Annotated in this window: 40 protein-coding genes, 1 tRNA gene and 3 pseudogenes (1 of these 44 running past the window's edge); 20 read left to right on the top strand and 24 right to left on the bottom strand. The window is 68.5% G+C overall.

All coding sequences use genetic code 11. From position 1 onward, the window contains the following. Together SALPAC3_RS0115830 and SALPAC3_RS0115825 are read right to left on the bottom strand one after the other, a co-directional pair. A protein-coding gene (locus SALPAC3_RS0115830) for a M81 family metallopeptidase (protein ID WP_018222185.1) crosses the window boundary here: on the bottom strand, window positions 1-1,197 show its 5' portion. It extends 273 nt beyond the left edge of the window; 1,197 of the gene's 1,470 nt are visible here — the first part of the coding sequence; it begins with the start codon at window positions 1,195-1,197; the stop codon falls past the left edge of the window. A 13-nt stretch (window positions 1,198-1,210) separates the two neighbouring features. Then, on the bottom strand, window positions 1,211-2,356 hold the full coding sequence (locus SALPAC3_RS0115825; RefSeq protein ID WP_018222184.1) for an ROK family protein: 1,146 nt from the start codon (window positions 2,354-2,356) through the stop codon (window positions 1,211-1,213). A gap of 293 nt (window positions 2,357-2,649) precedes the next feature. Between SALPAC3_RS0115825 and SALPAC3_RS0115820 the strand changes: the two genes are divergently transcribed. From SALPAC3_RS0115820 to SALPAC3_RS0115800, 5 genes are all read left to right on the top strand, one after another. Further along, window positions 2,650-4,452, top strand: a complete 1,803-nt coding sequence (locus SALPAC3_RS0115820) for a peptide ABC transporter substrate-binding protein (RefSeq protein WP_018222183.1) — start codon at window positions 2,650-2,652, stop codon at window positions 4,450-4,452. A 73-nt stretch (window positions 4,453-4,525) separates the two neighbouring features. Further along, complete coding sequence (locus SALPAC3_RS0115815) at window positions 4,526-5,485, top strand: ABC transporter permease (protein WP_018222182.1); 960 nt, start codon at window positions 4,526-4,528, stop codon at window positions 5,483-5,485. Further along, window positions 5,482-6,384, top strand: a complete 903-nt coding sequence (locus SALPAC3_RS0115810; RefSeq protein WP_018222181.1) for an ABC transporter permease — start codon at window positions 5,482-5,484, stop codon at window positions 6,382-6,384. Before SALPAC3_RS0115815 ends, SALPAC3_RS0115810 begins: the two co-directional genes overlap by 4 nt. 12 nt (window positions 6,385-6,396) lie before the next feature. Further along, the gene (locus SALPAC3_RS0115805) at window positions 6,397-8,550 is read left to right on the top strand and encodes an ABC transporter ATP-binding protein (RefSeq protein WP_018222180.1); all 2,154 of its coding nucleotides are present in this window, start codon (window positions 6,397-6,399) and stop codon (window positions 8,548-8,550) included. After that, entirely contained in the window at window positions 8,547-9,254 is a 708-nt protein-coding gene (locus SALPAC3_RS0115800) for a copper homeostasis protein CutC (RefSeq protein WP_018222179.1), read from the top strand. The genes SALPAC3_RS0115805 and SALPAC3_RS0115800 overlap by 4 nt, the downstream gene beginning before the upstream one ends. 137 nt (window positions 9,255-9,391) lie before the next feature. Here the strand turns inward: SALPAC3_RS0115800 and SALPAC3_RS0115795 are convergent, their stop codons facing one another. The 9 genes from SALPAC3_RS0115795 to SALPAC3_RS0115755 all read right to left on the bottom strand — a co-directional run bounded on the left by SALPAC3_RS0115795 (window position 9,392) and on the right by SALPAC3_RS0115755 (window position 19,414). Further along, window positions 9,392-10,804, bottom strand: coding sequence for a hypothetical protein (locus SALPAC3_RS0115795; RefSeq protein ID WP_026185625.1), 1,413 nt, complete (start codon window positions 10,802-10,804; stop codon window positions 9,392-9,394). A 194-nt stretch (window positions 10,805-10,998) separates the two neighbouring features. After that, the gene (locus tag SALPAC3_RS0115790) at window positions 10,999-11,637 is read right to left on the bottom strand and encodes an HAD-IA family hydrolase (RefSeq protein WP_018222177.1); all 639 of its coding nucleotides are present in this window, start codon (window positions 11,635-11,637) and stop codon (window positions 10,999-11,001) included. 52 nt (window positions 11,638-11,689) lie between these two features. Then, the gene (locus SALPAC3_RS0115785; RefSeq protein ID WP_018222176.1) at window positions 11,690-13,174 is read right to left on the bottom strand and encodes a serine/threonine-protein kinase; all 1,485 of its coding nucleotides are present in this window, start codon (window positions 13,172-13,174) and stop codon (window positions 11,690-11,692) included. A gap of 69 nt (window positions 13,175-13,243) precedes the next feature. Continuing rightward, complete coding sequence (locus SALPAC3_RS0115780) at window positions 13,244-13,723, bottom strand: hypothetical protein (protein WP_018222175.1); 480 nt, start codon at window positions 13,721-13,723, stop codon at window positions 13,244-13,246. 128 nt (window positions 13,724-13,851) lie between these two features. Then, window positions 13,852-17,424 carry an adenylate/guanylate cyclase domain-containing protein gene (locus SALPAC3_RS0115775; RefSeq protein ID WP_026185622.1) on the bottom strand — a complete coding sequence of 1,191 codons (3,573 nt, stop codon included), beginning with the start codon at window positions 17,422-17,424 and terminating at the stop codon, window positions 13,852-13,854. Between the two features lie 2 nt (window positions 17,425-17,426). Further along, on the bottom strand, window positions 17,427-18,248 hold the full coding sequence (locus SALPAC3_RS0115770; protein ID WP_018222173.1) for an MBL fold metallo-hydrolase: 822 nt from the start codon (window positions 18,246-18,248) through the stop codon (window positions 17,427-17,429). A 114-nt stretch (window positions 18,249-18,362) separates the two neighbouring features. Continuing rightward, window positions 18,363-18,824: a RidA family protein gene (locus SALPAC3_RS0115765; protein WP_018222172.1), complete on the bottom strand. Its 462-nt coding sequence runs from the start codon at window positions 18,822-18,824 to the stop codon at window positions 18,363-18,365. Continuing rightward, window positions 18,821-18,976 (bottom strand): Sp36 family protein, encoded by a 156-nt coding sequence (locus SALPAC3_RS27760; RefSeq protein ID WP_018222171.1) that lies wholly within the window; start codon window positions 18,974-18,976, stop codon window positions 18,821-18,823. The genes SALPAC3_RS0115765 and SALPAC3_RS27760 overlap by 4 nt, the downstream gene beginning before the upstream one ends. Before the next feature lie 48 nt (window positions 18,977-19,024). After that, the gene (locus SALPAC3_RS0115755) at window positions 19,025-19,414 is read right to left on the bottom strand and encodes a hypothetical protein (RefSeq protein ID WP_018222170.1); all 390 of its coding nucleotides are present in this window, start codon (window positions 19,412-19,414) and stop codon (window positions 19,025-19,027) included. 314 nt (window positions 19,415-19,728) lie between these two features. Here SALPAC3_RS0115755 and SALPAC3_RS0115750 point away from each other — a divergent pair, with 314 nt between their 5' ends. From SALPAC3_RS0115750 to SALPAC3_RS0115740, 3 genes are read left to right on the top strand one after another with little or no spacing between them, the layout of a single operon-like run. After that, entirely contained in the window at window positions 19,729-20,322 is a 594-nt protein-coding gene (locus tag SALPAC3_RS0115750; protein WP_018222169.1) for an Rv0361 family membrane protein, read from the top strand. Window positions 20,323-20,342: 20 nt separating this feature from the next. Further along, window positions 20,343-21,320, top strand: a complete 978-nt coding sequence (locus SALPAC3_RS0115745; protein WP_018222168.1) for an ATPase BagA — start codon at window positions 20,343-20,345, stop codon at window positions 21,318-21,320. A gap of 54 nt (window positions 21,321-21,374) precedes the next feature. After that, window positions 21,375-22,526, top strand: coding sequence for an ArsA family ATPase (locus SALPAC3_RS0115740; RefSeq protein ID WP_026185621.1), 1,152 nt, complete (start codon window positions 21,375-21,377; stop codon window positions 22,524-22,526). Window positions 22,527-22,590: 64 nt separating this feature from the next. On the opposite strand, the gene SALPAC3_RS0115735 is transcribed toward SALPAC3_RS0115740, so the two are convergent. Beyond that, window positions 22,591-22,911: a WhiB family transcriptional regulator gene (locus tag SALPAC3_RS0115735; protein ID WP_018217540.1), complete on the bottom strand. Its 321-nt coding sequence runs from the start codon at window positions 22,909-22,911 to the stop codon at window positions 22,591-22,593. 403 nt (window positions 22,912-23,314) lie between these two features. On the opposite strand from SALPAC3_RS0115735, the gene SALPAC3_RS0115730 reads away from it, so the two are divergent. Continuing rightward, the gene (locus SALPAC3_RS0115730; protein ID WP_026185620.1) at window positions 23,315-25,738 is read left to right on the top strand and encodes a penicillin-binding protein; all 2,424 of its coding nucleotides are present in this window, start codon (window positions 23,315-23,317) and stop codon (window positions 25,736-25,738) included. 73 nt (window positions 25,739-25,811) lie between these two features. Here SALPAC3_RS0115730 and SALPAC3_RS0115725 read toward each other — a convergent pair whose 3' ends face one another. Beyond that, entirely contained in the window at window positions 25,812-26,267 is a 456-nt protein-coding gene (locus SALPAC3_RS0115725) for a GatB/YqeY domain-containing protein (RefSeq protein ID WP_018222165.1), read from the bottom strand. 25 nt (window positions 26,268-26,292) lie between these two features. Here SALPAC3_RS0115725 and SALPAC3_RS0115720 point away from each other — a divergent pair, with 25 nt between their 5' ends. Then, window positions 26,293-27,186, top strand: coding sequence for a metallophosphoesterase (locus tag SALPAC3_RS0115720; RefSeq protein ID WP_018222164.1), 894 nt, complete (start codon window positions 26,293-26,295; stop codon window positions 27,184-27,186). Between the two features lie 69 nt (window positions 27,187-27,255). Beyond that, window positions 27,256-27,329: transfer RNA gene (locus SALPAC3_RS0115715), tRNA-Pro, on the top strand. Window positions 27,330-27,417: 88 nt separating this feature from the next. On the opposite strand, the gene SALPAC3_RS27280 is transcribed toward SALPAC3_RS0115715, so the two are convergent. Beyond that, window positions 27,418-27,564, bottom strand: a complete 147-nt coding sequence (locus SALPAC3_RS27280; RefSeq protein WP_232430512.1) for a hypothetical protein — start codon at window positions 27,562-27,564, stop codon at window positions 27,418-27,420. Between the two features lie 42 nt (window positions 27,565-27,606). On the opposite strand from SALPAC3_RS27280, the pseudogene SALPAC3_RS28025 reads away from it, so the two are divergent. Next, window positions 27,607-28,764: pseudogene (locus tag SALPAC3_RS28025) on the top strand (IS3 family transposase). A 293-nt stretch (window positions 28,765-29,057) separates the two neighbouring features. Here SALPAC3_RS28025 and SALPAC3_RS0115695 read toward each other — a convergent pair. After that, the gene (locus SALPAC3_RS0115695; protein WP_232430511.1) at window positions 29,058-29,411 is read right to left on the bottom strand and encodes a hypothetical protein; all 354 of its coding nucleotides are present in this window, start codon (window positions 29,409-29,411) and stop codon (window positions 29,058-29,060) included. Window positions 29,412-29,760: 349 nt separating this feature from the next. Beyond that, on the bottom strand, window positions 29,761-30,288 hold the full coding sequence (locus SALPAC3_RS0115690) for an SMI1/KNR4 family protein (protein WP_026185619.1): 528 nt from the start codon (window positions 30,286-30,288) through the stop codon (window positions 29,761-29,763). A 238-nt stretch (window positions 30,289-30,526) separates the two neighbouring features. Between SALPAC3_RS0115690 and SALPAC3_RS0115685 the strand changes: the two genes are divergently transcribed. Continuing rightward, a complete protein-coding gene (locus tag SALPAC3_RS0115685; protein ID WP_026185618.1) occupies window positions 30,527-31,093 on the top strand; it encodes an NUDIX hydrolase in 567 nt (188 codons plus the stop codon). Window positions 31,094-31,096: 3 nt separating this feature from the next. Here SALPAC3_RS0115685 and SALPAC3_RS0115680 read toward each other — a convergent pair whose 3' ends face one another. Continuing rightward, window positions 31,097-32,533 (bottom strand): helix-turn-helix domain-containing protein, encoded by a 1,437-nt coding sequence (locus tag SALPAC3_RS0115680; RefSeq protein ID WP_018222160.1) that lies wholly within the window; start codon window positions 32,531-32,533, stop codon window positions 31,097-31,099. 147 nt (window positions 32,534-32,680) lie between these two features. Here SALPAC3_RS0115680 and SALPAC3_RS0115675 point away from each other — a divergent pair, with 147 nt between their 5' ends. The 3 genes and pseudogenes from SALPAC3_RS0115675 to SALPAC3_RS27260 all read left to right on the top strand — a co-directional run. Then, complete coding sequence (locus SALPAC3_RS0115675) at window positions 32,681-33,025, top strand: hypothetical protein (RefSeq protein ID WP_018222159.1); 345 nt, start codon at window positions 32,681-32,683, stop codon at window positions 33,023-33,025. A gap of 3 nt (window positions 33,026-33,028) precedes the next feature. Further along, complete coding sequence (locus SALPAC3_RS0115670) at window positions 33,029-33,301, top strand: hypothetical protein (RefSeq protein ID WP_018222158.1); 273 nt, start codon at window positions 33,029-33,031, stop codon at window positions 33,299-33,301. Between the two features lie 361 nt (window positions 33,302-33,662). Further along, a pseudogene (locus SALPAC3_RS27260) lies at window positions 33,663-33,803 on the top strand (30S ribosomal protein S4); the annotation flags it as partial. A gap of 150 nt (window positions 33,804-33,953) precedes the next feature. On the opposite strand, the gene SALPAC3_RS0115660 reads toward SALPAC3_RS27260, so the two are convergent. Continuing rightward, the gene (locus SALPAC3_RS0115660; RefSeq protein ID WP_018222156.1) at window positions 33,954-34,922 is read right to left on the bottom strand and encodes an NAD(P)/FAD-dependent oxidoreductase; all 969 of its coding nucleotides are present in this window, start codon (window positions 34,920-34,922) and stop codon (window positions 33,954-33,956) included. A 422-nt stretch (window positions 34,923-35,344) separates the two neighbouring features. Between SALPAC3_RS0115660 and SALPAC3_RS0115655 the strand changes: the two genes are divergently transcribed. The 4 genes from SALPAC3_RS0115655 (at window position 35,345) to SALPAC3_RS0115640 (ending at window position 39,195) form a co-directional block, all read left to right on the top strand. Next, window positions 35,345-36,301: an NAD(P)/FAD-dependent oxidoreductase gene (locus SALPAC3_RS0115655; RefSeq protein ID WP_018222155.1), complete on the top strand. Its 957-nt coding sequence runs from the start codon at window positions 35,345-35,347 to the stop codon at window positions 36,299-36,301. Window positions 36,302-36,485: 184 nt separating this feature from the next. After that, entirely contained in the window at window positions 36,486-37,319 is an 834-nt protein-coding gene (locus tag SALPAC3_RS0115650; protein WP_018222154.1) for an alpha/beta fold hydrolase, read from the top strand. Between the two features lie 230 nt (window positions 37,320-37,549). Beyond that, window positions 37,550-38,578: an alpha/beta fold hydrolase gene (locus SALPAC3_RS0115645; protein ID WP_018222153.1), complete on the top strand. Its 1,029-nt coding sequence runs from the start codon at window positions 37,550-37,552 to the stop codon at window positions 38,576-38,578. 149 nt (window positions 38,579-38,727) lie between these two features. Then, a complete protein-coding gene (locus SALPAC3_RS0115640; RefSeq protein WP_018222152.1) occupies window positions 38,728-39,195 on the top strand; it encodes a Dps family protein in 468 nt (155 codons plus the stop codon). Between the two features lie 179 nt (window positions 39,196-39,374). On the opposite strand, the gene SALPAC3_RS0115635 is transcribed toward SALPAC3_RS0115640, so the two are convergent. The 6 genes and pseudogenes from SALPAC3_RS0115635 to SALPAC3_RS0115610 form a co-directional block, all read right to left on the bottom strand. Beyond that, entirely contained in the window at window positions 39,375-42,605 is a 3,231-nt protein-coding gene (locus SALPAC3_RS0115635) for a discoidin domain-containing protein (protein ID WP_018222151.1), read from the bottom strand. 112 nt (window positions 42,606-42,717) lie between these two features. Next, a pseudogene (locus SALPAC3_RS25855) lies at window positions 42,718-43,302 on the bottom strand (GlcNAc-transferase family protein); the annotation flags it as partial. A gap of 59 nt (window positions 43,303-43,361) precedes the next feature. Next, window positions 43,362-43,886, bottom strand: a complete 525-nt coding sequence (locus tag SALPAC3_RS0115625; protein ID WP_018222149.1) for a type VII secretion system-associated protein — start codon at window positions 43,884-43,886, stop codon at window positions 43,362-43,364. Then, on the bottom strand, window positions 43,883-44,815 hold the full coding sequence (locus SALPAC3_RS0115620; RefSeq protein ID WP_018222148.1) for a hypothetical protein: 933 nt from the start codon (window positions 44,813-44,815) through the stop codon (window positions 43,883-43,885). The genes SALPAC3_RS0115625 and SALPAC3_RS0115620 overlap by 4 nt, the downstream gene beginning before the upstream one ends. A gap of 173 nt (window positions 44,816-44,988) precedes the next feature. After that, the gene (locus SALPAC3_RS0115615) at window positions 44,989-46,071 is read right to left on the bottom strand and encodes a hypothetical protein (protein WP_026185617.1); all 1,083 of its coding nucleotides are present in this window, start codon (window positions 46,069-46,071) and stop codon (window positions 44,989-44,991) included. A gap of 179 nt (window positions 46,072-46,250) precedes the next feature. Next, complete coding sequence (locus SALPAC3_RS0115610) at window positions 46,251-54,014, bottom strand: hypothetical protein (protein ID WP_026185616.1); 7,764 nt, start codon at window positions 54,012-54,014, stop codon at window positions 46,251-46,253. Window positions 54,015-57,671 lie beyond the last annotated feature (3,657 nt).

Raw genomic sequence — 57,671 nt, 5'->3', positions numbered from 1 at the left:
CCCGCCGACCCGTACGCTGACGCAGCGCCCACCGTCGGGGTCGTCAGCGACCGCCTCCAGGATCCCGTCGAGTTCCAGCGGGCCCGGCGGCCGGGAGTCGATCCGCCCGCCGACCACCACCCGGACCGGTGAGCCGACCGGTTCGTCGGCGACCAGCGCCACCGCCTGCGGATCGACCAGCGAGGCGAAGACGGCACGACACGAGCCGTCCCGGATCTCGGGGCGGGCCAGCATCCGGTCGAGAGCGAAGGTGACATCGTCGGCGCCGCCGGCACCCGGGTTGTCCCCGGAGTCGCTGATGAGAAACGGCCGCTTCGCCGGATCGGCGACGGCGGCCAGGGCGGTGTCGAGACACTCGTCCAACGAGCCGGTGGGAGCGACGAAGGTGAACTCGTCCCGGGCCGCCCAGAAGTGTTCGCCGAGCTCGCGGGCTGCCTCGGCGGTGCCGGTGGCGTCGGTGCCGGTGACGACGACCGCGCCCTGACAGCGTGCCTGGTCGGCCCAGGCGAACCCGACCCAGATCGCCGCGTCGATCACGCCGTCCCGGGCCTCGATCTCGGGGATCCGCGCGTATAGCCCCCGGGCCGGTTCCTCTCGGGTGCTGGTCATCTCACCGGGCAGCAGGATCGGCACGTGGACCAGCGCCTTGTGCGGACGCTGCTGGCGGCGCAGCGCCGCGACGAGGTTGCGCGCGGCCCGCTCCCGGGTCTCCCACACGTCGACGTGCGGGGCGGTGCGGTAGCAGGTGAGCAGGTCGCAGGCGGCGAAGAGCACCGATGAGACGTTGCCGTGCAGATCCATCGCCGCCGACAAATACGGCTCGGGCCCGATCACCGACCGGATGGCGGTGACCAGGTCGCCCTCCGCGTCGGTACGGCCAACCACGCTCATGGCACCGTGGATGTCCAGCAGCATGCCGTCCACGGGCCCGGCCGCGGCGAGCTTCTCCACGATCTCCGCTGCCCATTCCTCGTACGCTGCGGCGTCCACCACGCCGCCGGGCAGGGCCCGGGCGTGCACGAGTGGGATCCACTCGACGTCGGCGGCCCACGGCTGCGGCGGCGAGAGCCAGCCGTACCGCGACAGCAGCGCCGCCTCCCGGGTCACCTCGAAGTCGTCGGCGGTGCTCAGGTGCGGGGAGAATGTACTGGATTCGATGTGGATGCCGCCGATGGCGACACGGAGGGGACGAGGCACAGGTGTTGGCTCCTCAGGTGGGTCGTACGTCGACTGTCTTGCGCAGCAGGTGCCCGAGGCCGATGAGGGCCGCGTCTGAGCCCGCGTCGCTGGCTTCGATGGTCAGGGACTGGGTCATGGACGGTAGGCAGCGTTCGTAGAGCATGCTGCGGGTCGCCGCCACGTAGACGTCGAGGCTGGACAGCGCACCGCCGATGACGACGGCGTCGGGGTTGAGGAAGTTGACCAGACCGGAGAGCGCCACGCCCAACAGTCCACCGGCGTGGCGCACCATGGTCACCACGGTCGGGTCGGCGTCGCCGGCCGCCGTGATGATCTCCCGGATGGTGGCCGCCGAGGAACCTTGCTCCGCCAGCTGGCGGGCCAGGGCGGCACCGCTGGCGACGGTCTCCAGGCAGCCCTGGCTGCCGCAGGAGCAGTGCCGCTCGCCGCTGTCGGCTACCCGTACGTGGGTGACGTCGCCGCTGAGTCCGCGCCCGCCACGGTGGATCTGTCCGCCGCTGACCAGGCAGGCACCGATGCCGGTGCCGGCCTTGACGTAGATCATGTCGCCGACTTCCTGACGCCGGGTGACGTACTCACCCATCGCCGCCGCCTTGGCGTCGTTCTCGACGATCACCGGTACCTGCAAGTGGTCGGTGAGGTGGGCGCCGGCGTCGACGCCGCTCCAGCCGGGCATCCGGGCCGGGCCTACCAACCGCCCTTTCGGGAACCCCACCGGGCCCGGGAGGGCGACGCCGACCCCGAGCAGCGCCTGACCAGGGGTGGTCGACGCCAGGAGGCGGGTGAAGGTGGCTCCCACGACGGCGAAGACCTCCTCGGGCCCGACGGCGATGTCGATCTCCACCTCCTCGGTGGTGCGCAGTTCGCCGCCGGGCGTACACAAGCCCACCCTGGCGTGCCTGCCGCCGAGTTCCGCGACACCCAGAACTCCCTTGGTCTCTCGCAGGCGCAGGATCCGGGGGGGTCGACCACCGGTGGAGCGGCCCATGCCCTCCTCGGCGAGAACACCCTCCTCCAACAGCCGGCGCACCACGGCGGTAACGGTTGACGGAGCGACCTGCAAGGCCTCGACGAGGTCGGCGCGGGACGTGGCCGCACCTCTGGAGAGCAGGTCGAGGGTCTGATCGCGCAGCGTGGCGGAGATCGGTGGCTCCAAAGTTGCCTCTCCCTTGGTCGGATGGTTCTCAAGCGCCCGCCCCGGTCGTGTCGCAGCTCGAAGTCGGGGGTGGACTCCGGCCGCCCAGGCGAGGAAAACGGTCAATGCTTCGGGCGACTTCGATCGTACACCGGCAAAACTTAGTGAATGAAGTGGGTAATTTTCGTTGACGTACCACTTCCACCTGGATACATTCTTCGCGTTGATCGCCGAGGCAGCGCCTGGCGGGGTACCCGGCCAAGGCGCCGACACCCGGTGACGTAGGGGCACGTGCACATCACACGAGGAGACTCATGACGAGCAGATTTCCGGGCCGCGCCCTGCGTGGCGCGGTGGCGGCAGCCGCCACGATCGCCCTCGGGGCAGGTCTGGTCGGCTGCGGTGACAACAGCGGATCGTCCAAGGACGGCGGTAGTCAGGGCAAGGACACCGTGACAGTCGCCTTCCGGACCCCCAACTGGATCCTGCCGATCTCAGCGCCCGGCTTCACCCAGGGGGAGAACGCCATCTTCGGCCAGGCGCTCTACCGCTCCCTCTACCAGTACCGGCTGGACGGCACGGCGCAGTACAACATCGACCCGGAACGCTCGATGGCCGAGCCACCGCAGGTGAGCGACGACGGCCGAACGCTGACGATCACGTTGAAGGACAACTCCTGGTCCGATGGCACGCCCATCACCACCAGGGACATCCAGTTCTGGTACGACCTGGTCACGGCGAACAAGGACAAGTGGGCGTCCTACCGGGCCGGCGGCTTCCCCGACAATGTCGACGAGTGGTCGATCAAGGATGAGAAGACCTTCTCGATCACCACCACGGAGGTCTACAACACCGCGTGGTTCGTCGACAACCAGCTCAACCGCATCACGCCCCTGCCCCAGCACGCCTGGGACAAGGACTCCGCGACCGCCGACGTGAGCGACCTCGCCAGCAGCCCGGAGGGCGCCAAGAAGGTCTTCGACTTCCTCATCGCCGCCTCGAAGGACCCGAAGACGTACGACTCCAACGAGTTGTGGCAGGTCACCAGCGGCGCGTGGAAGCTGGAGAAGTACGTGCCCAACGGTGAGGTCACCCTCGCCGCCGAGCCGAACTACTCCGGCACGGACAAGCCGAAGCTGTCCAAGGTCGTGTTGCGGCCGTTCACCAGCGATGACGCCGAATTCAACGTGCTCCGCGCCGGCGACATCGACTACGGGTACGTGCCAGCGGCCAACATGTCCCAGACGAGCTACCTCGAGTCCAAGGGATACACGGTCTCACCGTGGTACGGCTGGTCGATCACCTACCTCCAGCTCAACTACAACAACCCGAAATCCGGCGTGCTGTTCGAGCAGCCCTACCTTCGGCAGTCGCTGCAGATGCTCATCGACCAGCCGACAATCAGCAAAGTGATCTGGTCGGACACGGCCGCGCCGACCTGCGGCCCGGTACCGGCCAAACCCGGCACCAACACCGACACCGCCGGGTGCGTGTACTCCTTCGATCCGGCCAAGGCCAAGGAACTGCTGGAGAGCCACGGCTGGAAGGTAACCCCGGACGGGCAGACCACCTGCCAGTCGCCGGGCACCGGCCCGAACCAGTGCGGCGAGGGGATCGCCGCCGGCACCCCGCTCGAGTTCACGGTGACCAGCCAGACCGGGTTCGCCGCCACGACCAAGATGTTCGCCGAGATCAAGTCACAGATGGCCAAGCTCGGTATCCAGCTGACGATCAAAGAGGTGCCCGACTCGGTCGCGGTAACGCCAACCTGTGAGCCGACCGAGGCGAGCTGCTCCTGGGACATGTCCTTCTTCGGCTCGCAGGGCAGCTGGTACTACCCGGCCTTCGCCAGCGGCGAGCGGCTCTTCGCCACCGACGCCCCGGTGAACCTGGGCAGCTACAGCAACCCGGAGGCGGACAAGCTCATCGAGGCCACCCAGTTCGCCGGCGACGAGAGCGCACTCACGGCGTACAACGACTTCCTGGCCAAGGACCTGCCCGTGCTGTGGATGCCGAACCCGGTGTACCAGGTCTCGGCGTACCGCTCCGGCCTGCAGGGCGTCGAACCGCAGGACCCGATGAACCTCATGTACTTCCAGGACTGGTCCTGGAAGTAGCCCGCTGATCGTCCCGGCTCCGGCGACGCGCCGTGCGTCGTCGGGGCCCCGACCAGGGAGAGGAAGCCGCACAGTGGCCCGGTACCTCATCGCACGGCTGGGACAGGCTCTCATCGTCATCGTGCTCGTCACGGTGATCGCGTTCCTCATCTTGCACCTGCTGCCCGGGGGCGCCGCACGAGCCACCCTCGGCAAGGAGGCGACGCTGGAGCAGCTGGCGGCGTTCAACCACGAGATGGGCTACGACCGGCCGTTGATCCAGCAGTACGGCATGTACGTGCAACGCCTGTTGCAGGGCGATCTCGGCTACTCCTACCAGCTCAACCAGTCTGTCCTCGAGGCAATCGAACAGCGGCTACCCAAAACGATGGTGCTGTCGCTGCTGTCGACCCTGCTCGCCGTCGTGTTGGCGATCCCACTCGGCGTGCTCCAGGCGATCCGCCGCAACCGCTGGCCCGACTACGCCATCACCGCGCTGTCGCTGCTGGCGTACGCCACGCCCATCTTCTTTCTCGGCCTCATGATGATCATCGTCTTCTCGCAGGTCTGGCCGATCCTGCCTCCGGAGGCGCCGCAGGGGTTCACGGTGGCCGAGTTGCTCGCCGATCCAGCCGGGCTGGTCCTGCCCACGGCCACCCTCGCCATCGTCACCATCGCGGTCTACGCGCGGTACGTCCGGTCATCGATGATCGACAACCTGAACGAGAACTACGTGCGCACCGCCCGCAGCAAGGGGCTCTCCGAACGACGGGTCGTGCTGCGGCACACCCTGCGCAACGGGCTGTTCCCGGTCATCACGCTGCTCGGGATGTACCTGCCCGCGCTGTTCAGCGGAGCGCTGGTCGTCGAGTCGCTGTTCAACTTCCCCGGCATGGGCCAGTTGTTCTGGCAGGCGGCGCTGAAGCGTGACTTCCCGATCCTGCTCGGGGTCACCGTCATCATCTCGATCGCCACCGTCGTCGGCGCGCTCGTCGCCGACCTGCTCTACGCCGCCGTTGACCCCCGAGTCCGACTCCGTGGGAGCGCCACATGAGCACGCTGTCCGAAGCGGTCGGCCCGGCCGAGCCAACCGGCACGCCACCGCGTGGCCTCTGGCGGCAGGGACTGACCGTCTTCTGCGAGAACCGACTTGCCCTGGTGGGACTGGGCCTGTTCGTCCTGCTGGCCGGGGTTAGCTTCCTCGGACCGCTGGTCTACCAGACCGACCAGGTGCACACGGACCTCGCCTCCGTTCACCTGGCCCCGGGAGAGCAGGGACATCTGCTCGGCACCGACGGGGTCGGCTACGACCAGTTGGGGCGGCTGATGCTCGGCGGCCAGACCTCCATCATCGTCGGACTAGCCGCCGGGGTCCTCGCCACCATCGTCGGCACGCTCCTCGGTGCCATCGCCGGCTTCTTCGGCGGTTGGGTGGACGCCGCGGTGATGCGCGTTGTCGACGCGATGATGTCGATCCCCTCGTTGTTCCTGTTCATGCTGCTCGCCGCCATCGTCACGCCGAGCGCACCGATGCTCATCCTCATCATCGGCGCCTTCGCCTGGCTGGGCCCGGCCCGGCTCGTGCGGGGTGAGGCACTGACGCTGCGCTCCCGTGAGTACGTCCAGGCGATGCGCGGGATGGGCGGCACGGGCGGCCGTGCGGTCCGCCGACACATCATCCCCAACGCCATCGGCACGGTTATCGTCAACGCCACCTTCCAGGTCGCCGACGCCATCCTCTACGTCGCCTACCTGTCCTTCCTCGGCCTCGGCATCCCCCCACCGGCGGCGAACTGGGGTGGCATGCTCTCCGACGGTCTCGCGGACACCTACAGCGGCCACTGGTGGCTCTTGTACCCGCCCGGGATCGCCATCATCCTCATCGTCCTCGCCTTCAACTTCATCGGTGACGGACTCCGGGACGCCTTCGAGGTTCGCCTCCGGCGACGCTAGCAGGAGCAGAGAATGAGCGAATCGATCGGTCTAACCGCCCGGCACTCCGCGCCGGCCGGGCACGCGGCAGCCGGCCGGCCCCTGCTGGAGCTACGGGACCTCGACACCGACATCGCGCTGCGCCGTGGCACGGTACACGCCCTCGACGGCATCAGTCTCGACGTCGCGCCCGGGCAGACCCTCGGCGTCGTGGGCGAGTCCGGCAGCGGCAAGACGATGACCGCACTGTCGATCATGGGCCTACTTCCGCCCGGCGGTCGCGTCACCGGTGGGCAGATTCTGTTCGAGGGACGGGATCTGCGATCGTTGCCAACCGATGAGGTACGCCGGATCCGAGGTGTCCGGATGGGCATGGTCTTCCAGGACCCGCTCACCTCGCTCAACCCCACCATCCGCATCGGTGCCCAGGTCGCCGAACCGCTGCGCGTACACAAGCGGGTCGGCCGGGCGGAGGCCAGGGACCGGGCCATCGAGATCCTGCGCCGGGTCGGGATGCCGCGGCCGGAACGGATCGTCGACAACTATCCGCACGAGCTGTCCGGCGGTATGCGGCAACGGGTCGCCATCGCCATGGCCCTGGTCTGCTCACCAAGCCTGCTGATCGCTGACGAACCGACCACCGCACTCGACGTCACCACCCAGCGGCAGATCCTCGAACTCATCGACGACCTCCGGGAAGAGTTCGGGATGGCCGTCATCCTGGTCACCCACGATCTCGGGGTGATCGCCGGTCGGGCGGACCGGGTAGCCGTCATGTACGCCGGACGGGTCGTGGAGACCGCGGCTACCGAGCAGTTGTTCCACGCGCCCCGACACCGCTACACCGAGGCACTGATGCGGGCGCTACCCGAATCGGCCATCCGGGACAGCGGCGGACACGACCGACTGATCAGCATCCCCGGACTGCCACCGGACCTGTCCGGCCCCCTGACCGGATGCCGGTTCGCGGCGCGGTGTTCGTATGTCAGCGACGATTGTCGGACCACTGACCCGTCCCTGACCCCGGGTGCGCACCAGCACGCGTGTCTGCACCCGGTACCCACGCCTGCCGGGGCGGTCACCGGGCCGGTCCCGGCACGGGTCGAACCGGCGGCGGAGCCGGCACGGGTCGAACCCGCGGCGGAGCCGGTCACGGCCGCGCCGGCCGAAGTCACGGAGCTTCCTGTCCTGTCGGTGCGGAACCTGGTCAAGAACTACCCGGTGCACGGCCGTGGGCTGTTGCGCCGGACAGCCGGGCAGGTCAGCGCGGTGGCCGACGTCTCCTTCGCGGTCAGGCCCGGGGAGACCTTCGGGCTCGTCGGTGAATCCGGCTGCGGCAAATCCACTGTGGGACGACTCTCCGTTGGCCTGGAACGACCCTCCGCCGGGCAGATCGTGTTGGACGGTACGGATCTCACCGACCTCACCGGCCGGGAACGACGCCGGATGCACCGACAGGTCCAACTCATGTTCCAGGACAGCTACGCCGCAATGAACCCCCGGATGCGGGTTGACGCCATCCTCGCCGAACCACTCGAGATCCAGAAGGTGGGTGACAGTTCGGCCCGGCAGGCACGGATCGCCACCCTCCTCGACCAGGTGGGGTTGTCCCGGCGCGCGCTGGAACGCTACCCCCACGAGTTCTCCGGCGGTCAGCTGCAGCGGATCGGATTGGCCCGGTCGCTGGCGTTGCACCCCCGGCTGATCGTCGGCGACGAGCCGGTGAGCGCGCTGGACGTGTCGATCCAGGCGCAGGTGCTCAACCTGATGCGGGACCTGCAGCGCGAACTCGGTCTGGCGTACATCTTCATCAGCCATGATCTGTCCGTGGTCGACTACATGGCGGACCGGATCGGGGTGATGTACCTCGGCAAGCTCGTCGAGATCGGGCCCGCCCGGGAAGTGGTGCGGGCTGCCCGGCACCCGTACACGCAGGCACTCGTCGACGCGGTCCCGTCCATCACGCCGGATCGGGCAGCCACTCGCGACGGCACGACCATCCGGGGCGAGCTTCCCAGCGCCCTCGACCCACCCACCGGGTGCCGGTTCCGTACGCGCTGCCCCCGCGCGGCGGAGATCTGCACGACGGAGCCCCCGCTGGCTGGCGGCCTGCACCAAGTGGCCTGCCACCTGCCGCTACGCCCGGAGCCGACCGGCACGCCCACCCAGGTCCAGGCCGTCGGATGACCACGGTGGAGATCTGCGTCAGTGATGTGCCGACCGCACTGGTGGCCGAGGCGGCCGGGGCCGACCGGCTGGAGCTCTGCGCCGACCTCGGCCAGGGCGGCACCACGCCGAGCCTGGGGACGGTTGACGTCGCCCTGCGTACGCTGCGTACGGCCGATTTGCGCGTCATGATCAGGCCCCGGGGTGGCGACTTCCGGGTGAGCGAGATCGAGCAGCAGGTGATGCTCGCCGACATCGCGGCCCTCCGCGCCCTGCCCAACCCACACGGGATCACGGTCGGGGTGGTGGTCGGCGCGCTCACCCCCGACAACAACCTCGACCTGGCCGTGCTGCGTCGTCTGATCGAGGCGGCGGGGCCGTTGCCGGTGACCGTACACAAGGCCTTCGACGAGGTCGACGACCAGCTCGCGGCGATCGACGAGGTCATCGACCTCGGGGCGGGCGCCGTGCTCACCTCGGGCGCGGCGACCACCGCGCTGACCGGCGCCGCCCGGATCGCCGTACTGCGGCAGCGGGCCGGCGATCGGCTTCGGGTGATCGCCGCCGGCGGTATCCGCTCGCACAACGTCCGGCAGGTACTGGCCGAAACCGGGGTACGGGAGGTGCACCTACGCGCGCCCGTCCGGCGCGACGGACGCGAGGCGACCGACGGCGATGAGGTGAGCCGCCTCGTCACCGCCGCGCGCGGGGAACGGATGCGCTGATGGCCTGCTCCAGCTCATAGCTGTCGCTGACTGGGGCGCAGCTCGGGTGCCCTCCGACGTTACGGACACACGAGGGGCCCGCTCCCACCGGGTTACGGCAGGAACGGGCCCCCTCCGAGCCCAACGCGAGCAGGCCGCTATCCGGCGCAGCCGGGCACGTTGACGCAGTTGTTCGGCCGATTCTTGACGACGACCGTACCGGTGGCCGGGTTCAGGTTCACCGTACCGAACGCGTTGAGGATGCCCCCGCCGTTACCGGTGGCGATATTCTTGACAATCTTCGTGTTGAACAAGTTGACGGTGGCCACCCCACCTACTCCGATGTTGAATATCCCACCCCCCGATACGCTCTGGTTGGTCGTGATGAAGGTGTCTCGGACGACTACCGTGGAGTCGAAGGACAGGGCCGAGTTGACGATCCCGCCACCGTTCGCGCCCGGCGCGACGTTACCCGCGATCTTGCTGTCTTCGACGGTGACCACAGCTGCCTCGGTGAGCGCCTGGATACTGAGGCCGCCACCCTGAAGGGCGGCGGTGTTGTCGGTGGCGGTGACCCGCCGCACGGTCAGCATTCCCCCTTCGGCGAAGACCCCACCGCCGTTGCTGCCGGTGTTGTTGGTGATGGTGGAGTCGGTGAGGGTGACCGTCGCGTTGAAGCTACCGACTCCTCCGCCGGCGTCACCGGTGCGGTTACCGCTGATGGTGCTGCCGGTCACGAGGGTCGTGCTACCAGGTGAACCGCCGATACCTCCGCCGAAGCTGAGAGCGTTGTTGACCGTGTTCGCGGTGACGGAAGACTTTTCGACGGTGAGCAGACCGTCATTGTCGACTCCGCCACCCGTGCTTTCGGCGATGTTACGACTGATCGTGGAGTGCTTGGTGGTGGTGATGCCGTCGTTGGCGATACCACCGCCCCTGCTGCTGGCGATATTGCGGGTGACGGCGCTGTCCTTGACGGTCAACGCTCCACCGGCGTTGACGAGCACTCCCCCACCGTCGCCGTCCGCCTGCCCACCGGTGATCTTCAGGTGATTGAGGGTGAGGTCACCGCCGACATCGACGGCGATGATCCGAAAGTCGTCAACGGCGGCGGCACGCGTGATGACGGTGTGTTTGCCGCCGTTCAGGGTGATGGGGGTGGTAATCGCGGGCAGGCCGGCACCGTCGATGTTGGCGGTGAGGGTGTAGGTGCACTTCTCGGCGAGGTCGAGCACGGCTCCACCGCGAGCGTTGGCGAGGGTGATCGCGGCGATCAGCTTGTCCGCATCACAGGGCACCGGGATCCCCTCGGGCTTCTTCCCCTTCCGCCCCTTGCCGGACTTGCCCTTGTCGGGCTCGTCCCCGCTGTGACGGTCGTCGACGGAGGGTTGCTCGTTGACGGAGGCGAGGGGACGTCCGACCGCGTCAGCGGCCGGGGCGGCGAGACCGACCGTGGTGAGAGCCAGTCCGGTCACCCCGGCCAGCCCCACAGTCCATCGCCACCGCACCCCCGCACGCCCCTGGTCGGGGCGCACCGGTTTGGGTCCGGGTGTGTGGTCCTGATGGTTCATCGCAATCCTGGTGTCCTTCCCCCGTGAACGGCGAGGAGCTTCGCCGCCCGGGGCAGACCGGGCTGGCGCTCCTCGGCTACCAGAAGGCGGTAGCAACCACCACGAGCAAAACGGACTTAAGCTCCAAACAGTACATAATGCGAGTAATGCCCACTAAAAGGATGAAACACCCGTCCAGGCAGCCCGCCGCCTCGTCACCGTCGCGCGCGGTGAACGGATGTGCTGATCGCCCGGTCCAGCTCATGCAGGTCGTCGATGACGGCGTCGGCGAGGGCCAGCTCCGCTGGGGCGTGGGTGGTGGCGAGCGCCACGACCACGGCCCCGGCCGCTTTGCCGGCGGCGACTCCGGCGGGGGAATCCTCCACGACAACGCAGGATGCGGCGGCAACATCGAGTTGCCGGGCGGCCAGCAGATACCCCTCGGGATCGGGCTTGCCGTGGCGGACATCCTCCGCCGCCACGAAGATCGATGGCGTTCGCAGACCGGCGCCCCGCATCCGGGCGGTCATGAGGCGGCGGGACCCGGACGTGACGACGGCCCACCTGCCATCGGTAATCATGGTCAGCGCGGTGGTGGCGCCGGGGATCGGGCGCACCAGGTGGGCGTACGAGAGCTCAAGGTCGGCCAGCTCCCGCAGGACCGACGCGACCGCCTCGGGCGGAAAGAACTCCGGCACCACATCCTCGTCACGCCGGCCGTGGCAGACCCGCAGGATGGCGTCCGCCGCGACGCCGTAACGGGCGGCAACCGTACGCCAACTGGTGGTGACCGCCTCGGTCGAGTCCACGAGGGTGCCGTCGATGTCGAAGAGAACCGACCGATCCATGTTCACCTGGCCTTCATTCGTCGTCGGCGACCCTGCGGCCAGGGTCGCAACGCGGCACTCAGCGCACGAGGGTCGGGGCGGCGAGCGCGTCCAGCCCGCGCCCGGCCACACAGCGGTACGTCCGCTCCGCCTCCCCGGGGGGCAGCACCTCCAGTTTCCACCCCTCGGTGTGGGTGAGGCCGGCGGCGAGCTTGAAGGTGGTCTCGTTGCACACTCGACGAACCGTCGGGTCGACGCTGATGTCGGGGTAGCGGACCCCGGGTGCCGCCTCGGACAGCTCGCCCTCGGCGTAGCTCTCCCAGGTGTGCTCACCCGAGCAGGGCACCTGCTCCGCAGGGGTCCCTGACCCGCGGCCCCAGATCGGACCGAAACACTCCAGCTCGTCTCCACACCGGGCGCCGGAGGGTAGCTCCGCGGCCCGGGCGCAGGCGGGCCGGAGGGCGGGATCGGGGGTCCGGCCCACGCTCGAGGTCGGTCGCGACGCGTCCAGGCCGCCATCCAGCCCAATCCGATCCGGCCCAACACCGACCAGCCCGACGCCGGCCGCGAGGAGGGCGGCCACTCCCGCGCCGCCGAGGAACCAGGGCCGCCGACGCCGGGCGGTGGAGGAGGGAAGGGTCGGGTGTACGTCCTCGACCGGCGCGCGGGGCGCCGGGTAGGTCGGCCGGCCGTCCGCGGCCACTCCGGAATGCCCGCTCGGGGCCGTCCCGGGGTGCCCGCCGGCGCCCGGCTCGGCAGGGGTGCTGGCGGCGGTCCCGCCAACCGGCAGCGCGGCCAGCAGGTCCCGCAGCTCGGCGGCGGACGGTCGCGCCGCCGGGTCGTTCGACATGCCAGCCCGAAGGATGTCGACCAGCTCCTCCGGCACCCCGGGCAGGCCGGGTACCGGCTGCTGGAACATCTCCAGCACCGTCACCAGGCTGGGGTTACGCTCGGACCGCCAACGCGGCGGCCGACCGTGCATCACCGCGTAGAGGGTGGCGCAGAGGGCGTAGACATCCACTGCCGGCGACGGTGGGCTGTGGTTGAACATCTCCGGCGGCGCGTACGCCGGGGTGAGCACCTCCAGGGCGACTGTCGCGTCCCGCAGCTCGGCGACGACGGCCAGCCCGAAGTCGGCCAGCACCGCCGGGTTGAAGTGGGAGTGAAGAATGTTGGCCGGCTTGATGTCCCGGTGCAGCACCCCGGCCGCGTGGGAGTGGGCGATCGCGTCGGCGATCTTGACTCCGAGGTCCTGGGCCTCCAGCGGGCCGAGCGGCGAGGTACGCATCCGTTCGGCGAACGACCCGTCGCAGAGCTCCATGATCAGGTATGGGTGCTGGTCCACGGTGACGCCGACGTCGAAGAGGTCCACCACGTGCGGGTGTGACGACATCCGACCGGCCGCCCGTGCCTCCCGGAGGAACCGGGCCTGATCCCGCTCACTGTCCAGGGTGCGGTTTTCTACCTTGACCGCCACCTCACGGGCCACCGAGATCTGGGTGGCTTTGTAGATCGTCGCGTAACCGCCCCGGGCAAAAACCCGCAGATCGGTCAGCCCGGGCACAAGGGGCGTTGGTAGCGCGCCAGGCGAGGTCTCGGTCACGACTTGAAAATACCGAATCAGGTGGGCTGCTCAGCGAACCGCGTCAGCGGTGGACGCCGGACCAGCCGGGTCGGCCGAGGGCGAGACGGCGCCGCCCGGTGCCGCAGCGCCCGGGCCGCGGCGATCCCACCACAGACCCGCAGCGGTCGCCAACGCGCCCAACGCCTCCCAGGCGGCCACCCCGAAGAACCGGCCCGGAGCGGCATCCGCCAGCACCAGGACGCTGAAAACGGTGAACGTGAGGAGTCGGAACCCGACCGTGAACCGGTAGAAGGCCCGCCACTCCGTCGCCGCGGCGAGCAGGTAGTAGACCCCCATGTTGAACGACGCCATCGAGGAGGCCGTCAGGAAGGTAACGGTGTAGTCACCCGATGCCCGGGACTCCAGCACCTCGAAGCCGAGCAGCCGCAGCAGCGCCTCCGGCCAGATCAGCCCAACCGCGCCCACAAGCAACGCGAGCAAGCCAAAGATCGCGACTGTCCAGCCGGCAGCGGAACGCGGCAGCTTCATCAGACCCCTTCCGTCCGGCACGCCCACCTCCCGGATCGTGCGCGGCCCCCACGCTATCGACCATCCACCCTGTACCGCATCACCGGAACTGCCAAAATCTGCCACCGGTGCTGCCGCCGACGGCCAGATCAGTCAGCCGCCGCCAACCGGCTGAGGAGGTCGTCCGCGGCCCGCCGCTCGCTCCGCTGCTCGGTCGCGTACGCCAGGCGTACCGCCTCCTGGGCGCTGGCCCGCGCCGCCACCGACTCGCCGGTGGCGGCGAACGCCCTCGCCAACACGACGGCGGCGATCACCTGGCTGCGCACATCCTCCGCCGGGACGGAACGGGCCCGCCGCGCCCAGTCCAGCGCCTGCTCGGCCTGCCCGTGGGCGAGCAGGGCGGAGGCGTACTGGGCCAGCGTCAGGCGACGGGAGAAGAGCAACGCCGGCGTGGTCTGCGCGGCGGTCGCCACCGGGGCGAGCAGGCCGACCGCGGCGGCGGGATCGCCGGCCGCCAGCCGGGCGGTGGCCAGCAGCACCCGCGGCGCCACCTGCGCCGGCGCCCACGGGTTGTACGGCTCGACGGCGGTCAGCACCGCCCGCGCCTCCCGCTCGGCCAGGTCGTGGTCGCCCGAGTCCAACGCCACGAACCCCCGCAGCGTGCCAGCCATGCCGGTCAACAGTGGATGCGAGGTACGGCGGGCGTACCCCTTCGCATCGGTGAGCAGATCCGCGGCGTGCTCCGGCTCGCCCAGGCCGCGCGCGATGACCCCGCGCACCACCAACGCGAAGCCCCGCCCCCACTCGTCGGCGGCGACGTCAAAGTCCCGGTACGCCCGCCGGGCGGCCCGGTCGGCCTCAGCCAGATCACCCAGCTCGGCGGTGGCGAACGCCTCCACCGCCCGCAGCGTGCCGACCGCCCACTGCTCGCCGACCCGCTCGCCGAACGGCAGGAACGCCCGGGCGAGGCGGCCGGCCTCGTGCAGCCGGCCGGCGAGCAGCCGGGCGAAGGCGGTGGTGCCCCGCAGCCAGGCCCGCCCGTACGGATCCTTCAGCTCGGCGAACAACCGCGCGGCTCGACCGAGCACCGCGTCCGTACCGGCGAAGTCGCCCCGGGTGGTGGTCACCCAGGCCAGGTTCTGCAACGACCACGCCTGCCCACGGCGGTCCTGCACCGCGAGACTGGTCTGGTACGACGCCGCGAGCCGGCTGCTGGCCTGCCCCAGCCGGCCGGCGATGAAGTCGGCCATCCCGAGCTGCCGCATCGCCGCCGCACGCAGCGTCGGCAACTCGTGGGCGGAGGCGACCTGCAACGCCTCCTGCCAGGAGCTCACCGCCCGATCCGGGTCGCCCATCGTCTGCTGCGCCTGCCCGGCCAGGAGCAGCGCACTCGCCCGGGTGGCCGCCTCGTCCCCGGCGTTGGCGGCGATCTTCTCCGCGTTCGCGAGCGCGTCGGCCGCCTGGCCGATCTGGAGCAGCGCGCGCGCGTGCACCACCCGGTCGGCCGCCGGGACCCCGTCCGGAGCCAGCTCGCTGGCGCGTTCGGCGTACTCCACCGCCAGCAGCGGCTCTCCGACGTACATCGACCGGCGGGCGGCGTGGCCCAACGCGGCGACCCCGACCGGGACCACGGCCCGCGCCGGTGCGTCCGGCCGCAGTCCGACCGCGTCGGCGAGCGCGGTCGCCCGCTCCACGTGCCCGGCCACGAAGTCGTCCCGGGCCGCCTCGGTGAACCCACCGGAGGCGGGGGTGCCGGTCGGTGGATCGGCCGCCGCCCAGCGGGCGAGCGCCGCGTGCCGTTCGGCCAACTCGGCCTTGCTGACCCCGGCGTAGGCCGCCTCCCGCATCAGCGGGGTGGCGAACGTGTGGCCGGACCGCGCGCGGTGCAACATCCGGCGTTGCAACAACTCCTCGACCGCGCGTTCCAGCTCCACGGCGGCCACCGCCGCCGGCCAGCCGTCCCGACCGCTCCGCTGCTCCCGCAACGCCTCCAGCGCCCCCGCCGGGACGGTGTCGCCGACCACCGCCGCGTCCCGCAGCACCGAACGGGCGTCCGGCGGCAACGCGTCGATTCGCGCGGCGAGCACGGCCGCGAGGTCACGGGAGAGAAGGTGGCTGCCGAGCGAGCCCGGCGCGAGCTGCCAGTCCTCGTCGGTCCCGGCGGTCAGCGCGCCCCGCTCCATCAACAGGGTGACCAGCTCAGCCAGGTAGAACGGGTTACCCTGCGCGGTGGCGAGCAGGCGATCGGTGTCGACCTGGGGCAACCGGCCGTCACCGAGGTAGCTGGTGAGCAGCCGCGCGGCATCCGCGCCACGCAGCGGCGGCAGCGCATGGACCTCGGCGTCGGCCACCCGGGTCAGGGCACCCGCCGTGCGGACCAGCTCCGGCCGGCCCAGCAGCAGCACCAGCACCGGGCCGACGAGCCGGGACAGGGTCTCGCCGAGCGCCTGGGTGCTCTCGGTGGTCGCGTCGTGCAGATCGTCTACCACGACCACCAACGGCGCCTCCGCGGCGAGGGCGCTGAGCAGGTCGGCGACGGCGTTCGGCACCGCGTCGCCATCGGCGGACTGACTCGCCGAGCGCCACTCGCCCTGGTCGGTGGGGCCGCTGGGCAGCTCCGCGTACCCGAGCAGGGCCAGCAACTGCTCGGTGGCGACCGGCGCGGAATCACCACCGGTACGGCCGAGGCGCTGGCCCAGCCGACGCAGTCGCTCCTCGACCGCCGGTCGGGTGAGCGCGGTGGCCGAGTCGGTGGGCAGGCCGACCGCGGCGCGGACCAGGTCCGCCAGGGGAGCGAGCCGGCGCCGTTCACCGAACGCGACGCAGCGCACGGAGAGCACCCGCGCGCCGGTGTACGCCGCGAACCGGCCGGCGCCCACGTCGTAGCCGGCGGCGAGCCGCTCCACCTCGGCGGCGAAGCGGGACTTGCCGATGCCGGCCTCGGCGGTCATCAGCAGTACCCGGGGCTCACCGCGGTCGACCACCTCGGCGAGCCGGCCCGCCACCCGCCCGATCTCGGTCTCCCGGCCGACGAAGGGCGCCTCGTCCCCAAGCCCGGACCGGGTGCCGGTGGCGTCCAGCAGGCCAAGCAGCTCGTACGCCGCAACCGGCTCGCGCTTGCCCTTCAGCCGCAGCGGGCGCAGCGCCCGCCAGGAGGCGATGTGCCGGGTGGCAGCGGCGGTCCGGTCCCCGGCGTAGACCGCGCCGACCGCCGCCGCGTCGGCGAGCCGGGCGGCGGTGTTGACCGTGTCTCCGATGACCGTGTACTCAAGGGCCGCCTGGATCCCGGCGATCACACCCCCCGTGTTGAGCCCGACCCGCAGCCCCAGTGGCCCGCCGCCACCACGTTCGTCGTCGAGGACCCGGCGCACCGCCCGCTGCATCGACAGCGCCGCCCGAACGGCCCGCTCGGCGTCGTCCTCGTGCGCCACCGGCGCACCGAAGACCGCCATGATGCCGTCCCCGGTCAGCTTGTCGACGTGCCCGCCGAAGGTCTTGACCGCACCGGCCAGCGCCGCGAGCACCCGGTCGGTGACGGCGCCGACCCGCTCCGGGTCGAGATCCTCCGACCAGGAGGTGAAGTCGGACAGGTCACCGAAGAGCACGGTGACCACGCGGCGTTCGGTGGCGGGCAGCGTCGCCGCAGCCGGCAGCGCGGCGCCGCAGTTGTGGCAGAACCGGGCACCGGGTACCGCGACGGTTCCGCACACCGGGCAGGTCACGTCTACTCCAACTCCGCATCGGTGGCGCCGGATTCCCGGCCCAGGTACGCCAACTGTGCCTGGACCGACCATTGGGCGGCCCACCACAGTGACCGGTCGACATCGGCGTAGACGACCGCCACCACCTCGGCGGCGGTGCGGGCACCGGCTTCGAGCGCGGCCCGGACCTGGTCGAGGCGGGCCCGCCGATGGGCCAGGTAGAACTCCGCCGCGGCGCCGCAGTCCGCCAGCGCCGGGCCGTGACCGGGCAGGGCCGGGATTCCGGCGTACGTCGCGAGCAGCTCCAAACTGTCCAGGTAGTCCCCGAGGTGCCCGTCCGGGTGGGCGACCACGGCGGTGCCCTGACCGAGGATGGTGTCACCGGTGAGAAGCACCTGCTCGTCGCCGTACGTCGCGAGGAAGCAGACCGAGTCCGCGGTGTGCCCGGGAGTGCTTAGCAGGCGGATCTCCAGCGGGTCGCCGCCGAGGTCGCCGGCGGCCTCAGTCAGCGGCGTACCGCCGATGGTGTGTGCCGGATCCGCGGCGCGCACGGGCGCACCACCGAGCAGGGCGTGCAGGCGTGCCGAGCCTTCGGTGTGATCGGGGTGCCCATGGGTGATCAGCACCTGCCCGATCGGCCCCTGGGCGGCGATCTCGGCCAGGTGCGTCTCGTCTGCCGGCCCGGGATCGATCACCACCGCCGGTTGCTCGGGGGCGGCGCGGAGCACCCAGGTGTTGGTTCCCGTCAACGTCATCGGCCCGGGGTTCGGGGCCCGCAACAGCGTGACCCACCCCGGCAGCGCACCCGCGAGAGCTGTCGCCGGCGCCGTGAAGTGCCCGCTCATGGCTGCGATCGTACGACCACCGGCACCGGCCCCCGCGATCTTGCACCTCCAACCTCCGCTTCGTACCCGTTCAGGGGCTTTGACCGGCAGGACGTGCAAGATCGCGGCAGGGGGCTAGGCCGTGACCTCGACGATGACCTCAACCTCGACGGGTGCGTCCAGGGGGAGCTCCGCCACGCCGACCGCGCTCCTCGCATGCCGACCGGCCTCGCCGAAGACAGTGCCGAAGAAATCGGAGGCACCGTTGATGACGCCGGGCTGGCCGGTGAAGCCCGGGGCACTCGCCACGAAGCCGGTCACCTTGACGATCTTGACGATCTGCTCCAGCCCGACCAACGAGTTGATCGCCGCGAGCGCGTTCAGCGCGCACCGCTGGGCCAGCTCCTTGGCCTGGTCGGCAGAGACGTCGGCGCCGACCTTTCCGGTGGCGAGCAGCTTGCCCTCGGCCATCGGTAGCTGGCCGGAGACGTAGACGTGCTGCCCGGACCGCACCGCCGGCAGGTAGCTGGCGACCGGGGGCACCATCTCGGGCAACTCGTGCCCCAGCTCGACGAGTTTCGCGTACGGCCCGGTCATGCCTTGGGCCGCTTCAGGTAGGCGACGAGTTGCTCCGGGTTCGGACCGGGAACCACGGACACCAGTTCCCAGCCGTCCTCGCCCCAGTTGTCGAGGATCTGCTTGGTCGCATGGACCAGCAGCGGGACCGTGGAGTATTCCCACTTCTGCATCGCTGGAAGGCTCTCTTTCCTGGAGTGCGGTTCTTTCCAGGACACAGCCTACGGTCCGACGGCGGGCTGGGGCGCGGGACGTTGCTCGGCCACCACCTCCCCGCACGGGCCGGCGTGGTCATAGGGCCGTGGGCAGCGGGACCGGTCCAGCAGCGGCAGGTCACAGAAGACCCGGTGCCGGTTGTTCTGGTCGTCCGCCGTGGAGACGGTGGTCTCCCCGGCGTCAACCGCACCGAGGAAGCTCAACGAGGTGGCGATCGTGCCCGCCAGCGCGACAGCAGCGGCGTGGTCGGCGACCCGGACCGGAAGATGCACCACGTAGCCCGGCTCCTCCTCGTCCCGGGGCGGCAGGGCAGGCTGGTCCGGGACACCGCCGGGGGCGGCCAGCCGGATCGCGGCCGGGAGTTGGGTCCGGGGGGTGTTCTCCACGTCGTGCATGCCCTGCCTCCGGCGGTTTGTACCTGATCGTGCCCACGCCGCTCGGCCGGGCCCACGGCCCGATCCCGGCATCATCGGAACGTAGGCTGCTGTTCGACGGCCGCCAACAGGACGCGCGGCATTCCGACCGCCAAGTCACATATGCGACACCCGATCCGGCGGAATGTGGACAACATCCGGAGTCGACGGGTCCTGGGCAGAACCCGGCGTCCTGTCAACGGCCGGGCCAACCGCTACCCTTCCGGTCGTAAACGGCGGCCTACCGCCACCCGTCGCCTCGCCGAGCCGACGCAGTCCCACCCCCCGGGGGAGCGATGTCCCAGCCAGCCAGCGACGACCCGACGAATCAGCCCGACCACCCGACCGCGCCGGCCACCCCCGCCGCGCCAGCACCGAATCCGTCGGCATACCCCGCACCGGCCACCCCCTATCCTCCGAACCAGCAGAGTCCGGCGCCCCGCCGCCGACGCGGATTCCTGATCGCGTCGATCGCCCTCGCGGTGACCCTGATGCTCTGCATCGGCGGCGGGGTCGCCGCATTCCTGGTGCTGCGCCCCACGGAGGAGGGCCCGGGCGCCGAGGAGCCCAAGGTCGCCGTGGAGGAGTTCCTCACCGCCGTCTACAAGGACCGGGACGCGGCCCAGGCGTCGAGCCTGGTCTGCTCGGCCGCCCGGGACCAGGACAAGATCTCCGCGAAGGTCACCGAGGTGGAGAAGTACGTGGCCGACTATGAAAAGCCACACTTCCGGTGGAACCCCCCGAAAATTGACGAGGAGACCGAGGACCGGGCCGTCCTCACCACCACAGTCATCATGAGTACCGCCGACGAGCAGGCCGCCGAACTACCCCTGCGCCTCACCGTGATCAAGACGACGGGTTGGCGGGTCTGTGAGGTCGCCGGAGGGTGACACCTGGTTAGGCTCGACGGGTGGGAGCAGCACAGCAACCGGCCGAGCCGGCCGGCATCGAGTGGCCGGCCCGCCTCCACGTGGTGACCGGCAAGGGCGGCACCGGCAAGACCAGCGTCGCCGCCGCCCTCGCCCTCGCCCTCGCCACCGGGGGCCGGCGCACCCTGCTGGTCGAGGTCGAGGGACGGCAGGGCATCGCCCAGCTCTTCGGCAGCGACCCGTTCCCCTACGTCGAACGGCACCTGACCGACGCCGCGGGCGGCGGCGAGGTGCGGGCTCTCGCCGTGGACGCGGAGGAGGCCCTGCTCGAGTACCTGGACATGTTCTACAAACTCGGCGGCGCCGGCCGGGCCCTCCGCAAGCTGGGCGCCATCGACTTCGCCACCACCATCGCCCCGGGGCTGCGCGACGTGTTGCTGACCGGCAAGGTGAAGGAGGCCACCACCCGCACGCTGGGTCAGCGGCGGGTGTATGACGCGGTGATACTGGACGCCCCGCCGACCGGACGGATCGCGCGGTTCCTCAATGTCACCGCCGAGACCGCACGGTTGGCCCGGGTAGGGCCGATCAAGACCCAGAGCGAGGGGGTCGCCGCGCTGCTGCGCTCCCCGATGACCGCCGTGCACGTGGTGACGCTCCTTGAGGAGATGCCGGTCCAGGAGACCGCGGACGCCATCGCCGACTTCGCCGCGCTGGGCTTCCCGGTCGGGCGGATCATCGTCAACGCCACCCGCCCGCCGGCACCGGTCAACGCCGCGATCACCGCGGCGGAGCTCACCGCCGGGTTACTCGCCGCCGGGTTGCCCGCCGACGAGGCGACCGTCTCCGGGCTGGCGACCGAGGCGCGTGACCAGTCGGTCCGCCGCGACCTGGAGGATTCGCTCCGGACCGACCTGGCCGAGTTGGGCCTGCCGCTGGTCGAGCTGCCGCTGCTGCCCGACGGGGTGGACCGGGCGGGTCTGGATCGGCTGGCCGCGGCGCTCGTCCGAGCGGCTTGAGGCACTCCTCCGGTCGGCTCGGGAGCGTTGTTGAACCGGGCCCGATACGCTCGTTTGGTGCCTTCCGACGACGCGGCGCCGCCGCTGGACGTTGACCGGATTCTCGCCGATCCCGGCGTACGGATCGTGGTCTGCTGCGGGGCGGGTGGGGTGGGCAAGACGACCACCGCCGCCGCGCTCGCGCTCCGGGCCGCGGAGGAGCACGGTCGCCGCACGGTGGTGCTCACCATCGACCCGGCGCACCGGCTGGCCCAGTCACTGGGGCTGACCGAGCTGAACAACACTCCGCGCCAGGTCAAGGGGATCGACGTCGAGGCCAGCGGCGGTGAGCTGCACGCCATGATGCTCGACATGAAACGCACCTTCGACGACGTGGTGCTCCAGCACACCGATCCGGCGAGGGCCGCGGAGATCTTCGCGAACCCGTTCTACGCGGCCATGAGCTCCACCTTCGCCGGCACCCAGGAGTACATGGCGATGGAGAAGCTCGGGCAGTTGCACGCCCGGGGCGAGTGGGACCTGATCGTGGTGGACACTCCGCCCTCCCGCTCGGCGTTGGACTTCCTCGACGCACCGGCTCGCCTCGCCCGCTTCCTGGACGGCCGGATGCTGCGGCTGCTGCTCGCCCCGGCCCGCTCGGGCGGACGGAGCATGTTCAGCTTCGTCACCGCCGGGTTCGGCATGTTCTCGAAGGTTGTCCAGAAGTTGTTGGGCGCCCAGTTGTTGAGTGACCTGTCCGGCTTTGTGGCCGCCCTCGATTCGATGTTCGGCGGCTTCCGCCAACGAGCGGAGCAGACCTACCGCATCCTGCAGGCCCAGGAGACGGCGTTCCTCCTGGTCGCCGCGCCGGAGCCGGACGCGGTCCGGGAGGCCGCGTACTTCGCGGGCCGGCTGCGGGCCGACCGGATGCCGCTCGCCGGGTTGGTGCTCAACCGGGTGCACCGCCCGGCGGCCCCGGAGCTCGACCCCGACGAGAGCTTGGCCGCCGCCGATCGGCTGGTCAGGCTGGGCGGCCACGACGGCACGGTGCACGTGCTGCGGGCCCATGCCGCCCTTGCCCACCAGGCGGTACGCGAACAGCGGGTGGCTGCCCGGTTCACCGCGGCGTTCCCGACCGTGCCGGTGGCCTCGGTAACCGCGCAGCCCGCCGATGTCCACGACATCGACGGGCTACGGACGATCGGTTCGCTGGCCGGCCAGGGGTGATCCGTAGCCGGCCGGGGCGCCAGGGGTCTCGTCAGCCCGGCCGCGGGCGGCCAAGAAAGACTCGTCAGCCGACCGTGGCGGCCAGGACCTTGTCCCGGTCGGCCTTCTCCTTGGCGTTCTTCTTCATCGCGGCCTCGAACGTCTTGCGCCAGCTGGCGACCTGCGGATGGCGGCGCAGCAACGCCCGCCGTTCCCGTTCGGTCATGCCGCCCCACACGCCGAACTCGATCCGGTTGTCCAGCGCGTCGGCCAGGCACTCGTACCGGACTGGGCAGCTTCGGCAGATCCGCTTCGCCACGTTCTGTTCGGCGCCCTGTACGAACAACGCGTCCGGGTCCCCGTTCTGACATGCCGCCAGCGACGGCCAGTCAGTGATCATGCCCATCTGTACACGTCCCCCCTTGCAGTACTACCGACCCCATCGCGGACCAGCCGGCTGTTTCCCCCGATCGCCCGCCGACCTCCCCCAAGGCGGCACGGACGACCTGTGGCGCTGTCGCCGCCCCCATCATGCTCTGTAGCTGCCTGATTACGCAACGTTGTCGGCAAAATCCATTATTCCGGACACTCCCGGCTTACCGGGCCTGCTGCCGCCCGCATACCCCACCGGGGTCCACGAAAACGCTGGACGCCCATCCCGCGCCCTGAGGAGACTCGGCGACGCCTGGTCCGCAACCGCCTACCGGGGGTCGTGCGTTTAGCACAACGAGGAGGGCGTGCGCAGGAAATGGGGAAAAGCCGCCCCGCGCCGCTCGCCACCGGTTCGCTACCCTGTCGAGGTGACCTGGATGCGGAAACGTGATCATAATGTGCTGACCAACGCCGCATCGCTGCTCGTCTGTGGCCTACTCGCCGGAGTGGTGGTCGCCGCGGCGGCCTTCCCCGCGGTGGCACTGTCCGGGCTGGCCGCGAAGGCCGGCGCCGAAACCTTCGACGCCCTCCCCACCGAGTTGGCCATCGGCACCGGGCCCCAGATAAGCCACCTGCTCGCCGCCGACGGCAAGACACCGGTGGCCACGATGTACGACGAGAACCGCCGCGACATCGCCAAAATCGATGACATCGCGCCAGCCATGCAGAAGGCGATCCTCGCCGCTGAGGACCACGACTTCTACGAACACAACGGAGTCGACCTCAACGGCGTCGCCCGAGCCTTCATCAACAACAGCCAGGAAGGCGCCCACCAGCAGGGCGCCTCCACGCTGACGATGCAGTACGTCCGGCTCGCCATCGCGTACTCGGCGAGCCACCCCGCCGACGTGGTCGCGGCCACCGAGGACACCACCGCCCGCAAGCTGCGCGAGATGCGCTACGCCGTGCAGATCGAGAACGAGTTCTCCAAGGACGAGATCCTGCGGCGCTACCTCAACATCGCCTCGTTCGGCAACGGCGCCTACGGCATCCACGCCGCCAGTCAGGTCTACTTCGCCAAGCCGCCGAGCAAGCTCACCACCGCCGAGGCGGCGCTCCTCGCCGGCCTGGTCAAGGCCCCCAGCACGTTGGACCCGACCACTCCCAGCGGCTACCCGAGCGCGGTGGCTCGGCGCGACTACGTCCTCGACAACATGGTGAAGATCAACGCCATCAGCGCGGAGGAGGCCGAGGAGGCCAAGGCCAGCAAGCCGAAGATCGTCGGCAAGCGGGCGCCGAACGGCTGCGTTGACACCAACACGCAGGAGTGGGGATTCTTCTGCGACTACTTCTACCGCTGGTGGATGAAGCAGGAGGCGTTCGGCTCCACCTCGTACGACCGGGAACGGCTGCTCAAGAGCGGCGGCTTCGAAATCATCACCACACTGGAGCCCCAGGTCCAGAAGGCCGCCGATGAGGCGGCACGGAAGAACCTCCCCGCCACCAGTAAGGCCGCGCGGATGCTCGCCGTGGTCGAGCCCGGCACCGGCCGGGTGCGCGCCCTCTCCGCCAACCGCGACTACCAGCTCGACGATCCGGACAACCCGGAGAACAAGCCCCACAGCAACCCGACGAAACGCGAAACCGGGGCGCTCGGCAACTATCCCAACACCGTCAACCCGCTCCTCACCGGCGGTGACGGCATCACCGGCTACCAGGCCGGCTCCACCTTCAAGATCTTCACCTTGGTGGCCGCGCTGGAGAAGGGCATCCCGCTCAGCCACACCATCAACGCCGAATACCAGTTCCGGTCCGAATACATCATCGAGAAGAACAGCCCCGCCGCCTGCGACGGCACCCACTTCTACTGCCCGAAGAACGCAAACCCCGGCATGGTCGGCGTGCACAACATGTGGAGCGCGTTCGGAAGGTCGGTGAACACCTACTTCGTCCCCCTCCAGCAGCAGGTGGGCGCGGAGAAGGTGGTCGAGGCCGCCAAGAAGCTCGGCATCACCTTCCGCACCCAGGAGGACCTCAATCAGGAGAAGGGCGCCCACCAGTGGGGCGCCTTCACCCTCGGCGTCTCCCAGACCACGCCGCTGGAGCTGGCCAACGCGTACGCCACCCTCGGTGCCGACGGTCTGTACTGCGAGCCGATCCCGGTACAGGAGATCCGCGACCCGGCCGGCAACAAGCTCGACATCGCCAACCCCCGCTGCGAACAGCGGATCAGCACCGAGGTGGCCCGCGCCGCCGTGGACGCCGCCCGCTGCCCCGTCGGAGACCGCTCGTCCACGACGAAGTGCGCCGGCGCGACCGCCCCCAACGTGCGGGGCATCGTCAACGCCCCGGTCGCCGGCAAGTCCGGCACCACCGACAAGGACAAGACCGCCTCCCTGGTCGCGATGACCAAGCAGTACTCGGTCGCCGGCATCATGGCCGACCCGGACTGGCCACAGACCACCCAGCGAATGGGTCACAACGTGGCCACGGGCATCAACCCGCCGGTGTACGAGACGCTGCGCGACGCGATGAAGGGCAAGCCCAGGGTCGACTTCACCCCACCGGAGAACAAGCTCCGCTACGGAGACCAGCGGTCGATCCCGAATGTCAAGTGCGTCAGCGTGGAGAAGGCGAAGTCCCGCATCACCGGGGCCGGATTCGCGGTGGTCGTCTCGACGAATCGGGTCGAGTCGAGCTGCCCGGCCGGCACCGCTGCCGGGACCAGCCCAACCGGCCGTACCGCCAAGGGCAGCGTCGTCACCATCAAGGTCAGCTCCGGCCCGGCCCCCAAGCCCACCAAGCCCACCGCGCAGCCCGAGCCGACCGGCGGCAGACCAACGGAACGCCCCGCCGACTAGTGGGTCGCTGAGACGTCGAAGAGGCGGCCACCCCGGTCGGGGTGGCCGCCCCTTCGCGTACCCGGAGCCAGCTTCAGCTGGCGAGCTGCCGGCGTACCTCAGCGGCGACCCGGCCACCGGCGGCCTGGCCGGCCACCGCGGCCTGGGCGGCCTTCATCGCCGGGCCCATCTGCCCCATGCCGGTGAAACCACCCGTGGTCAGGGCGGTCCGGACCACCTCCGCCAGTTCGTCGTCGGAGAGCTGACTCGGCAGGTAGCGCTCCAGCACCACGCCCTCAGCGGTCTCCTTCGCGGCCTGCTCGTCGCGGCCCGCCTCGGCGAAGGCGGCAGCCGCCTCCCGGCGCTTCTTCGCCTCCTTGGCCAGGAGGGCCAGCACCTCGTCATCACCGAGCTCCCGCTTGGCCTGACCGGCGACCTCGGCCGCGCCGACGGCTGCCAGCGCCATCCGGAGCGTGGAGGTGGTCATCTCGTCACGCGCCTTCAGCGCGGCCCGCATGTCCGTGGTCAGGCGGTCCTTCAAGGTACCCATGGACGGTCAAACTACTCTGTCAGCCATGGGAAAGCGCACACTATTCCGCTTCGCCGCCGGCACCGCCGTCGTGGGTGCGGCCACCCTGGCGTACGCATCGCTGATCGAGCGCAACATGTTCACCCTCCGGAGGTACGAGGTGCCGGTGTTGCCGGCCGACGCGGAGCCGCTGCGCATCCTGCACCTGTCCGACCTGCACATGATGCCCGGCCAGCGGCGCAAGCAGGAGTGGGTGGCGTCGCTGGCCGGGCTGGACCCGGACCTGGTCCTGGTGACCGGCGACAACATGGCCAGCCCCGACGCGGTGCCCGGGGTCCTGTGCGCGCTGCAGCCGCTCCTCGACCACCCGGGCGCCTTCGTCTTCGGCTCCAACGACTACACCGGCCCGGTCTGGAAGAACCCGTTCACCTACTTCCTGCCCGACCGCGACTACACCGAGGGCGTGACCCTGCCCTACGACGAACTGCGAGACATCTTCACCGGTGCCGGCTGGGCCGACCTGAGCAACGCCCGCACCACGCTCAAGGCCGGCGGGCGGCTGGTGGAGCTGGTCGGGGTGGACGACCCACACATCGAGCGGGACGACTACGCGTCCGTTGCCGGCCCGGTCTCGCCCTCGGCCGACCTCTCGATCGCCCTCAGCCACTCCCCGGAGCCGGCCGTGCTGGACCAGATGGCCGCCGACGGGTTCAGCCTGCTACTCGCCGGCCACACCCATGGCGGTCAGGTCTGCATACCGGGGGTCGGAGCCCTGGTGACGAACTGTGGGCTGCACCGCTCGATGGCCAAGGGCCTGCACCGCTGGCCCGGCTCGGACGCCTGGCTACACGTCTCGGCCGGCCTTGGCACCCATCCGACCGCGCCGGTCCGCTTCGCCTGCCCGCCCGAGGCGAGCATCCTGACCCTGATCCCCCGCTGAGCCGGCGAAGCCACGGGGATACCGAATTTGACCCTCGGATCGGGTGGGCTAGTATTTGTCGGCACGCCTCGGGGTGTGGCGCAGCTTGGTAGCGCGCTTCGTTCGGGACGAAGAGGTCGTCGGTTCGAATCCGGCCACCCCGACAGGAACAGGCAAGGCCAGGTGAGATGCTATCTCACCTGGCCTTTTGCCGCTTCCACCGCGATCTAGTTCATCGGACTATGCCACTACCTATCCGCCCTCCTGGTGGTCGTTCTCGTCCGAAGTCAGCGGAAAGTCAGCAAACGACTCCCGCACGTGGTCCGCGCCGGCCTCGAACGCGTGCGTGTAGCGGTCCAGCGTGGTCGAGATCGGGTCTGCTGTACCAGTAGGTGACATCTGAGTTGGCTTGCCCTGTGGGCGGGCTGGAAGGATGTCGCTGTGCCCAAGCCTTACCCCCGAGAGTTCCGTGATGACGTCGTGCGGGTGGCTCGTGACCGCGAGGCGGGAGTGACGGTCGAGCAGATCGCGAAGGACTTCGGGGTCCACCCGATGACGTTGTTCAAGTGGCTGCGTCAGGCCGACATCGACGCCGGCGCGAAGCCCGGCACGCCCAGTGGCGAGTCAGCCGAGCTGCGCGAGGCCCGCAAACGGATCCGCTTGCTGCAGGAGAACGAGGTCCTGCGTCGGGCCGCTGCTTACTTGTCGCAGGCGCATCTGCCGGGAAAAGGCTCTACCCGCTCGTGAGCGAGCTGGCCGCCGACGGGATCCCCGTCGCGGTGACGTGCCGGGTATTGAACATCGCTCGTCAGCCCTACTACCGGTGGCTCGGCCGGCAGCGTCGGTGACGCCGAACTCGTCGCCGCTCATCGCGCGAACGCCCTGGTCGATGCCCACCGCGATGACCCGGAGTTCGGGTACCGGTTCCTGGTCGATGAGGCCCGCGCCGCCGGCCAGGCGATGGCCGAGCGCACCGGGTGGAAGATCTGCTCGGACAATGGCTGGTGGAGCGCCTTCGGTAAGCGCAAGAAGCGCGGCAAGGGCGGCAAGGTCGGTCCACCGGTTCACAACGACCTCGTGCAACGGGACTTCACCGCCAGCGGGCCCGAACCGGTTGTGGCTGGCCGACATCACCGAACACCGCACCGGCGAGGGCAAGCTCTACCTGTGCGCGATCAAGGACGCGTGGTCGAGGCGGATTGTCGGCTACTCCATCGACTCACGGATGAAGTCCCGGCTGGCCGTCAACGCCCTGTACAACGCCGTAGCCCGACGCGGCCGGCTGGCCGGCTGCGTGCTGCACACCGACCGTGGGTCGCAGGGCGAAAATTTGTCCACGCCCTGCACCAGCATCACATGACCGGATCGATGGGCAGAGTCGGCGCCGCCGGCGACAACGCCGCCATGGAATCGTTCTTCGGCCTGCTGCAGAACAACGTCCTCGACCGGCGGACCTGGACCACCCGCCAGCAGCTCAGGACCGCGATCGTGACCTGGATCGAACGGACCTACCACCGCCGCCGACGACACTCTCTGTCCCGGTTGACCCCTAACGAGTACGAGACCACCATGACCCCACCGGCCAGTCAGGCCGCGTGACTGAAACTGTCACCTATCGGTGCAGCAGACCCGTGGGTGCTGAGGCAGGGAACGATACCGTCCGAGCTAGCCACGTACCTGACCGTTGGTAGCTGGCTGGGAGATCGGGCCATCGGCTAACGGCGCACGTCGTAATGGTCGCCGTGCCCGAGGCGTGCCCGGTGCAGCGGTTAACACCGGCCAACAGCGGCACGTGGCACGGCTTCAACCTCAGCGATCGATCTTGCCCGACCAGCGAAACGGCTGCCCAGCGCATAGACCAACCCGCCCGCCAGGTCGACGCAAGATACCTTTCAAACTGAGGGTGCTCGCCCGGTCGGTTGGCGCTCCTCTAGGTAGCGGCGAGCAAGCCGTCTGATGATGGCTCCGCCGTCGGCGGCGGGCAGGTAGCTGGCTTCTTGATGTGACTCGCTGTCTTCCCACTCGGGGATGTCTGCCGGGTCGTCGCCGCCGATGCCCAACGACACGTCACTATGCCGGGCGCGGAAGTAGAACCGCTCGCCGTTAGGCAGCGACCCCGCTACCTGCACTGGAGCCGCCGAACAGGTCACCTGCGCCTCCCAGCCCTCGGTCCGCAGAGTGGCGGCGAGCTGGAGCCAGGACGCTACGTGCTGCTGGTGCCACCGCCGCCGTTGAGCCTCATCCATGAGGTCATGGTCCTGGACCGACCACGAACTCCGCATAAGGGGTGGGTGACTAGCCGAGTGACGACCGCGACGGACACCTACAGACTGCGGGGGACAGTGTAGGACTGTCTTTGCAGCTCAGCGTTCGTCTCATCCCAGCTCACGAGGCGGCGTCGGTTGCCTGGGGGTCAAGGAGTCGCCGGGCACGCACGGGGCGCAAGACAGCGTCAACCGGCAACCAGCCATCAAGACGTGAGCCCAAGAGCAAGCATGAACAGCGCGTCGACCAGGCCGCCGCAGGTAGCGGGCGAGACGGTTTAAGTTCCGCTTCAACGTCTGACCGACTCGCTGTTCCGTCGCGGACTGGCGATCAGTCGTCGACGTCGTACTCGGATTCGTCGACCAAGCCCGTCACGAAGGTCTTGAAGTCGGGGGCGAGGACCGTGATCTGGTAGTTCCATTCTTGGTCGACGTGGACGACGGCGGGCTCACCAGGCGAGCGGTAGTCAAAGGCTACCATGTCGTGACCCGCCGACGGGCAGTCGGCGATGTAGATGCCGATGTGGGGGTAGCCCCATTCCGCTACCCAGAACGTGCTGCCGAAATCGCCGCAAAGGCTGAACCGAGCAGTTCGGCCGATCGCCGCCAGCGTGTACACGCCGATGTGGTCCTCAGCCCAGGAGGTTCGGCTCGGTGCAGGGTGGGCGTCCCGAGCGAACGAGCCGCCGTTGTGCCGACGGGCCAGGTCGACGTACGCCGTGGGTAGCTCGTACCCAAGGTGCGCTTCCACCGCCCGCAGAATCTCGTCGGTGAGCGGGTTCTCCAGCGGGCCGGATCCGTCGAAGACAGTTGCGGGATCGAGCACGGGTCGACGGTAGTCGGTTGGCGTCAGGTCCAGGGGCGCCGGTAGCCCTGCTGCTGTTGACAGTAACGATGACAGCAACAGGGCCAGGCGGGGAGGGCCAAGGACGGAAAGTGGTGGATCAGTACCCGACGTCAGAGGCGTGCGCGGACGCGCATGGACGGAACGCCCAGGACCTACAAGCGAGGGGTCGGACGGCTTGGCAGAACCGGGATGGTGCGGCCGGTAGGTGCCGCCTGCCGCGCAGGGTGTGGGGTTCGGCGCGGATACTGGCGTGGTGGAGAAGCAGGCGACGGAGTTGACCCGGTGGACCATCCACGGTGAGCGGGTGGTGGATGACACCCGGCGGGCGCGGTTGAGTATTGCCGAGGTGGAGTTGCCGGATGGGGTTCGGTTTGAGCAGTACGTGATCCGGGCTCCCCGGTCGGCCATGGTCGCCGTGCTCGATGATCAGGAGCGCCTGTTGTTGCTGCGGCGGCACCGGTTCGTGTTCGACCGGTGGGTGTGGGAGCTGCCCGGCGGCTATGTTGACGACGACGAGCACCCTGCGCAGTGTGCGGTGCGGGAGGTCGAGGAGGAGACCGGCTGGCGGCCCCAGGCGGTCGAGCCGTTGTTGTCCTTCCAACCCTGGGTCGGGACCGCCGACGCCGAGAACCTGCTGTTCCTGGCCCGGCGGGCCGAGCACATCGGTGCGCCCGTGGACGTGAACGAGGCGGAGCAGGTCGCGTGGATTCCGCTCGACGAGGCGTACGAGCTGGTGTCCCGGGGTGAGATCGTCGGTGCCGGCACGGTGATCGCGGTGCTGGAGCTGGTCGCGCGTAAGGCCCGGGGGGAACTGTGATGGTCAGCGGCGGGGGCCGAGGGTGGCGTTGATGCGGCCGGTGAAGTGCCGCACGGCGGGAAGTCGCCGGTGTGGGGTGAGTTGGGTTTGCAGGTCGCGGAGGTAGCGGACGGCTCTGGCGGAGCGGAGTTGGGTGGTCAGGGTCAGGGCTTGCGCGCCAATGGCGCAGGCCCGTTCGGGTTGCCCCTGGTGGGCGTGGATGTTGGCGAGTAGGGCGAGGTTGAAGGCTTTGCCGCGTACGAAGTGATCGTTCATGCGTAGGGATCGGGCGGCGAATCGTTCGGCGTGGGTGTTGCGGCCGAGGGCGTGGAAGCAGTGGCCGAACTTGGCGGACAGGTATGCCTCGTCGAAGTAGCTGAGCCATTGGGGGTCGGCGCTGCGGTCGGCTCGGTCGAGGGCTTGTTCTGCGTGGTGCAGGGCGATGGCGCAGGCTCGTTCGTCGTTAGCCTTGGCCAGGGCGTGGGCTTGCATGACGTGGGCTTCGGCGGTCAGGACGGGAAGTCCGGCGCGGTGGGCGGTCTGGCCGGCGGCACGGGCGAGGTCGAGGCCGGCGGTGGTGTGACCGAGGTAGGTGGCCTGGTGGCTCATCGCGGCGAGGATCTCCGCGCCGAGGCCGTCGTCTGCGGCGGCATGGGCGAAGTCCAGGGCGAGGGTGAGGTACCGCTGGGCGATGCCGTGTTGGGCGGTGTCGTACGCCTGCCAGCCGGCGAGTTGGGCCAGTTCGGCGGCGGCACTGAGCAGTCGTTGACCAGTGGGGTGGTCGAAGCGGCCGTCGGTGAGTAGTGGGGTCACCTCCTGGTGGAGGTAGCGGGCGACAGTGTCGCGGGCGTGCCCGCCGCCGTACTGGTTGTCCAGCTGGCGGTAGGTGGCGGTCATGGCGCGGATGGTGTCGATCTCCGGTTGGCCGACCGCGTTGCGGCCGGGCTGGGTGACCGGAGCCGGGTCGGGGGCGGTGAACCAGCGCAGCGCCGGCAGGGTGTAGCCGGCGCAGTGGAAGGCCACCTGCCGGAGTACGTCTCGACGGTTCACGTCACCTCGCCAAAGCTCTGCGGCACTGCGTACGTCGTCTTGCCAGGTCCGGTTGGCCGGCGGCTCGCTGGGCCGACCGGGAGTGAGCCCACCGGGGGTGAGCCGGCCGGGAGTGGCGGGCGGTGTGGCCTGTCGGGGTGCCAGCCCCATCGTGATTCGCGCCTGGTTGGGTATCCGGCAGCCGTCGGCGATCCGTTCCAGGACGTCGATTGAGGTGACCTTGCGGCCGGCCATGATCCGGCTGACGTAGCCCTGTTCCAGCCCGACGGCGGCCCCGATCTGGCTCTGACTCGCCTCGGTGAGGCTGGCGATCAGACGGAACAGCGCGCCGATGTCGCGGGCGGCCAAGGCGGCCAGCACCTCGCCGTGCGACCACGCATCCTCCGGTATTTGCAGTGGATCGAGCAGCACGGCAGCTCCCAGCGTCGCGTTCCGACTACTCAAGGTGTTCCGGCCGACAGCCTAGGGCGACCATTCACGCTGGTCGAGCCGTCCCATGTCACCGTGACATGACCGCTGGTCATGGAGCGGTCCGTCGCAGGGCGGGATGGTCGGCGCATGTTCTTCGATGTCGAAAATCCGCCCATCGAGCCGCCCGCAGAGTGCCAGCGCCGCCTGCTGTGGCGACTGGCCCGCGCCCTCTGGGAGGCCCACCGGCCAGACAGCGCCGGCTTCTGCGTGGTCGCCGGCTGCTGGCATGAGAACCACCGCCATCCCTGCCGGCTGGCCCAACTCGCCCAAGAGGGGATGCGAACCGCCTGCGGCGAAACAACCCCCGCCTCGCCGCCCTGGATCGCCGTCACCCGCCAGCGACTGACGGCCGGGGACATCGACCCCGTGGACGCCGTCGCCGAACTCCTCTGGCGCCACCGCCACCGCCACAGCCGCCGGGCGGGGCGGTGACCGGTGGGAATCATCTACACCTCGACGGCCTTCCGAGAGTACGCCAAGGCGCAGGTGGCCTATGCGGATATCCTGCTGACCAAGCACGCCGAATTGGGTCTAAGCCTGTGCCGCTGCGGCCGACTCCACCCCTGCGACGACCGCCAGCACTGGCTACGCATGCGCGCCCACTTCGGGCAGTTCCTCATCGACGAGCAGTACCGCAGCGAAGTACAGCAACCCAGCCCACCGAACCCGACCCGAAGCGACCCCAACAGGCCAGACGACCTTGCATGACACCCGATCCGGCCGGCCCGCCGAGAGTTCGGGACGAAGAGGTCGTCGGTTCGAATCCGGCCACCCCGACCAGTTCAGGGGCACATCCAATTGATGGATGTGCCCCTGCTGCATACTGGCGCTGGTCCAGCCGATCCGGGAGTTCCTTCGGGACGATGCAGTCCCTGTGCTCCCGCCTGCTGTCGATCTTCAGCCGGCGTCGAACTTCGTGGCGGTACCTCCCGACCACATCAGGGTGGCTGGCACGATCGGTGTCAGGCCAGACGGGAGCCGGGCGATCACCCGGTCACGGACATCACGGCTCACCGCATCGAGGTCTTCGGCACGGCCTGCGACGAGTTGATCCGGGAGAACAGTCACCGGGGCACACGCTCCGGAACGGTCCGCGCCCTACCTGGCGGTCAGCCTCGCCGGTCTGACCGCACGGCGTCTCCGACTGCCGTTGCGGTCGGAGACGCCGGTGACCTGCCAGAAACAACTCGTCTTCGAGCGCTACTCCCGGCAGGGCCGTTGGAGCGCTGGCAACTGTCGTCCGGGCACTCGGCGTCAAACACAGCGGACCGACGATGATGCGGTATCGGGTCACCGGAAGGCGCCTCGGTCCTCGTCGGAAGGGTGGAGCCAAGCCTCGCCTGGCCCGGACGACAGCGCGCTACCTGGACTCCGCCGACCGGAAAGCCGCGACCGCCTGTCGGGTCTCCTCCGCAATCAGATCCATGTTGATCGCCGCTGCTGCGACGGCACCGCCAGCCGCGGCAGCACCCACCTGGGCGGCCAGGTCTGAGACGTTGCCGGCGACCCACACGCCGGCGGCCTCGGTGCGCCCGAACGGATCCGCCGGAACGTACTCACCCACCCCGCTGGGATGGTCGACCGACTGCAGCCCGAGCCCCGCCAGGAACCCGGCCCGCGCCACCAGCCGCGGTGCGACCGACAGAGCGTCCCGGCGCACCACCGTGCCGTCGTCCAGACGCACCCCGACTAGCCGATCGTCGGCGACCTCCACCGCCGCCACAGTGCCGGTCACCACCCGAATGCCCCGGGCGGCGAGTTGCTCGGCCTGCTCCGCGTCCGGGCCAGCGCTGTGATGAGTGAAGTACGTGACGTCTCCGCTCAGCTGCCGGAAGAGCAGCGCCTGGTGTACCGACATCGGCCCGGTGGCCAGTACGCCGATGGCCTGGTCCCGAACCTCCCAGCCATGGCAGTACGGACAGTGGAGTACGTCGCGTCCCCACCGTTCCCGCAGTCCTGGGATCTCCGGCAGCAGATCGACCAATCCGGTCGTCACCAGTAGCCGGCGGGCCCGCACGGACTTGCCGTCGACCAGGGTGACCGTGAACCCGTCACCCTCGCGTGCCGCGTCGGCAACCTCGCCGTTGACCACGTGGCCCCCGTACCCACGCACCTCGGCCCGACCGCGCTCCAACAACTCGGTCGGCGACACCCCCTCACGCGCCAGCAACCCATGCACGCCCAGAGCGTTCGGGGCGTTACGGGGGGCGCCTGAGTCGATCACCGCCACCGAACGGCGGGACCGAGCAAGCATCAATGCCCCGTTCAGGCCAGCGGCGCCGCCGCCGACGACCACCACGTCGTAGCTGTTCTCCAGTTGATCGGTCATCCTGACCACCTCCCAGGGGCAACCATGCGCGGGCCACGACCATCTAGCAAACTGAGTTGCTGTTTCGGCAAATGAACCGCCCGCTCCGACCGACGTTCCGACAATGCTCACGCCGCTTCGTAGGCCGGCCCGCGTGCGCCGCGCGACCCGACAGACCAGCAAGCCTGGTCCGTGTCCGACCGACCGCCGTGGCACGTGTTCCCGAAACGGCGGCCCGGATTCGCCGATCTGGCGGGGTCGGATACGGGCCGCGGCAACGCGCTCCTCGAGCCTCCCCGCCTTGCCCATCCACGACATCTACCCCGGAGCGGATGAAGTTCATTAATCATGCGTCATTTGACATAAGTAACTTTGCTGAAATAGCGAAGGATCTTGACTCCCTCACCCTGCATCCGCAGGGTTGTCCGGGAAGGGGGATCAGAATGATCGATCAGCTGGAGAACAGCTACGACGTGGTGGTCGTCGGCGGCGGCGTCGCCGGCCTCAGCGGGGCGCTGACGCTCGCACGGGTCCGCCGTTCGGTGGCGGTGATCGACTCAGGTACCCCTCGCAGCGCCCCGGTCCAGCGGATGCACGGGCTGTTGGCCCGCGACGGGATGTCGCCGGCCGAGTTGCTGGCGCGCGGTCGGGCCGAGGTGCGTGGGTACGGGGGCCACGTGGTTGACGGCGAGGTCACAGCTGCGACACGTGACGGTGAGCGATTCACCGTCACGCTGGCCGACGGCCGGTCGGTGCGGGCCCGTCGGTTGCTCGTGGCCAGCGGGGTGACCGACCTGCTGCCGGAGATCCCAGGACTGCGGGAACGGTGGGGACGCGACGTGTTCCACTGTCCGTACCACCACGGCTGGGAGGTTCGGGACCAGGCCATCGGCGTGCTCGGCACGGGCCCGATGGCGGCGCACCTGGCGCTGATGCTTCGACGACTGAGCAAGGACGTCACGTACTTCACTCACCTGTCGGATGGCCCGGATTCGGAGCAGGCTGAGCAGCTCACCGCCGGGGGTGTGCGGCTCGTGGTCGGCACCGTGGCGGCGCTGGAGGTCGCCGACGACCGACTCGTCGGGGTGCGGTTGACCGATGGCACCGTGGTCGGTCTGGACGCCCTGGCGATCGCGCCGCGGGTGGTCCCACGGGCCGAGCTACTCGCAGGGTTCGGACTGCGACCAGTCGACCATCCGATCATCACCGGCGAGCAGATCCCGGCGGATCCGACGGGACGCACCGAGGTCCCGGGGGTGTGGGCCGCCGGCAACATCATCGACCTGGCCCACCCCGTCGGCGCTGCGGCAAGTGGCGCCCACACGGGGGCGGGGATCAACGCCGACCTCATCGCGGAGGAGATCCAGCAGGCGGTCGCAGCCACCCGGGCGGGGTCGTAGCTGCGGTCTCGGGCTCGATCAGCGGTGGAATCCGACCCAGCCGATAGCGCACCTCCTGCCTCCTAGCTCGTGTGGCGCTGATCACGGCGGGTATTCCGACCGAGGAGTTGCACCGAGAACGTTCGTTCTCTAAAGTTCTTTCCAGCGCGAGAGAACGAACGTTCTCCAACCTTGGGAGGTCGTCATGCCGTACATCACCGTCGGAACCGAGAACAGCACCAACATCGACGTGTACTACGAGGACCACGGTCAGGGACAGCCGGTGGTACTCATCCACGGCTACCCCCTGGACGGGCACTCGTGGGAGAAGCAGTCCGCGGCCCTACTCAAGGCCGGCTACCGGGTGATCACCTACGACCGGCGGGGCTTCGGCCAGTCCAGCCAACCCACCGTCGGCTACGACTACGACACCTTCGCCGCGGACCTGAACGCGGTCCTGGAGACCCTGGACCTCACCGATGTGGTCCTGGTCGGCTTCTCCATGGGCAGCGGCGAGGTCGCCCGCTACCTCGGCCGCTACGGCTCCACCCGCATCGCCAAGGCCGCGTTCCTGGCCTCACTGCAGCCGTTCCTGCTGCAGACCGACGACAACCCCACCGGCGTGCCCCAGGACGTCTTCGACGGCATCCTCGCCGCGGTCACCGCCGACCGCTACGCCTACTTCACCGACTTCTACCGCAACTTCTACAACACCGACGACACCCTCGGCACCCGCCCGTCCGAAGAAGCCCTGCGCAACAGCTGGAACATCGCCGCCGGCGCGTCCTGGTACGCCTCCAGCGCCGCCGTGCCCACCTGGATCACCGACTTCCGCGCCGACATCCCCAAGATCGACGTACCCAGCCTGATCCTGCACGGCACCGCCGACAACATCCTGCCCATCGACGCCACCGCCCGCGAACTGCGCAAGCAGCTACCCAACGCCGACTACGTCGAAATCGACGGCGCACCCCACGGCCTGCTCTGGACCCACGCCGACGACGTCAACCAGGCCCTGCTGACCTTCCTCGCCAAGTAACCCCGCCGGGGGAAACACGCCCCAGCCCCGGCGAGGACCGGCGTCGGCACCACACCCGGAGCCAGACGCCCAGGGCAGGCGTCGGCACCACACCCGGAGCCGACGCCTGCCCTCTTGGGGAGCTTCCCTGACAACCCCACGCTTCAGTCCCACCCCCGCCCAGGGTGGGGAGCTCGTCACACCAACCCATATCCGGTCCCCCGGACCGCTGTCATACAAGGAACAGTCGCATGAACCCCGACACCAACCCCGCCCCCGCCGCCGAGACCGGCTCCGGTCGCTCCCGCCGTCGTCCCGTGTGGGCCGCGCTGCTGGCCGGTGTGGCCGTGCTCAGTATCGCCGCCGGCGGCACCGCCATCGCCACCAACAGCGCCAGCGAGGCCCAAGCCGACCCCGCCGCCGCCGGAAAACGATCAGACCGCAACGAGGGCTTCGTCACCACCCGCGACGGCGTCGACATCTTCTACAAAGACTGGGGCCCCCGCGACGGACGACCCGTCGTCTTCAGCCACGGCTGGCCCCTGAACTCCGACAGCTGGGAATCCCAGATGATGCACCTGGCTGACAACGGCTACCGCGTCATCGCCCACGACCGCCGAGGCCACGGCCGCTCCTCCCAAACCTGGGAGGGCAACGACATGAACCACTACGCCGACGACCTCGCCACCGTCATCAAAAAGCTCAAGCTCAAAGACGCCACCCTCGTCGGATTCTCCACCGGCGGCGGAGAAGTCGCCCGCTACGTCGGCCGACACGGCACCGACCGCATCGCCCAGGTCGCCCTCGTCGGCGCCGTCACCCCACTGATGCTCAAAACCCCCGACAACCCCAACGGCGTACCCATCGACGTCTTCGACGGCCTCCGCGAAGGCTCCCTCGCCGACCGCTCCCAGCTCTACCGCGACCTCGCCAACGGACCCTTCTTCGGCGCCAACCGCCCCGACGCCCAGGTATCGCAGGGCATGAAGGACACCTTCTGGCTCCAGAGCATGCAGGCCGGCCACAAGGCCGCCTACGACTCGATCAAAGCCTTCTCCGAAACCGACCTCACCGAAGACCTCACACGCTTCGACGTACCCACCCTCATCATCCACGGCGGCGACGACCAGGTCGTACCGATCGAGAACTCCGCCAAGGAAGCCCACGAAATCGTCACCGACTCCACCCTCAAGATCTACCCCGACGGCCCCCACGGCATCACCGACACCCACAAGCAGCAGCTCAACAACGACCTACTCACCTTCGTCAACAGCCTCTGACAACCCAGAAAGTGGGCCGGCCGCACACCCAACGTGCGGTCGGCCCGCCCCGCACCACTCACCGCCCACGCCCAGTACCGGACGGACCCGCGCCAACCGCCACGACGGCGACGCCCACCGCGCCGCCAAACAACGAGAAGGACTCACTGATGTCCATCACGGCCACCAACCAGGCCACGTACGCCATCGACGGCCACGTTGGCCCCATCCTGCAGCAGACCCTCGTTGACCTGCTCGACCTCACCCTCCTCGCCAAGCAGGCGCACTGGAATCTGACCGGACCCCGCTTCCTGCCCCTACACCAGCAACTCGACGCCCTCGCCGACGCGACACGCGAACACGCCGACACCATCGCCGAGCGAGCCGCGACCATCGGCACCGCGCCAGACGGACGCAGCAACACGATCGCCGCCACCAGCCGGCTACCCCAACTCGACAGCGGCACCCTACGAGACGACATCGTGATCAAGAGGATCACCGAAATCCTCTCCACCACCGCCGCCGGGCTCCACCAGGCGATCGAGGCCACCGCCGACGACCCCATCACCCAGGACCTACTCATCACCACCGGCCACACCATCGAACAACAGGCCTGGCTCTTCCGCTCACAACGGTGAGCTGTCACCACGTCCGGTAGGAGTTCGCTTCTGAGCGTGGGTGAAGCCCGCTCGCGTCCACCCAAGCACTGACGGCGACGCGGAAGATCAGAGGCGGCAACCGAAGAAACCACTGGTCGGGCACCTACTATGTGGTGCCCGACCAACGTGCGTGGAAGCGATGAACCACCCTCAGCCACTCAACGAACGTCGATCTCCCACAACGAGTAGCCCCACATGGTGCCACGTTGGTCGAACACGAGCCGGACGTATCGAGCATCCGCCGATCTCACGTTGATCCTGACGGTGCCGCCGGTTCCGTTACTGGTGGAATAGACGGTCGTCCAGTCCGCTCCGTCAGGTGAAAGCTCGACCCGGTACCTGGTCGCGTAGGCCTCCTCCCAGATCAGCCGGACCTCGGTGACAGCCCAGACCGAATCAAGGTCGATTCCCAACCACTGCGGATCGTCATTCCACTCACTGGACCAACGGGTCGTCCGGTCACCGTCGACCACGTTCTCGACCGCTAACGTGGACGTCTCCGTGCTGGAGGCGGCCGCCACCCGACCGAGGGCCAGGTTACGTTTCGTGGTGTTCGGTCGACCCGTGACCGTGGCCGACGTCGAGGTCGGTCGACCGGCGGCAGCGGGTGGCGTCTGCTCAACGCCCGCTCGTGTTGGCCCCGTCACCGGAGACATCGACGCAGCGGGCGCGGGCGTCCCGCTCGGGGGTTCGGACGCGGTCGGGGGCGCGCTCGGACTCACCGTGGGCTGCGGCGCCGCGCCTCCGGCGATGGGCGCCGGCTCCGATGACATCGTCACCTCCGCAGCCCTCGGCACGTCGCCGGCACCCGCGTCCACAGCATCCCGCAGGGCGACAACAGCACCGCCGGTGGCCGCGACAGTGGCCGCGACCAGGACTGCTCCCGCCAGCCTGCGACTACGGCGCGGGCCCCGCGCGTCAGCGCGAGCCGGTGACGATGTGGACGCAAGCACGGGCAGCGGCACGGCTTCCTCGACCGGCGCCGTCCGGGCCGGCAACGCACCGGAGGCACCCGAGATTGCGCTCCCACCGCCCGCCGAGGCCTCAGGTTCCACGGTGTTTGGGCCCGGCTCCGGGACCGGCTCCGGGACCGGCTCCGGGACCGGGACCGGGACCGGAGCCGGGACCGGGACCGGGTCCGGGGTAGTGGGAGCCGCCACCGTCGTTGGCGTTGGCGGCGACACAGGCGGCGCTGTCGTGCTGTCGGGCACCGGACCCGCCGGGGTCGGATCCGGTCCAGCAACGGCGGCCGGCTCGGCCGGGACCAGAGAGGTGGACCGGAAGCCGTTTGTGGTGGGCCCCACCACCCGACGAGGTCGAGCCAGTCTCCCCCCAGGCTGGTCGCCGACTGCCGGACGCCCATCGACCCGCTGCCGCCGGGCTGCCAAGGGCGCATCCAGGTAGTTCGCCAGTAGCTGCAGACTCAGCGGGTCAACCGCATCAATCTCGACCGTGATCAGCTGGTCACAGTGGATCCACTCCGGCCGCTGCGTGGCTATGGTCAGAGCCACCTGCCATTCACTCGCCAGCCGGCCGGACACGCGAAACGGCGTGCGAGCGCCGGGACCACGACCCAATAGTGCGACGCGATCAGGTGTGTCCGTATCGCCCGCCGCCGTGGTTCCGTCACCCGTTTCCGCTACAGACCGCTTTGTTCGCAGGTCCAGCCTCCGCCGGTTCGCGCACGCCGGCTGCCATGTCACCTCCGTAACCGGTACCGCCTGCTCCCTCAGCATGTCGTCCAGATCATGGTCGGCCAGCGGATACGGGCTTTCCAGTCGTGACGGTGGCAACTCGTCGTGATCTACCTGACGCGGGCGGATGGTCGACCACCCGCCACCGTGCGGACTGCCGGTGATCACGATCGCCGGGACCTGGTCGGCGACACGCTGGCAGAACTCCATCGGCAGGTCGGTATTCGCCACGAGCAGGATCGGTCGGCCGGCTCGCTGACTATGGGCCGTGATCAGTTCACCGAGCTCACCAGGTCCGAGCACACCCTCCTCGGTGCACACCTGACCGTCGTCATCGAGCTCGACCAAGACGCTGAACAGCCGTTCGTCGGCTTGCCACCACACCGGCGGCTCGGTCCGCGCCGGCACGAGTGCGATGTCGGGCGCTTCGGTCGAAGGTGTGTGCTCACGCGCTAGGGACTCGGCCTCCCGGGGATACAGGTCGACCCGTCCTCGTGCCGGAGCCGGCAGCCGGACCAACAGCTCCCGCAACGCCCGCCGGGCCTCGCCGTCCAACGGTGCGCCCGGCACCCCAACGACGATCGCCATCCGGCCGGACTGCCAGGGCCGCTCACGCACCGCCGGGGTCGACTCTCCCGACAGCGGTGGACGAAGCCACACACCGCTCTGCACGACCTCGACCACCCACTCTGAGGTGAGTTGGTAGGCGTCCGGTTCGACCCGGGCCAGCCCGACCAGAAAGTCGACCGGCCCGGCCGGACTCGGCTGGCCGGATGGCGCGAAGGCGAGCCGCGATATCGGCGGTGCCCACCTACCGACGCCCTCCGAATCGACTACGACCGGCACCAAACGATTGTCGTGGTGCAGTGTCGGTACCCCGACGGCCATGGTTACGGTGCACGCCCATCGCCGGGCGAGCATCTCGCACACCTGCGCGCTGACCGTCGCTCCCGGGCCATGGGGCACCACGGTCAAACGTCCACGTAGGGCACTCGGTAGCGCGTCCGCCACTGCCATGACCGCGTCTGGGTCGGGTGCCGCAACGCCCGGCCGTCCCACCAGCAACACCGGACGGTCCGCATCCACCGGTATGGCGTACGCGGGGTCGTCCCGACCCGGAGCAGGCTGGTCGGGCGCGTCGGGGTACACCCACAGGCCCGCCGGGATCGGCGTTTGGAGCAGGCCGGCCACCGATCCGCCGTCAGCCGGGGGGTCAACGGCAGGTTGCCAGCGGGGCGCGGGAAACCGCCGGCCCACAGCCGGATCGGGCTGGCCGCCGCCGTCGGACGACGACGATTCTGCCCCGAACCGCCGCCAGCCCTCGTCCGCGAACAACGTGCCGCCGGGAATCGGCTCCAGGCGTCCGGCCGGCGCGAGAACCTCGAATCCCGCGTGCTCGGCCAGAACCGCCGCCGGCACCTGCCCCGAGGTGCCCGGGCTACCACCTCCCGGCACCGCCAGCCGTACCACCGCCCGTGCGGACACGACGGCCAACAGTGCGTCAGCCACGTCCCGCCAGTCGACTGACCCGCTCGGCCGTCCCAGCACCGCGACCTCACCTGGCGGCACCGGCAGTGATCGGGCCACTACCGCGAATGCCGACGGTTCGCCGACCACCGCGGCACGTTCGGAGTGCCACGTCAGCGCGGACGTCCCCGAGGTCGCCGGTTTCATTGTGTTGTCGCTACCGTCCACCGCTCACGAACTCCCAACGAGTCAAATCGTCCCGGCCAAGCCATCACCCAACCCTGAGCTGCACCGCGCGCCCGCTCGCCTGGGCCTGCCACCCACCCTGGCCGCCATCCAGCTAGGCCGGATCCGTCCAGGTGCGGCGGCGAAAGTCACATTCGGAGTAGGCCTCGTAGTCGGCAAGCGTGCGCACCGGCCCGACACCGAACCGGCCTGTTGGCGGGTAGCGCAGCAGGTTGTTCACCCGTCGACGGCTGGCCCGGTCGAGGACGGGCCAGCTCTTGCCACCGTTGTCGCCGACGTGGTCGGTCCAGTGCCGAGGGCGCTCGTTTCGCATGTAGTAGTGCCAGCTCAGCACCTCGGTCGGGTGAAACAGGTCGTATCCCCAGGTGTAGGCGCGGAGAGCAACCGTGATCTCCGCGCCGTGGAAATAGATGTTCGGGTCGTAGGGCACCTCTCGGACAAAGGTTCCGGGCGCGAACGGGAAGCCTCCCGCCACGATCCGCGCCGGCCTCGGTGTGCCGGACAGGTCCCGGATCCTTCGCTGGGCATAGACCGGTAGCCCGTCGTTGGTCCACCTGGCCACGACGGTCTCGGACGGTACGCCCGCACCGGTGAACTCCGTCGCCGGATCGTACGTCGACGGGTAGCAGGTGATCACCGGCTTCGCGGTGCCGGTGGCGCGGGCCGTCGCGATCACCCGACACGAACACCGTCATCGGATTCCAGCCGCGGATGTGATCCGCTCCGCGCACCGCGCGGTCATCCCCTCGCCTGCCGCAGGAAGTCGGCACCGAGGCGCGCCCCTGCGGGGCTGCCCGGGTTCACCAGAACGTCGGTGCCGTCGGTCAGGGTGGTGGACAGCTCGGCCAGCCCGACCCGCCGCCAGTCTGGCGCGATGATTCGACGCTGGTGCGACGCGCTCGTCGCGATCATCGCGCACAGCCCGCCGTCATCGTCGCGCACCACCAACGGTCGACCGTCGCCATTGAGCGCGAGGTCCACCAGCGAATTACGCAGCACCGCGGCCAAGTGTTCGGGCTCGACCTCGCCGAGCAGCGTGAAACGGATGAGAGCGTCGAGCGGATCGGTCGGCGAGGCCTCGTAGCGCGGCTCGTAGTCCGGATTGGGGCGGAACTCGCCGACGGTGCCGTTCGGCAGCATCGGCCACATTCCCATCACCACCTCGAAGGGCGGCGCGTCGTCGGGGTCCTCTGGCTCCCACTCCGGGTCGGTGAGCAGGAACACCTCCTCCGCTGCCGAGGTACCGCCGGACGCAGTGGTCATGACTGTGTCCCGTCCCCGGCCGGCACGAATGCGGCCGATTGGAACAGCATCGCCAACGCTCGATGCTCGTGCGCCGCGTCCGGTGCCGGCAGCAGTGCCCCGGCGGCCCGTACGTGCGCCAGCAGGTCCGGCTCCGGCGCCAGGCCGTGCGTACGAAGGTAGTAAGTGACCGATTCCGTCCACAGCCAACGTCCGTCGGTGCGGTAGCTCATCGGTACCACCGCTCCGCGCTCCGGCTCGACCACGTCGGACAGCGTCCCGGCGGTACCCAGCACCGGAGCGCCCGCCTCCAGGTAGGCGGTGACCTGCTCACGATCCGCGCCGTCCAGCCGTTCGTGGCCGGACTCGAACCGGGCGCCGTCCGCGTCGACCACGTCGAAGACCCGGGCGATCCGCGGGGGCGGCGGCTCGTCCGCCATCCACAGCAGCGCCCCGGAGCTGCGGGCCGCGCGTGCGTAGGACGGGAGATCCGCACCGGATCGATACACCTCGACCTGCGGCATGTCCAGGTCCGCGGCCAGCGCGCGGATCATCGCGGCCGCGATCGCCGCCGGCGGCCCGGATGCCTCCAGCACGTAGACCCGGGTCGGTGGTACCGCGGACGAGGCCCGCTGGGGCGCCGTACGCCAGGAACGCCACAGCGCCACCGCCCCTGTCTGCTCCCGCGCCGCCCGGATCGCCAGGTGGTCGATCTGGTCGGCGAGGTCCCGGCCAACCAGATCGAGCAGCGGCGGTACGGCGGTACCGAAGGTCTGCGGGTCCGGCAGTGCGGGTGCGAAGGTGTACGCCGGTTCCGTGGGGTCGTCGGGCCGGGGCGCGAGTACCGTGCCGGTGTCGGCCAGCCGCAGCCGGAGCTCGACCAGCATCGCGTCCGGTATCCGGCCACCGAGGCGCAGCAACGCGGTGTGAAGCTCGGCTTGATCGCTCATCACCGTCATCCTTCTGAGTGGCGCTGTGATCGTCGCAGTGGAGTCGGCAACCGTGCCCGGTCGGCTGGCAGGCTTGCCCCTACGACCCCTCACCCGATCCCGTTCTTACCTCGACCGAGGCGCGGATGGTGAAGGGCGGGACCGGTCCGTGTGCGTCGTACCGGCCGTGAATTTCAGTGGGCAGCGGCAGGGCTCGGCATCGCGGGGCGGAACAACGCAGCCAGGACCCGATGTTCGGCCACCTCATCCACCTCGGGGGGCCGGAAGTCGGCACGCCGAATGTGATCCAACAGTTCAGCCGCCGGAGCCAGGCCGTACGTGCGGAGATAGTAGGTGACGGTGTCGGTCCACACCCACACCCCGTCGGTTCGATAGGACATCGGCACGACGGCACCACGATCGGGCGCCACCACGTCACTCTCCCGTCGGGTCGTCGTCAGAACCGCCCAACCGGAATCCAGGAAGGCGGCGACCCGCTCCTGCTCGACGCCATCGAGACGAGGATGGTCCGGGGCGAACCACGGCCCGGCCGCCGGGTCGACGCCGTCGAAGACCGGGGCGACAGCGATCGGGTACGCCTCGGCGGCTGTCCACAGCAACGCGGCGGACCCCCGCGCCTGCATCTGGTACGCGGGCAGTTCATCGCCTGCCGCGTACACCTCGACAAGCGGCTGGGCGATACCCACCGTACTGAGTTCCTGCTGCGCCATGGCCGTAACCACGGGTAGGTAGTCCGCGGGCACGTCAGCGGCCAGGACGAAGACCCGCGCCGCTGTTCTGCCGGTACCGCTGGACGCATCGAAACGCCAGGCCCGCCACAGCGCGGTCACACCGGGTACCTGGCTCAGGGCCTCGGTCGCTGCCCGGTCCAGCTCGTCGGTCAGCACGCCGACAGTCTCAGGTGGGGCATCCGTCAGATCCAGCAGCGGCGGCGTCGCTCCCGAGGCGAAGGCCGGATCCTCCCCCAGAGCCGGCTGGAACGTTAAGGACGTCCGTTCCTGTCGGCCCTGGCCTATGTTGGACAGCGCGCCGACGCGATCCGGCTCCACGGCCGCGATCAGGGCAAGCTCTTCCTCGGTGAGGACCAGCCCAGCGCTTGCGGCAACTGCGGCAACCGTCCGGGTGACATCGACCATCCGACCCTCGGCCAACGCATACCGCGCCTCGGAGATCGTGTGGTCGGGCGCGTGGCCGGCCACGCGTAGGAGAAGCCGATGTAGCTCCGGCCCTGGACCGACCGTACGAAACTCAGGCACCGCGCCATTCGACCACGGCCGTTACCGCTGATCGACGGTTCAGTCCCGGGCCTTCCCCTCGTGTCACCGACTGGTGGTACGCGGGGGCACCGACGGTCACGGCCTCCCCGCTATTCAGCCGAAAGGCGGTTGAGGAGGTCAGCGGCGTCAGGTGGTGGACCGGGCCGGCCGTGGGGACCCTAACGGGGGTCCTTGCGCTTGCCATGCGGGTCGGAGGCCCGGTAGCCGTGCCACTCGTTGTCGTCGTAGTACTCCCACTGGCTGGTGTCAGGGTTCCAGTGGAACTGGCGGCCGTGGTTGTCTGCGTAGACAGGGGGACCATGGTCGGAGACGTAGACCGGGTCCGTGTTCGCGGGTGGTGGCGCGGGGTCCGCCGCGGGTGCGGGCTGCGGCGGTACGTCGTAGGTGATACGTGCTGTGCTGTAGGCAACCTGCGGCAGTCGTGATCCGGACGCGCTGCTGGGCCCTGCGTGGCTGGCTCCCGTCGGCTCATAGTCCATGACGTAGGGGTCAGGTGGCATGTACACCTGCCGGCCGAGGTTTTCGTCGTAGTACATGGCATTGGTGTCGTCGTACATGGCGTTGGTGTCGTTGTGGACGGGGTCAGTGGCTACGGGCGTGGGATATGTATCCGGCATCTCCTCATCGATGGGGCTGGGCTGGCGAAAATCGCTGACGTCGTTGACCGGGCCGTAGCGCTTGTCCAGGTGCTGCTGCAGACTCTTGCGCGACATGTGCAGGTAGTCGGCGATACTCTGCATGCTGTACTGCTGCCGGGCGGCGACGAGGGCCTTTTCGAGTGCGGATGGGATGTCACGGGCCTTCAGGGTCGATTTACTCTGTGACTTCTCGATGCTCTTCCAGCCCTGGTAGAAGTCGGTGCCACGCATGACGCCACGCAGGGAGGCGCGGCCGACGTCGTCGATGTTGGGGCGCTTTTGGAACTTGCCGGCGCCCCTGCTGGTCGTGGAGGACGCTGTGGAGTCGTGGCGGCTACTGCGGGACACAACCCGTCGCTTGGCACTATCGCGGCCGTCGCGGTGCTCATGGCCATCCTTGTCACGGACGATCTTGTAGACGGTGCTCGGGTCAGCCCCGGATGCCTCGGCGATTTCCGCCTGCGACACATTACGGGCCGCGTGGTGCTTGAACAGTGCGGCGAGTTGGTCGCGATCACGGCCCCGCCACGCCGCTGCCAGTTGCCCGCGCTCGTCCTCGTTCAGCACACGCTGGGCTGCGCGGGAGCCGTACGCCTTCTCTTTTCCGGTGCCGAGAGTACGGTTCCGCGTGCCGGTCGTGAAGTCGAGGGTCCGCTTCACGCTCACAGTCTGGTTATATTCCGCGTCAAACCCGACCTCTGAGTCCGAAGCGGTGACGTAGCCCCGGTTGGGGGCGTCCCCCACTGGGATGACCTTCTCAAGGCCGTTTCTGTCGACGGCGTCATGGGGTGGCACTTGGCGGGACAGCGCGGAGACACTCATCATTTGCCTGGCCTCGCCGCTGATGACACCCTCCAAATAGTTGTCCACGTTGCCCCACGGATCGCGGATGGTGTGCGGGAGGTAGGAGACCAGCGAACGAATCGACTCGAGATAGTAATTGCCGTAGTTGTCGTCGAAGTCGACGGGGAAATTTTCTGCCCGATGATGGTTGAGGGCCGCCCAACACCCCAGACAGGGCCGATACTTACCCATGATCAGGTAGGTACCCGCGATATCCGATGGCTGCAGATCGGCGCTGTGCACGGCTAGCAGTAGTTTCTGCTCGGCATGCATCGAGTTGGCACCGCTGTCCGAATGCTGCAGAACGATGACGGCACCCATCTTTTCGTCATGAGTGAGAAGGTAGTTCAACCACAGCCGACTCTCGTCGTCAATCGGAGCGACGTCCGCGAGCTGGACGTCTCGGTTGGCGCGCATCGCCCTGGCCGTGTCGTTGTCGCGGACACCCCTGAACGCCTCATCGATCTTCTCCTCGCTGCGCCGCAGCCGGCCGACATACTCGTCGGCATCCTGCGGCTTCAGGTGCTTTCGCCGGCCACTGTCGCTCTGTGAAATGTGCAGCAGCTGGTACAGGGGCGAGCCATAACGTTCTTCTCTCGAAAATGACACCATGTTGATCAAGGAGGCGGTGGCGTTGAAGTTGGTCGCAAAGACCAACCGGCCATTGATCAACATACCCTGCACCTCAAGGTCCTTGGGCAGACTCTCTCGGTGCTTGCTCTGCTCACGCAGATGCCGGAACACGTCATGCAGCTTGAAGCTGAGATGGGAGAGTGTCTGAGCCGCCCTCTCGGCACTCTTGTCCCGAGCGAACCGCAGCCGGAATTGGTCCCCTGCCCGCCCGTACTGGCCGCCCCCGTAGGACAGGGTGAAATTTTTTGCGGCCTGATCGATATCTTCGATCAGGCTCTTTTTGGAGCGCTTCTTGTCCGAGGATGTGGCTGGCTTCTTGCTCGACGATCCAAAGGGAATGGCATCGGCAATGTTCGGAGGTTCGGCACTGGTGTGGCGGGTGGGATATTCGTAGTGGTGGTGAACCCTGGTAATGGGAGGGTGGCCGGCGGTGCGACGCCAGGTGCCAGGGCGGGTGCGGTCGAGTTGCGGGTGACCAGTGGAGGTGTAGGTGGTGGCAGCGGCAAAGATGCGGCCGGTGGCGGTGACCCAGGCGGTGTCAGGGGATGCGCTGACAGCGGTGATGTCGGCTTGACCGGACAGGCGGAGGTCGTAGTCGCGCTGCCCGGTCTCGCAGGCGACGAGCACGACATCCTTACCGTGGGACCGGGTATCAGCGGTTATGAGGGCCGCGAGGTGTTCGGGCGTGACGAGTTCGTCGCCGACGACGATGCCGTCGGGGGTGCCCTCGGCAAAGACCAGATATTCGTCGGATTGGGATGGGTAATTGAGGGCGACACGCATTTTGTCGGCCTGGTCGGGATCGAGCAGGGCGAGCCCGGCGGGAACGTAGGTGACCGGCGGTGGTGCGGTGTGGGTGCCCGAATCGGTGGTGGCGGCCCGCTCGGTCGCGCCCGGGGCCTCAGGGTCCGTGGGCCGCTCTCCGGTGGGCTCCTCGGGAATGGGCCGGTCAGACGGCGTCGCCTTCACCACCTCGGCCTCGTCCGCAAGGACGTGGGGTCGGCTCGCCACCCCTGGTGATGCCGGGTCACGCTCGGTCTGGCCCGGTTCCGGCGGGACCAGCGGCGGCCGGTCCACCTCGGTATCCGACCGGTCAGCCTCGGCGCGGCTTGGCGTGGGGTCGACATCGGCCCGGCGATCCGGGGTGGCCTGCGGTGTGTCACCCGGGGATGCGACAGGCTGATGTGCCACGGTGACAGCGTCGGGGTCAGCCGACGGCTCGATGATGCTGGGCCGCGAGTCGTCGACTGCCTTGATTCTGTCGCTGGCGGAATGGAAGGCACCCGCCGTGACGGACTCGGTCCGGTCCGGGTGCGTGCGGGATCCCGGATTCCCGACGGGTCCCTGGAGCGTCCGGCCGTCGGCGAGCTGGACGCGGGCGTGCTCGCGGGTCAGATCCGGGATCGTACTGACGTCGCCAGGCCGGCGTGACGCACCCAGGGTGCCAACGATTGTGCTTGGTGTGACCGTCGGGGTGGCGCGGCCGTTCGGTTCGTGGTGACTGGTTGTCGGCGAAACCCGCGCGTCAGTGGTGGTGGCCGGGGGAGGAGTGGTGGTGGATTGGTAATGATCGTGATGCCGGTGAATGGTGATCAGGGGGGCGTCGTCAGGGCCGACGGTCTGGACGTGATCCGGTGTGTGGATGCGGATACGGGAGCCCAGTGCGGAGGCGAGTAGGCCGATGTATGCCTCGCCGACATCGCGGTGCCAATGTTGCTCCCAGTGTTGTACAGCCTTGGTGAGCTCGGCGAACTCGTCGGGGTCAGCTGGTCTGGCCGGGTCGAGCAGGTGCACCGTCAGCTGGCCGCGCTGTACCTGCTCAGGCAGGTCGCGCAGGGGGATGTCCTGGTGAGTGCTGAGGAAGTCGAACATCTGCTGCGCTGACAGGGATCCGTCCGCAAGGTCACGTGCTGGGGTGCCGTCAGCGGCGGGCTTGAGGGGCACCTCCTGTTCCGCGATGGTTCGGGCACTCGCGTGGTCGGTGCCGTTGGCGGTCAGGCCGGCGGTCCGGTGGTGCACGTACAGGTCGCGTAGGTGGGCCACGGGGAGCAGACTGGGATCACGCAGGCTGGTGATTCCCGCCGCGTGGAGCCGATTGAGGACCGTGGCCTGATCCAGGGAGTCGACGGTGGCGTGGAGTGTCTGATTGCGGTTTCCCCGATATGCCTGCAGGGCCACGGTCGGCACGTTCGCCGGACCCAGCGTGATCAGGTGGCGTTCAACGAGTTGACGTAGACGCTCGGCCGCCTGCCCCAACTCGGTGGACTGCGGTACGAGCTCCCGTGCGTCCCGCCTCTCGGGGCTGCTCTGCTCGGTGAGTTGGGTACGGACCAACTCCGGGTCGGCCAGCCAGGCACGTAGGGCCGGGGTGTCGAGACCCGCCGAAGCCAACCTCTCCCCCACCAGACCGGGGTCACTACCGATAACCGCATACAACTGACATCGACCATCACCAGGAGTAGCCAACAACGACGGCCGCACTACCGATGGAGTAGCAGGCACCGGATCAGCGGCAGTCTCCGCACCATCCGGCCCACCATCGGCGGGTGCGGAGACGGTGTCCTCCGCTACGTCGCTGACGGCCGGCGCGGGTGCGGAGGCGCCGGGCTCGATCGTCGGGGTGCCGCCCGCCGCAGGGGACAACTGCGCCCCCTCGGTGGGCGGTGGACCTGACAAAGCATCGGTCGAGGTCTGAGCCCCCCTTTTGGGAGCTGATGGCTCAGCGTTGGTGAGATAAGTCGTCTCCTGCGTCGCGGCGGTGGGCTGGGCCTCCTCGGTCCCAGTGGTGTCCTCAGCCGTGTGCACAGAGTCGGTGTGGGGTGCGGCGGGACGCAGCGTGTCGAGTTGGCGTTCATGGGCCTGATAGGCATCCCACCACTTGGATTCAGCATCGGTGGCCTCTTGTTCGGCAGCTTTCAGGAGGTCAGCGTCTGTGGCCTTTTGAGCTTTCAACCCGTCCCTGCGATTGACTGCCTTGGTCCACTTCTTACTACTCTCGGCCAAACTTTTGGCTGATTCTTTGAGTTCCGGCGGTAGCACGATGTCAGTGTGTTCACGTGCTGCCTCGTCGTTCATCCGCAGGATCACGGCGTCGTCGAACCGAAGCATGACGCCCGCACGCTTTCGTGACGTGGGTGGGTTGAGGCGGTGCTGGTGTGTACGACGGGCGGAAGGTTGGAGCCGTTTTCGTGGGCGGTGCACATGCACAGGGAGAGCGACCAGGGAGAATTCCAACGAATAGGAAAGACCCCAGACAAGCGTGTCATCCTCTGGGGTGGACGATGGCTGGGCGGTCGTCTTGTATTTTTCTGGCGTCGCACTGGCCTCGTATCGTTGGCTGTCAGCCGTCGCGTAGTGACGCCTCTCCACTGGCATACCCCCCCTCCCGTCCTCGCGAACGCCGAGTAGGCCGCGCGTTTTTACCAGATAGGTGCTCCCGGACTTGTGCGTCACCTTCTGGGAGCGCTCACCCTTCAAGGAATTCTGGATAGCGACATCCGTGTTGGCGCCAGCGAACCTCGGTCGCCCTACCACCCGGGCGTCCAGGAAGAGCTTCCGGTTTGTCTGGTGGGGCAGCGGGATCAGGAACAGGCCAGCCAGCATGGCTGGCAGCCCAGCCTTCAGGTTGGTGGTGTTGATCGCGGCGCGTAGCGTGGCCTGGGTGGTGGCGTCGACGGCCACGCCGGATTTGGTCAAGGCCAGCTCGGCCGCGTCGTGCAGTTCAGCCATATCCAGAAACACGTGCTCGACCGCGTACTGCGAGGGCTCTGGCAGGCTCTTGACCCCCGCAGTGTTACGCCATTCACTGCGAGCGGAGTCGGTGAGCTCGTTGCTCGGCAGTATGCCCTTGTCACCGGCGACTCCGACCTGGCCGTTGATCCGCGAACTGTACGGCGACACGCGAAGTGTCAGTGGACGGACCTCCCTGAGGACCGCGCCCGCTTTGGGTAGCTCGCGACCGGTCACAGTGATGCTGAGGACGATGTCGGTACCGAAGGTGGCGACTGGCCCCTCCACGGCCAGAGACTGAGAATATTTCAGAGTGTCAGCGTCGGAGTACTCTTTTTCGCGGGCACCCCAATTCGCGGAGGTGGCCGCTCCCGCCCCACCCAGCACTCCGACTGGGTCAGAGTGCTGCTGCGCTTCCGGACTTTGACCTTCAACGTGTATCCCCCGCCCCCTCAGCATGAGGGATACCGATGCCTCCGTATGGCTGCGAGTGGTGACGTCGGTGAGGGTCATTTTTGTTTTATCACTGACAGTAAGCTTGTCGACGTGCACGATTCCCTTGAATTCAGGCTCACTCACCATCGACGCTGTAACCGTCATCTGATAGGTGTGTCCCCGGCCTCGCCCGTCCAGGCGAAGCAGCAGGCTCCGGCCACCGTTGAGGGCGCTGGTGATGTGACTGTCGGCGTGGCTCAGGAAGGTCTGCAACATCCGTACGTTGTCGTGCGGTGCATCCAGCGAGGACTCCGGCAGCAGCGCCTGCGCCACCCGCGTACCGCGGGTTCCGCCGATCGCGTTCGTAATCGCACGTCGCACGGCACCGATATGACTGCTCAGGTCCAGAGTGCGATCTAGGCCGCCGATTCCGAATGACGGTCTGCCGGGAATACCAATCATCGCGGGCAACGTGATGGTGCGGTTAGTCGGAACCAAGGGCTGGGCACGGTCCGTAGCGTTGTCTCGACGGTCGCGCTCGTGTGGATCGGCCTGCACGGCGTTGTCCGACAGATATCGCGTTTGTCGCTCGACCTCGGCCAGCTGGCCAGAATACGCTTTGTCGTCGTCCCCGAGTTCCCGCGCCTGCCTCTCGGTCATCCACATCAGGAGTGAGTCGCGCAAGGTGAAGCTCTGCCCTGCCCGCTGGATCGGACTGTCGGGCAGCACTTCCAGCACATCCAGGTTGCCTCGACGCCGGGTTTCCGCGACTACATCCACGCCCACGTCAAGTTGCACCAACACCCGACGTTCTGGTCTGCCGCTTACCTCGAGTTTCGATGAACCTGAGATGTTGTGCTCGTACTTTTGGCCGCGCGCGAATTGCAGGAAGGTTCCGGACATGACAAAGATACCGCTTGCGGTGACGCGGCCTATATTCGGATCGCCGGCTGGTCCGCGCACCACGCCCACCGGCGTAATCGACAAGCTTCCGCCCCACGAGCGAGCCTGCTTGGCGCCGGTGCTGGAGCCCCCCGCGAGAATATCCTTGACGGCGTGGAACTCGACTGGCGCCTGCACCCGGGGGTTGTGGGGCCTCAGTCGAATCTTGACCTCGGCGTAAGCATCCGCCCGGCGGCGGCCGTACGTGAGCTGGGACAGCGACAGCGGTGTGCTGAACAGCTCGCTACCACCCGTCAACTGGTCTGGCGCCAACGACTGGGAGATCAGGGTGGAAATCGACCCGTCTGCGAAGCTCCAGATGGGGTCATTCGTAGCCCGCGTCAGGGTCTCCTTGACCCCCTCGAGCAGATGAGCCGATCCGAGGAACGTCTCGACGAGGCTGCCGTCCAGCTTGTACGGGTACCCACCTGATATCTCCCTCAATGCCGGTGGATCTGTCATCCACTCCCTGTCGACCGGTTCCGGCGCTGGCGCGGACGGCGGCGGGATCAGTGTGACCCGGTGCTCGGGCACCAGCAGGCGCAGCTCCAACTGGTGTTCCTTGGGCGGCAGGGCACCGGAAACGACGGTCGGGACGTGGAGACCGGGCCTACCGGGCGTCAGGAGTAGTCTGCTCGGGTTGGGCCGCACGCTGGATTCGAAGGTCGTCGTCACGGTCAGGGTGGCCGCGAATTCGCGCATCGGCGCCTCCGCGAGCCCGCCATCCTCTTCAAGATCCGGTGCGCGCGCAATCTCAGACTCGTGACGACGCTTGACGCCGACATCATGGCCACTGCTCGCGGTGTACCCGACACGCGGGCCGACAATACCGACCGGGAAGGCCGGGCCGAGCACCGCGATGAGCCGGCCATCAACTCCTATGGAAGAAGCCCAACTCTTATCCTTACTGACAATGGCTTCGTCCTTCGCCGCACGACTCTCGGTAGCTCCTGACACCTTTTGGCTCAGAATTTCGCCGTCGGATAAGCTGGAGAGCTTACCTTTGATCACCACGACCGTGGTGTAGTCGTGCAGCTTGCCATTCATCGTTAGCGGGATCTCCAGCCCGGGCCCGACAATCCGGTCCAACATAAATCGTAGTTGACGATTCGAAAGCTGGGATTCAATATCTTCCCGACGCGACAAGATCGCCTGGACGGGTCCGGTCAGCCCCTGAGCCAACTCCGGATCGCCGAACTGCCGGACAAATGCTTTCTTATTTAGAGCAGGGATTAGACGCTTCGTCATCGGCACATTCCGTAATGCGCGGATCACACTTCTCCTCAGCTGATCACCACCATCTAGATCGTCAATGTAGGCCCCTCCGAAGGAGCGTCCCTGCTCAATAGGCGCTGGCGCGAAGTGCGTACGGCGGTCACCCGTGCGCCCCTGCCACTCGGTCGGTTCGCGATCCAGCGAAGTACCCCGCACCCGATCCTTGGTCGTCCACTGCACCGTCGTGACGGCCCCGTCCAGCCTTTGAGCTGGCCTTCCAATAAGACGCACTTCCAGGTCATAGACAGTTCGGTAGCGAACGGCTGAGCCTTTGACCTTCACCTTCTGGCGCCCGACTCTCGTAGCCGCCACCTTCTGCTCGGTCGGCTCGGTGCGCGAGACCGTCACCCTCGGCCCGACGACGTACATCAGTGGCCCCGCCACACCACCGCCACCACCGGCCAACATTGCCGCCCAAGGCCGGTCGGCGACTTGGCTGTCGGTATTCTCGCCGGCCAGCTTGAAGCCATCTTCATACTTGACGCCGTCCGCAGTCCCGAGAGACCGCACCTGCCTGGCCACAAGCCGTACCTGCAGGGCGCTGCCACGCCCCGGGAAGACACGGCGCCATAGATTACGCTCGGCAGGCGTACGCAGCAGGGGCTCTGAAGTTACCCAACCTTCCTCGGCCCTGTCAGCGCCGACTGTTGTTGCGTCAGCGACAGGAAGCTTGTCTCTGGACAAGAACTGCTTGAGTACACTCCGGCCTGGCGCCCCTACGCGAACAATGTCCCCCAGCCCTTCCTTTTGGAGAATTTCCGCGACCTGCTTGAAGTGCGTGCCGCGATCTGGGTCGGAATGAACGACGACGCTCTCCACACCGAACCTCTTGGGCAGGGCGGTGGGCACCCTTGCAGGAAGGGGATCCGGTCCTGGTTCTGGAACAGCCAGTTTGGTCGGCACCCGCAACGGGACGATGCCCCTCGCCGTTACCTTCCCCGGCCCATCTGAGAACGCGCGCTTCTCTGACGGCCGAGCATCGATTGTTTGCCCGGCGGACCCTCGCAGAGAAGCGTAGATCACCGCCGGAACAGTGACCTCAATTTGATCCTCCACCTCAACGACGGTAGTCGCTTTGAATCTCGTTTTACTGGTCCTGGAGTTCGTCGATCTTGGCGCGGTCGGGATGGACATCCCCCCAGCAACCAGAGCACTGGGAATAAACGAAACGAAGAACTTTGGATCTACATGCGGATAATGATCTAACTTGACTGAGCGCGAGTGGGATCCGTCCGACTTACTTTCTACCTTCGGACCTTCCTTCGCCTTTTTCTCAGGCTTGAGGCCGTCCCAATCAAACCGAGCGGTGACCGTCAACTCGGCAGCTTCCCCGCCGATATGAACAGGGTATGAATACCCCTCACCAAGAAACCTGCCGAAATCATCCCGTACGTCTCGGTCCAGTTCCTCCAACACCGACTGCGACATTCCTGGCGCCAACAACTCTAGCTCACGAATAAGGCTTGTGTCATGATCGATAGTGACGGATCGGAACTGCGCAGCCGGACCCAGGGCTTCGCTCCGACGCAAATAGTCAGGCAGAGCACTACGCAGCTTATCCGGCGACAGGACCGTTGGAGAATTGCCGTTCCCGCTGTCAGTTTTCTGTTCGGCCTCGGCCTTCAAATCAGCCTCCGCCTTCGACTCTGACCTGGACTCAGGCCCAGGCTCCGCCTTCGACTCAGGCTCGGGCCCGGGCTCGGGCTGCACCTCCGCCTTGGCATCAGCCTCGGGCCCAGGCTCCGCCTTTGACTCGGGCCCAGGCTCCGCCTTCGACTCGGACCTGAACTCAGGCGCGGGCTCCGCCTTCGACTCAGGCTCGGGCCCGGGCTCGGGCTGCACCTCCGCCTTTGACTCGGACCTGGACTCAGGCACGGGCTCCGCCTTTGACTCGGACCTGAACTCAGGCGCGGGCTCCGCCTTCGACTCAGGCCCGGGCCCGGGCTCGGGCTGCACCTCCGCCTTGGCATCAGCCTCGGGCCCAGGCTGAGCCTCCGCCTTCGACTCGGGCCCAGGCTCCGCCTTCGACTCAGGCCCGGGCCCGGGCTCGGGCTGCACCTCCGCCTTTGACTCGGACCTGGACTCAGGCGCGGGCTCCGCCTTCGACTCGGGCCCGGGCTCGAGCTCCGCTTTGGCATCACGCTTTACCCTGCCATGATCATCCTCTGCTCTGGATCCGGCGTGGAGACTATCTTCCACCCTCGGATCAGGGTTGGAGTCAACCTTGAAATCGGCTTGGGGATCACTTTCTACCTTGAACTCTATTCGGAGGTCAGCCTGAGGGTTGGGGTAAACGAGTGGGAAAGCTTGTGCTGTGGCCGCTTCGGCTGGCCGAGCTGATTGATGTGTTGTGGCTTTGTGTGGGATGGGTGTGGGCTGGGGCGCGGTGTCTTCGCTCCGGGTACCGTGTTTTTGCGAAGTCCCGTCGGGGTTGATCAGGCTACTGGTTTGACCCGCGCCGCCGTTGTCCGTTGCGCTGGCACGCGCCGACTTACCACCCGAGCGCCGGTCATCCTGCACGAGGAAACCAGGCTCGGATGCGAAATTTTCCACGGGTGACGGCAAAGTATCGACGACGACGTGGGCCAGACCCTCCGTAGCCGCCACCGGGACTCGGGAGGACTCCCCACCGTCTCGGCTATCCACCGCAGCGGCTACCTGATCAGCAGGATCATCAGCACCCGTATAGCCCGGCTCCTCGCCCGATGTCCTCGAGCCAGGCTGGGGCACTCGCCGCTCTTCCCGGTCACGGGAAACCGCGCTCGGGGCGAACGGGCCGGGAGGGTCGAGGTCCTGCTCGGTTTCTTCGGGAATTGTGGGAAGGCTCGGAGGCTGCGCGGCGCGGGCGATGTTCGATGGGGGGGCTGACTTGGGGCCGAGGCGTATGCCGTCGGGGGTGGATTGGGTGCTACGCTGGACAGTATCGATGCCGTCGTTGGAACGGTTGGATTGGCCAGTGGTCGAACCGGCCGCGGTGCCTGCACCGGGGTCGGTGGTGGGTTCTGGGTTGGCGTTGATGCCGAACAGGGGTGGTGTGCCGGTGGCGACGTCGTTGACGGCGTCCCAACCCTCGTCGTCCAGAGA

The organism is Salinispora pacifica DSM 45544 (assembly GCF_000378845.1).
Taxonomy (GTDB): Bacteria; Actinomycetota; Actinomycetes; order Mycobacteriales; family Micromonosporaceae; genus Micromonospora; species Micromonospora pacifica.
The sequence above is the reverse complement of the archived record's forward strand: the minus strand, read 5'-3'. Positions and strand labels throughout refer to the sequence as shown.

Coding starts and splice junctions, on each gene's coding strand:
- SALPAC3_RS0115735 (WP_018217540.1), bottom strand. CDS start 22,911: ATGGGCATGATCACTGACTGGCCGTCGCTGGCGGCATGTCAGAACGGG.
- SALPAC3_RS0115720 (WP_018222164.1), top strand. CDS start 26,293: ATGGGAAAGCGCACACTATTCCGCTTCGCCGCCGGCACCGCCGTCGTG.
- SALPAC3_RS0115805 (WP_018222180.1), top strand. CDS start 6,397: ATGAGCGAATCGATCGGTCTAACCGCCCGGCACTCCGCGCCGGCCGGG.
- SALPAC3_RS0115800 (WP_018222179.1), top strand. CDS start 8,547: ATGACCACGGTGGAGATCTGCGTCAGTGATGTGCCGACCGCACTGGTG.
- SALPAC3_RS0115650 (WP_018222154.1), top strand. CDS start 36,486: ATGCCGTACATCACCGTCGGAACCGAGAACAGCACCAACATCGACGTG.
- SALPAC3_RS27280 (WP_232430512.1), bottom strand. CDS start 27,564: ATGTCACCTACTGGTACAGCAGACCCGATCTCGACCACGCTGGACCGC.
- SALPAC3_RS0115730 (WP_026185620.1), top strand. CDS start 23,315: ATGCGGAAACGTGATCATAATGTGCTGACCAACGCCGCATCGCTGCTC.
- SALPAC3_RS0115750 (WP_018222169.1), top strand. CDS start 19,729: ATGTCCCAGCCAGCCAGCGACGACCCGACGAATCAGCCCGACCACCCG.
- SALPAC3_RS0115625 (WP_018222149.1), bottom strand. CDS start 43,886: ATGACCACTGCGTCCGGCGGTACCTCGGCAGCGGAGGAGGTGTTCCTG.
- SALPAC3_RS0115695 (WP_232430511.1), bottom strand. CDS start 29,411: ATGGATGAGGCTCAACGGCGGCGGTGGCACCAGCAGCACGTAGCGTCC.
- SALPAC3_RS0115755 (WP_018222170.1), bottom strand. CDS start 19,414: ATGCACGACGTGGAGAACACCCCCCGGACCCAACTCCCGGCCGCGATC.
- SALPAC3_RS0115770 (WP_018222173.1), bottom strand. CDS start 18,248: ATGAGCGGGCACTTCACGGCGCCGGCGACAGCTCTCGCGGGTGCGCTG.
- SALPAC3_RS27760 (WP_018222171.1), bottom strand. CDS start 18,976: ATGCAGAAGTGGGAATACTCCACGGTCCCGCTGCTGGTCCATGCGACC.
- SALPAC3_RS0115640 (WP_018222152.1), top strand. CDS start 38,728: ATGTCCATCACGGCCACCAACCAGGCCACGTACGCCATCGACGGCCAC.
- SALPAC3_RS0115675 (WP_018222159.1), top strand. CDS start 32,681: ATGTTCTTCGATGTCGAAAATCCGCCCATCGAGCCGCCCGCAGAGTGC.
- SALPAC3_RS0115645 (WP_018222153.1), top strand. CDS start 37,550: ATGAACCCCGACACCAACCCCGCCCCCGCCGCCGAGACCGGCTCCGGT.
- SALPAC3_RS0115810 (WP_018222181.1), top strand. CDS start 5,482: ATGAGCACGCTGTCCGAAGCGGTCGGCCCGGCCGAGCCAACCGGCACG.
- SALPAC3_RS0115655 (WP_018222155.1), top strand. CDS start 35,345: ATGATCGATCAGCTGGAGAACAGCTACGACGTGGTGGTCGTCGGCGGC.
- SALPAC3_RS0115765 (WP_018222172.1), bottom strand. CDS start 18,824: ATGACCGGGCCGTACGCGAAACTCGTCGAGCTGGGGCACGAGTTGCCC.
- SALPAC3_RS0115780 (WP_018222175.1), bottom strand. CDS start 13,723: ATGAAGCTGCCGCGTTCCGCTGCCGGCTGGACAGTCGCGATCTTTGGC.
- SALPAC3_RS0115620 (WP_018222148.1), bottom strand. CDS start 44,815: ATGAGCGATCAAGCCGAGCTTCACACCGCGTTGCTGCGCCTCGGTGGC.
- SALPAC3_RS0115725 (WP_018222165.1), bottom strand. CDS start 26,267: ATGGGTACCTTGAAGGACCGCCTGACCACGGACATGCGGGCCGCGCTG.
- SALPAC3_RS0115795 (WP_026185625.1), bottom strand. CDS start 10,804: ATGAACCATCAGGACCACACACCCGGACCCAAACCGGTGCGCCCCGAC.
- SALPAC3_RS0115660 (WP_018222156.1), bottom strand. CDS start 34,922: ATGACCGATCAACTGGAGAACAGCTACGACGTGGTGGTCGTCGGCGGC.
- SALPAC3_RS0115820 (WP_018222183.1), top strand. CDS start 2,650: ATGACGAGCAGATTTCCGGGCCGCGCCCTGCGTGGCGCGGTGGCGGCA.
- SALPAC3_RS0115610 (WP_026185616.1), bottom strand. CDS start 54,014: ATGCGCGAATTCGCGGCCACCCTGACCGTGACGACGACCTTCGAATCC.